Source organism: Aromatoleum sp., assembly GCF_032027225.1.
In the GTDB taxonomy this organism is placed as follows: Bacteria; Pseudomonadota; Gammaproteobacteria; order Burkholderiales; family Rhodocyclaceae; genus Aromatoleum.
On record NZ_JAVSMM010000019.1, the window covers coordinates 1 to 57671 of the forward strand.

The window sequence follows — 57671 nt, forward strand, 5'->3', positions numbered from 1 at the left end:
CCGCCTCTTCCACGGCGATCTCGTCGAACGGGTTCATCGACATCTTCACATTGGCGATATCCACGCCGCTGCCGTCACTCTTGACGCGCACCTTCACGTTGTAATCGACCACGCGTTTCACGGGTACGAGGATCTTCAAAGTTCTATCTCCCTGGAATGTGGTTGCAGGATGAATGAAGGGATCGCGGGCGCGGGATCACGAGGGATGACGCGACGGACAGGAAGTCCGGACGAAATCTCCAACCCATGCCGCAGATCGTTCATTTTCAGATTACGCCGTCGGCGCGAAGCAGCCCGATCGCGCCCGAGTCGAGGCCGAGCGTCTGCGTCAGCACCTCGTCGGTATGCTCGCCGAGCAGCGGAGGCGGCTGGCGATACTCGACCGGCGTGGCCGACAGCCGCATCGGATTCGCGACCAATGGCACCGTGCGGGCGAGCGGATGCGCCATCTCGACTTTCAGACTTCGCGCCTGCACCTGCGGGTCGGCGAAAACGTCGGCGATCGAGTTGATCGGCCCGCAGGGGACGGACCGCGCTTCGAGCGCGGCGATCCACTCGGCGGTCGTGCGATCAACGGTGAGCTTCTTCAGCAGCGGAATCAGCACCGTCCGGTTCTTCACGCGAGCGGCGTTCGTTGCGAAGCGGGGATCGGCTGCGAGCGCCGGCTGCCCGGCTTCGGCGCAGAAACGCGCGAACTGGGCGTCGTTGCCGATCGCCAGGATCATGTACCCGTCCGCGGTCGGGAAGTCCTGATAGGGCACGATGTTCGGATGGGCGTTGCCGAGCCGCGAAGGACTCTGGCCGGTCGCGAGATAGTTCATCGCCTGGTTGGCGAGACAGGCGACCTGCACGTCGAGCAAGGCAAGATCGATGAACTGGCCTTCACCGCTGCGGTCGCGCCACGCCAGCGCGGCAAGCACCGCGTTGGTCGCATAAAGACCGGTGAGAATGTCGGTCAGCGCGACCCCGACCTTCATCGGCCCGCCGCCATCGTCGCTGTCGGGGCGCCCGGTGATGCTCATCAGCCCGCCGAGCCCCTGGATCAGGAAATCGTATCCGGCTCGCGGCGCATACGGCCCATCCTGTCCGAAGCCGGTGATCGAGCAGTAGATCAGCCGCGGATTGACCGTCTTGAGCGACTCGTAATCGAGCCCGTATTGCGCCAAGCCGCCGAGCTTGAAGTTCTCCAACACGACGTCGGACACCGCGGCCAATTCGCGCACCAGCCGCTGCCCCTCCGGGCGCGTGATGTCGATCGTGACCGAGCGCTTGTTGCGGTTCGCGCAGAGGAAATAGGCCGCAACGGCCGTCTCCTCGCCGTGCTCGTCCTTCAGCCATGGCGGGCCCCAGCTGCGGGTGTCGTCACCGGCCCCCGGGCGTTCGACCTTGATCACATCCGCGCCGAGGTCGGCGAGCATCTGCCCGGCCCACGGCCCGGCGAGGATGCGCGACAGATCGAGCACCCGGATGTGCGACAAGGCGCCTGCCATGTCACGCCCTCCAATGGTTATATGTGCAGGAACCGCATCCTAGGGTCCCCAGCGTCTGGACTCAAGCGAGATTTTCGAAACGATCCATGCGGATTGCGCACTCCGGCGGAAAATTCAGAGCACGTCTCCCGAAGCGAGGGCGAAGGTTTTCCGCCTCGCGTTCATCACGCACAGGCTTCTGCCGCAGGATGCCAGGCGACGGCCGTGCTCTTGCCCGAAACGAGCGACCTCTCCCATCGCTGCAGTTTTCGCGGCCGGTTCGGAGAGGGCGAACTCGCGCGTCGGATCCTCCCCTGCCCCCACGGACTCCCCGGCGAAAAGCGCCTCGACGTCGCCCGAGGCGTTCGCGCCGCGCGAGTGCCCGCCGAATCGACGGGGGTCCCGATCCTTACCGGGTTCGCTTCCGTTTCCGCCGGAGAGCGTTGAGCAGGATCGCGATCGTGCTGCCGTTGTGCAGCATCGCGGTCGTGATCGGCGACAGCACGCCGAGTGCGGCCGCCGCGAGGATGGCGGTGTTGAGGCCGACGGTCAGCCGATAGTTCGTCCCGATTCGCGACATCGCGGCATCGGCGAGTTCCTTCGCTTCCGCGACGCGTTCGATGTCGTCCTCGAGCAGCGCGACGTCGGCGGTGAGCCGTGCGATGTCCGCCCCTTTCTTCATCGCGATCCCGACATGCGCCCCCGAGAGCGCCGGCGCGTCGTTGATGCCGTCGCCGACGAACGCGATGCGGGCGCCCTTCGCGCTCAACTCGTCGACGATACGGACCTTGTCCTCGGGCAGGAGTTCGGCATGGAAACCGTCGAGGCCGAGCGCCGCTGCCATCTCCTCGGCGCGGTCGTGATGATCGCCGGTCAAGAGCAGGATCCGGCGGGCGCCGAGTTCGCGAAGCCGGCGAACGGTGGCCGCGCTGTTGCCGCGAACCTCGTCTTTCAACGCGATGACGCCGAGCAGCGCGCCGCCGTAGCCGATGTACAGCAGCGTTTTCCCTTCGCGGTACAGCCGGTCGACGACCTCGACGTGCGCGCCGATGTCGATCCCTTCGTCGTCCTCGATGAAATGCCGCGAGCCGACGACGATCCGCTTGCCGTTGATGACGCTGGCGACGCCGTGCGCGACGATGAATTTCACTTCCTGGTGGTCGAAGTGCTGTCCTTGCGTCGCTCTCGCTGCGGCGACGACCGCAAGCGCGAGGGGGTGGAAGTAGTGCTCCTCGACCGACGCGGCCAGGCAGATCAGGTCTTCCGCGGAGTAGGTGTTATCGAAGGCGATCGAGTCGGTGACCGTCAGCTTGCCCGCGGTGAGCGTTCCGGTCTTGTCGAAGATGAAGGTGTCCGCTTCGGCGAGCCGTTCGAGCGTGCTCGCGCCCTTGATCAGGATGCCGGACCGTCCCGCGCCGTACATTGCCGACTTGAACGCAACCGGCGTCGCGAGCTTCAGCGCGCAGGAATAGTCGGCCTGCAGCACCGACGCGGCGCGCCCCCAATCGCCGGACACGAGATACGCGAGGCCGGCGAGCCCGAGCACCGACGGCACGAGGCGGTCGGCACGGCGACACGCATTGAGTTGCGCCTCGCTCTTCGCCGTCAGGGACTGCTCGACATAGTCGGCGATGCGCGCGGCGGCAGTGTTGCGACCGACCTGCTCGGCATAAACCGACAACCGGCCCTCCTCGACGACGGTGCCCGAAAGCACGGCGTCACCGCGCGCCTTGTTCACCGCGACGCTCTCGCCCGTCATCGCGGCCTGATTCACGGTCGCTTCGCCGCCCAGCACCGTGCCGTCCACCGGGACGACCGTCCCGCTGCCGACGATCACGGTATCGCCGACGACGACATCCTCGGCGGCGATCGAGACTTCCTGCCCTTGGCGCACGACCCACACTTCGTCGCTCGCCGGCCGCAGCAGATGCTTGAGCAAGTCGTCCGAGCGCCGCGCGATCGAGTCCTCGAGATACTCGCCGAGCGCGAGCATGAAAGTGGTGGTGTTCGCGGCCGTGTAATCGCGGCGCGCGAGCGAGATCGATACGGCCAGCGCTTCGAGGACGTGCGACGACACCCCGTTCTCGCGGTAGTCCTCGAACGCGTGCTTGAAGACCGGCGTCGCCGCACTCATCGTGATCGGCAACTGCGCCGATGGCGGCAAGTATCGTGTCCCGAGAAGCGTGGCGAGGCTCGCCATCAATGGCCTCGTGTCGTTGGCCGCAGCCGCTGCCACGCGATCGGAAACGGCGGGCACGGGCAGACCGGCGACGCGGCCGACGAGTTGCTCGACTCCGGTCTCCGCGTCGGCGAAGTTGACGACGACCGAGCGTGCGGCCTGATTGACCCGCGCGCGAGTGACGCCGGGCAGGTTTTCCAGCGCCCGTTCGATCGCCTTCGGCGCAGTCGGCGCGCCGGCGCGGCAGCGATAGCGCAGGCGCACGCGTCCACGCGTCCGGTGCGCGATCTCGAGTGCGCTGAACCAAGGCCCGCCGGTCATTCCGCGCCCATGCGCTCCGCTTCGACCTCGGCCTTCAGATCGGCGACCTGTTCTTTCATTTCCTCGAAACTGCCGACCACGTTCGAGTAGAGCTTGATGCCGGTCTTGACGAGTTTGCCGCGCAATTCCTCGTCGCTCAGCACGTAGGCGGCGGCGGCGCCGACGAGCGCGCCGAGCAGGAACTGTTCGGACTGACGCGACTTCATCAGCCGCGGGAGGTCTTCGAGAAGCCGGTCGGCGCCGCGACCGCTGCCGCGACGGCGTGCGCCGGCTCCGTCCCCGTAACCGAAAAACGAAGCTCCGCGCTGGTTCTCGGCGGCGTATTCCCTATTCTTGCGCGACGCCTTTTTGTGTTTTTTCTTTCCCATTGTTCTTGCCCCCTTTCGTCGTGCGCGCCGGTTTGCGCGTCAGATAATCGATCGCGATCACGCCCGCCGCGCCACCCGCGACGGCGAGCAGCGCGCCGTTGTAGTTCCCCTTTTGCAGCGCATCGGCAGCCGAACTTCCCGCCGCCAGAGCGACGCCGCCCTGCAATGCACTTCGCAGCGCCGCCCGCGCCACTCCCGGCCGGGAAGTCCCGGCCGCCCCATCCTGAAGCGCCGCGAGCAGACCCGTGGCGACAAAACCTCGCACGAAGTTTTCGCGCAGTTCGTTCCGTCGACGCACCCGGTCGATCCTTGCTCGGCGCTTCACTGAGCGTCCTCTTCGGGCTTCTCGGTTTGCGCGCCGCTTGCGGTGGATGGCGGGCGTTTCGTGCGTGCGCGGGTGCGAGTGGTCTTCGGCTTCTGCTCCGCCGCGACGGACTCTTCCTCGCCCTGGCCCATAAAGACTGTCGCCGCCTCCGCAGCGCTATCGCCTTGCGGCTGTTCGACCGTTTCCGTCGTCCGAGGCGAGTCCGTCTCGGACCCCTCGGCATCCTCGGATCCGCGCGCCAACTTCGCGCGCAGCTCGGCCGACGTATGTTCGATTGCCGCGAGGCTGGAAACGGTCGCCTCGCGCACGCGATTTTGTGCCTTGTCGAAACCCAGGCGTGCCTTGTCGACCTTCAACAGGCGGGTGGCGACGGCGCCCCTCAGGAGGCCGGCCGCGAAGGGAAGCAGTGGGAACATGTCATCCGTCCTTTCCATTTCGGTTGAGTTGGAGCGCGCTCATCGCGAGCAGAACGCCGGACGCTGCCGGCAACGAACCCCATGGGTACCGCAGGGGCGATGGTCAACGACGGCGGAAGGGCGTCCGCGGCCGACCGGTTCGCACCGGAACGTCCTCGCCCTCTTCGCGCCGAAGATGCGCTGGAGTCACGCATCGGCGAGTTCCCGATACTTTGCGACGACGATCTGCAGCAAGGTTTCCGCCGCCGGCGAGCGCACGCCGCCGAGGAAATCCGGCCATGCGGCGGCAGGAATCATCGTCGAGTCGTATTCCAGCGTGCAGGAACGCGCGAGCAGGTTGACCTTGACCGAGCGGATACCGGGCACGCGGTCGATCGCCTTGCCGAAGCGCTTCGCACCCGCAATCGCGTCAAGCTGCGCGGCGTCGAGATCGATCTCGAGCTTCAGTCGGATCCGACCGGGAATGTGATGCGCGACCCGGAGGTAGCGGGCAAAGCTCTGAAAATATTCGAAGTCGTCCATGAGCTGTGTCGTCGAAAGGGCGAGGCGCGCACCGCCCCGTCACGCTATTTGAGCAATTGGCGGCGGTGGACCGCCATGTGAATGCCGAGGAGGGCGAGGTACACGCTGCCGGTCGCGATGTGCAGGCGCTTGTTTCCCGCCGCGGCAAGCGCGAGCGATGCGCCGAGGCTCGCCATCATCCCGAGCTTCGCGTAGCCGTTCAGCCGCCGAAGGATTGCCCGCTTCGAAAAAGGGGGGCCGCGGCGGTCACCGGAGACAAGGGTTGAGCGCGTCACGGCGGCGCGAGGGGCGCGCGGTCGAGCGGTGCTCTTCGCAGCCGGACCGGCCGGGCTCGAAGACGTCGCCCCGCGCACGGGATCTCCTTCTTCCGGAGCGAGTTCGGCAGCGGCGGCAGCCTCCACTCGAGCCTCCATCGACGAGTGGTCGATCCTCGTCGCGTCGTAGAGGAGCACCACGCTGCCGCTTTGGGTGCGCCCCTCGACCGAGCGGACGCCGTCGAATTTCGCAATCACGCCCTGCAAACGCTCGTTTGTCCGCGGCGCTCGCAGCGCGGGGTCCCGTACCCGGATACGACCGGGCAAAGCAGAGACAATTCGACTCATGCGACACTCTCGTCGGCGTGCTGTTACCGGATTATGTCAGACACGAAGATTTCGCAACCCGTTCGCTAATTGCTTTTTTCTCTTTGTGTGGACTCCCGGATCGGCGGACAGTGGCGACGATCGTGCCCATATGCTGCCGCGCGGATGCGCGCGACGCTGAATCACGCGCCGAAATCGTGCTTTCCGACGGTGACACGACGAGCGAGCAGCGCGTTCTTGCCCGGTTCGAGCAGGAACCGAACTTCGGCGCCGACTTCGATGTTCTCGAACGGCGGCCCCGTGACGTTTTCGCGGCCGAAGTACACCTCCTCGCCGGTCGCCGTCTCGATGTAGCCGTGGCCGCCGTCGACATCGAGCCGCGCGATGCGTCCGTGCTGCGGCAGCTCGTGCGCTTTCACCGCACCCCGCTGCTGCTGCACCTCATCCTCGAGGAGCCGACCGGCAGCATTGAAGGCATCACGCAGCGCGACGTAGACGTCAGCGTCGTGGTTGCGGTTGATCGCCAGCTCGTGGCCGGGAATGTGCAGGTCGATACGCACGTTGAAGCGGTGGTCGTGGTTACGATGGCCGCGCTGTTGCTCGACCGTGACGCGGCAGCTCATGATCCCTTGATGGAATGTTTCGAGCTTTTCGACCTTCCCGCGGATCCGCGCTTCGATCGCATCCGACGGGTCGAGTCCATGAAAGACGATTTGCAGTGGAAGTTGCATGTCCGGTCACCTCATCGATTGAGTGCGGGGTCTTCTATCCTCTTCGGCGCCTCGACGGCAGGTCGTGCGGCGGCAAAACCTCGGCGACATTCCGGGGTCTATCCCGCCAGCCGTGCGAACTCGAGGGCCGCAAGCGGGCGTGCACGAGTTACACACAGATGTCGATCCGTCCCCGTCGAGGGTGGATCGAATCGCGACCATCGACCGGCATGATTCGCTCCCCTTCGCATCGCGACGGGGCTCCGTCCGGTACTGGCCGCCGTACACCGTCGCATTCGGGAAAAGCACGTCTCCCGAGACGTTTCGCGCGCCGCTCCCCGAAACCTTCGCGCAGCAATTCGCGTACCCCTTTTCACTCGTGATCCGGCCGCCCTTTGCGATACAGCGCGCGCAGTTCGTCCTTCGCGGCTTCGAGGCAGCGACGGCGCTCCGCGGGGAGTTTTCGGCCCGCGCGATTGATGTAGAAATTCAGCATCGACATCGCCGAGCGGAAAGGACTCGACTTGCGCCGGTCGCTCGCCTTCGCCGAGCGCTGTAGCGAGCGGGCGATTTCACGCGGGTCGGTAAGGGAAAACAGGCCCGCTTCGAGGTCGAGCATCAACCTGCAGAACGCGCCGGGGACGCCGATGCGGGTGTCGGCGCTCGTCCTCGGCGGCACCGATCAGCAGACACCACTCGCCGGTGCGACGGTCGAGCTGTGGCATGCCGACAGCGGCGGCCAGTACCATCCTCACGACGACGGCGACATCTCGCAGTACCGGCGCGACCAAATCAATCTGCGCGGACAGTCCACCTGCGGCACCGACGGCCGGACCAGCTTTCGCAGCATCGTGCCCGCGCATTACGGCAACCGCCGCCGCCACCTGCACTGGCGGATCACCGCACCCGGCCACCCGCCGCTCGTCACCCAAACCTACTGGCGGGACGAAAAAGGGACGCCGTACGAACGCAGCGATCCCGTCGACCGCAATCCGGAAGAATGCCGTTGGGTCGAATTCCGCGACGACGCCGGCACTGTGGTCGGAGAAATCGCTTTCATCCTTGCGGCCGCGCGCTGACGCGTCCGACGCGGGAAGTCACAGCTGCGACTTCAGCGGCCGCACGAGCTTCTCGATCAGCTTCTCCTTCAGCGGCCGCTGCCGCCATGTTTCGTAGGTGTAGCGCCGCGCCCGTTCGAGATCGCTTTCGAACACCCGGGTCAATTCGTCGGCGAACGCGCGATCGTAGAGATTGACGCTCGCCTCGTCGTTGAGCCGGAAGGAGCGGATGTCGAAATTTGTCGATCCGACGGAGACGAGTTCCCGATCGACGACGAGCAGCTTGGTGTGCAGCATCGTCGGCTGATATTCGTGGATCTCGATCCCCGCCTGCAGCAGAGGCCCCCAGCCTGCTTTCGACGCGGACCGCACTGCTTCCGAATCGATGTGCGGCCCGGGCAGCAGGACGCGGATGCGCACCCCGCGCTCGCGAGCCGCGATCAACTCGTCGACGATCAACGCGTCGGGCACGAAATACGACGCCGCGAGGTCGATCGAATGCTTCGCGGCGCTCACCGCCATCATGTACATCAGGTGCATGCTCTCGCTGCCGCTCGCGGGCGAGGCGATGAAGAGGTGCGCATCGACGTCGCCGACCGGTGAAAGCGCCGGGAAATACGCATGACCGTGGAGCACCTCGCCCGTCGTCTTGATCCAGTTGTCGTTGAACGCGGCCTGCATCTGCGCAACGGCCGGGCCTTCGATGCGGAAATGCGACTCGCGCCAATGCTCGGGATCCTGCGCATGCCCAAGCCACTGATCGGCGATGCCGACCCCGCCGGTGAAGCCGATGCGACCGTCGACGACTAGCAGCTTGCGGTGCGTGCGGTTGTTGATGCGGTCGAGCGAGTACCAGCGCAATGGCCGGTAGCGGTGAATCCGCACGCCGGCCTGCTCCATGCGCTGCAACAGCTTTTCGTCCATCTTCACGCTGCCCGCCCAGTCGATGACGACGTTGACCGGAATGCCGGCGCGGGCGCGCTCGGACAGCGCCTCGGTGAACTCCTTGCCGATCTCGCCCGACCAGTAGATATAGGTTTCGAACGTGATCGACGTCTTCGCGCCGCGAATCGCATCGAGCATCGCCGGAAAGATTTCGTCGCCGTTCTGCAGCGCGACGACGCGGTTTCCGCCGATGATCGCGGGCCCGAGCATCACCGACATTTCGCGGCGAAACTGCGGATCCTCGATCGAATAACGGTGCGGGAGCGTCTGCTCGAGCTTCTTCTCCGGCGCCGACAGGTTCATCAGCAACAGCGCCGCGATTGCGGTGACCAGCACGGCGACAACGGCGGTCCAGATCATGCGTTTGCGCGTCCATTCGTTCGACATGCAACGATTTCCCGGTGGTGGGGCCGACCCCGTTCCCGCGCGACTTCACACGACCGCGGCGCGCTTCCCGTTTCGCGGCCCTCGCCTCTGCGCACCCGCGCGGCATCCCGTTCCCGTCTTGTATCATTCGGCCTCTGGCGGCGGAAAGCCCCGGCCGGTGGGAAATTGGACCACAAAAAGCGGCGCTGAGGCGATGCGGTGGACGTTCGCGGCCGCGGCTCTCCGGTGCTGCACTGCGAACGAAGCGGCATCGCCGCGCGCTGACGGAAAGCTGCGCGCGACGCCGTTCGATCCGGGCCTTTCGATTGCAGCGTCTCCCCGTTCACGAACGGCTGCTCGACGACGTCTCCAAAGGCGAGCCGCTCGATCTCCAACCAGCCGCGCGAAGCCAGGTGCTCGCGGACGGCCGCAGAAGGAAAATCCGATGGCCGCGTCCAGCTTGCTCGCCCTGATCGACGACATCGCGACGGTGCTCGACGACGTCTCGGTGCTCGCCAAAGTCGCGACGAAAAAGACCGCCGGCGTGCTCGGCGACGACCTCGCGCTGAACGCGCAGCAGGTCACCGGATTGACTGCGGATCGGGAGTTGCCGGTCGTCTGGGCGGTCGCGAAGGGATCCTTGCGCAACAAGGCGATCCTGGTACCGGCCGCGCTCGCGATCAGCGCCTTCGCACCGTGGGCGGTCACGCCGCTGCTGATGGTCGGCGGCGCCTTCCTCTGTTACGAAGGCTTCGAGAAGCTCGCGCACAAGTACCTGCACAGCTCCGCGGAGGACAGCAAGCACCGCGCCGACCTCGTCGAGGCGATGGCCGATCCGGCAGTCGACCTCGTCGCGTTCGAGCGCGAAAAGATCCGCGGCGCGGTCCGGACCGACTTCATCCTCTCGGCCGAAATCATCGCGATCACGCTCGGCACCGTCCAGAACGCAGCCTTCGCGATCCAGGTCGCCGTGCTCGTCGGCATCGCGCTACTGATGACGGTAGGCGTCTATGGCTTCGTCGCCGGGATCGTCAAACTCGACGACGCCGGCCTGTATCTCAGTCGACAGCCCGGCGAAGGCGCGCCCGCGCGATTGAAGCGCGCATCGGGAGCGGCGATCCTGAAAGCCGCACCGTGGCTGATGAAGGGGTTGTCCGTGGCCGGCACGGCCGCGATGTTCCTGGTCGGCGGCGGCATCCTCGCGCATGGCGTGCCAGCGGTGGGTCACGCCATCGAAGCGCTCGCGGACCGCGCAGGGGATTTTCCGGCAGTCGGCGCGGTGCTGCAGGCGCTCACGCCGCTCCTGCTCAACGCCGGCGTCGGGGTGCTGGCGGGGGCCGTCGTCGTCGGGGGGGTGACGCTGCTGCAAAGGATGCGACGCGACACGCAGGTTTCGAGCGGACAGACCTGAAGATCAGGCGCGCGCGACCCACGTCGAAGCAATGGAAACGGCCGCGGGTCGCACCGCGTCACCCACGCTTTCCCCCGGCCGCGATGCAGCGCACGATTCGCCCGACCCTGCAGGAGTGACGAAAATATCGAATCGCCTGGAAAAACACGCCGTCCGCCTGGATCTCGCCGAAGACGCGCTCGTGCACGAGAACCTCTCCGGCGCCGCCTTCGTCGGCGAATTCTTGTGGGTGGCGAGCGATGAAGCCTGTGGCGTCGAACGGCTGGAACGGCTCGCGCCGGTCGGCGACGAATCGCTGCGCTTCGGGGCGCCGACGAACTTCCCGCTCGCCGACCTCCTCGATCTGCCCGGCGAAGCCGACGCGGAAGCCGATCTCGAAGGCCTCGCGGTGCACGACGGATATCTGTGGGTCGTCGGCTCGCACGGCCTGAAGCGCAAGAACGCGAAAACCGGGCGCGACAATGCGAGCAATGCGAAGCAGCTCACGCAGCTGAAACTGGACGCCAATCGCAGGCTGCTCGCGCGGCTGCCGCTCGACGAGGACGACGCGGGGCGCCCGACCTTGTCGCGACAAACCGCCGACGGGCGACGCGCGGCACGGTTGCGGGGCGACGCGACCGCGAACGAGCTCACCCGCCTGCTCGCCGACGACCCGCATTTCGGCGCCTTTCTGTCGATTCCCGGCAAGGACAACGGCTTCGACATCGAGGGCCTGGCGGTCTTCGGCAATCGGTTGCTGCTCGGCCTGCGCGGACCAGTGTTGCGCGGCTGGGCCGGGATGCTCGAAATCGCCGTCGAGGCCGACGGCCGCGACCTGACGCTCGCGCCGCTCGACAACCGCGGCACGAAGCTGCGCAAGCATTTCCTCGACCTCGACGGCCTCGGCGTGCGCGACCTGCACGTCGACGGCACCGACCTCTACGTGCTGGCCGGGCCGACGATGGCGCTCGACGGCGAAGTTCGCCTCTACCGCTGGCCGAACGGGCTCGACCGCGTCACCGAAAACGTCGATCCCGCAGCATTCTGGACTTCGCTGGAAACGAGCTGCGTACTGCCGCACGGGGACGGCTGCGACCGGGCGGAAGCCTTCTGCGCGCTGCCCGCGGCGCTCGCCGGCGGACAGCGCGGATGGCTGGCGTTGTACGACGCCCCGTCGCCCGACCGCCACGTGGCGCGCTATTCGGTCTTTGGGGACATCGTGCGGCGCGACTGATGCCGCCGCCACCGTTGCAGGAACGATCGGATCCGGCCCTTACCTTCAACCCGCCGCTACCGGCCGCCCAGCCTCCGCCTCCTTCGCCTCGCGAATCCTGCGAAAAAGCAGATTCAGCACTTCGTCGATCTGCTCACCCGTCATCCAGTCCTTGTCGAACAGAATGACGCCGAGGTAACGCCGGGCACGCTGCGCCAATTCGTCGTCGAGCTGGATCCGCAACGCCGACTCGAGCTGCTCTTTCGTGATGAAGCCCTTCTCGACGGCGATTTCGCCGAAGCGCGGGCAATATTTGCGGGAGATCTCCCGTTGCTGGTCCCTGTACATGGTCGTCGCGGCGCCAGCCGGTCACATCCTGTCGAGGTCCTCGATCGCGTCGATCACCATGCCGGTGCCGACGGCAATCAACAGGATGTCGCTCGCGACCCGAACGAAACGATGGCCCACCGGCGGAATGCCGAGTTCGACGACGATCGCAGGCGGCAAGTCGTAATACACGACGTCGCGCGGCAGCGGGCGCCCGACGTGCCATTTCTTCGCTTGCCCCGGCGGCATGCAGCCGTTGCCCTTCTTCGCGAGCCCCGGCGGGCAATGGCCGGAGCGGAATTCGCGCGTGTAGTACTCGCGGATGACGGTGCGGTGATGATCGTCGAAACGCACCGAATCGCGCGGGCGCTCTCGGTCGCGGTCGCGTACGTACCGATCATCCCCTCGCCGCCCGTCGCGGTCGCCGCGCCGCTCGTCATTTCCGCGCCGCTCGTCGTTTCCGCGCCGGTCGTCGTATCCACGCGCTTCATTCCTCCGGTCCTGATTTCCGCGGCGATCGTTGTCGTGTTTTTCCGGTTTTCCGCCTCCGCCTCCCGCCCAGTCGGGTTTGTCGGCGGCTACCGGGCCGACCGCAAGGATCGTCACGCATCCCGCGAAAAACGCGCGCGCAGCCGCTCTGCGCAAGTGCTCAACGTGCATCATCCGTCTCCAAGAAAAGCCTCGACACCGCCGCCCCCGAAAGGCCGCGAACCGGGCGCACTACCGTACAACCCGGAAGCGGAGCATACCAATCATTTGTCCTGCTTCCGTCATTACCATTACCTGCCAGCGGCCAACAGGATCCGGCGGGAAATTCCGTTTGTGCGTCCAGGCGCGATACCCCGCCTCGCGCCCGCCCCGGATGTCGAGCGGAATCTGGTCGACGACCGCCCCGTCATGCACCCAGACGTGGCGTATCCGTTCGTCCAGTCCTCGCGGCGCCCGGATCGCGGTGAAGGCGAAGAGCCCGTTCGCCTCGAGCTGGGCCGTCGTCACCGTCGCAAGACTCTCGTCCGGCGAGCGCTCGCTCATCGTCCCGGTGACCGCGACGTCGGTCAGCCACAGCGTCGCCGGCGGCACCGATCCGCGGGCGAACCAGCCGACGATTCCGAGCGCAAGCGTGAGGGCGATCAGCGCGGGCCACCGCCACTTGACGGCCGGGGGGACGGTCCGCAGCAGGCTCGGAACGGATAGCAGCACCGCCGCCCCCAGCGCGAGCTTGTAGCTCTCGGGCGTCGCCAGCTGAAAGATGATCGGCAGCGCGACGAGCAGGACCGCGAACAGCGTCAGCGCGTGGTACGCGAGATACATCCAGCGACGCGCCGCGAGCCAGCGGAAATAGATCGGATCGAGAATCGCGACGAGTGCCGATGCGAGCAGCAGCCCGGAAAACACGAGCTGCTCGCTGTTCCACGCGGTGGTCACGTAGAAGAACGGCAGCACGAAGAAGAGGCTTTCCTGATGGATCAGCTGCGTCGCGTAGCGCAGCAGGCCGGCCGGCATTTCGAGGCCGAACCAGCGGACGAGCCCGCGGTTCAGGACGTTTTCGAGCGTGAGCCACATCCAGCTCACGAGCATCAGCACCGGAATGACCCGCGCGAAATTGTCCTGCCGATCCACGAGCACGAAGCTCGCGACGCCCGAGACGAAACCGAACAACGCGACGAGTTTCGGATGGCGCTGCACGAATGCGAGAGCAAACAGCGCGATGCGTTGCAGCGGGGAAAAGAAGCGATTCGAACCGAGGGACTGGAGTCTTTCCAAGGGACGCATGGATTTGCGGAAGGGACTGCTGTTGCGGCCGCTTTCTTGTAGGGGTTTTCGGAGAGCTATTGTTCCACGCCACCCCGCGTAGTGGGGCTCACGCCGGCGCCGTACCTTTCACTTTTACTTTTCGCACCTAAATTGGTATGACGTCGACGGCGGTTCGGGTACCCGCGACGACCTGCGGAGGAGAAGAAGATGAATCGGTCGTTCTTTACCGGGCCGCTCGCCCGCGTACGCGTAGCGCTGCTTGCCGTCGGCGTCATGCTGTCGCCCTTTGCGCTCGGGCTGGACAACGGCCAGGCCGAGCGCCCGGACGGCGCGCCGACCAGCTTCACCGAGGGAAACCGCCCGCACCAGGCCGCGACCGGATTTCGCGAGGGGGTCGTGGCGGTATCGCACCCGCTGGCCGCGGAAGTCGGCGCCCGAGTGCTGGCCGAAGGCGGCAACGCGATCGATGCCGCTGCGGCGATCCAGTTCGCCCTCAACGTCGTCGAGCCGCAATTCTCCGGCATCGGCGGCGGCGGCTTCATGCTGGTGCACCTCGCCGGCAAGGACAGCACCTTCATCGTCGACTCGCGCGAAAAGGCGCCGGCCGCGGCGACGCCCGACATGTTCCTCGGCCAGTCGTTCGCGAACGCCTCGACCAGCGGGCACTCGGTGGGTGTGCCGGGCACGCTGCAAGGGGTCGAGCACGCGCTGAAACAGTGGGGGACGCGGACGCTCGCGGACACGCTCGCGCCCGCGATCCGCCTCGCCGAAGACGGGTTTGCGATCAACCGCTTCCTCGCGGAAAGCACCGGCAACGTCCGCGTCACCTTCCAGCCGGAAACCCGGGCCGTCTTCCGCCTGCCCAACGGCGAGCCGCTGCCCGAAGGGCACAGGCTGATGCAGCCCGATCTCGCGAAAACCTTCCGGCTGATCGCCGAGCGAAGCGTACGCGAGTTCTACGAAGGGGACATCGCGCAGCGGATCGTGGAGGCGCAACAGCGCTCCCGGCTCGGCGCTGCCGGCGTCGGCCGCATGACGCTCGCCGATCTCGCGTCCTACGACGTCGAAGTGCGCCAACCGGTCGAAGGTGACTACCGCGGATATACGGTCAAGTCGATGCCGCCCCCGTCCTCCGGCGGCCTGTCCGTGATCATGATGCTGAAGCTTCTCGAGCCTTTTCCGTTGGGCAGCGGCGACGAGAGCTGGGGTTTCGGCGGCAGGCACACGATGCACGCGATGATCGAGGCGATGCGTCTGACCTATGCCGATCGCGCGGTGTGGATGGGCGACGACGACTATGTCCCGGTGCCGGTGCGGGGTCTGCTATCCGAATGCTTCCTCGCGGCGCGGCGCACGCTCATCGACGTAGAAGTCCGTATGACGACGCCGGAGCCTGCCGACCCGCGCCCGTGCGAAGCGGGCTCCGCCAACGGCGAGCCCGCCCGAGCCCTCGCGCCGCTCGAAGAGGAAAAGGGCGCCCACACGACTCATTTTTCCGTCATCGACCGCTGGGGCAACATCGTCAGCTACACGACCACGATCGAGAACACTTGGGGCACCGGCATCATGGTTCCCGGCTACGGCTTCCTGCTCAACAACGAGCTGACCGATTTCAACTTCACGCCGCAATACGACGCGGCGACCGGCAATCCCGGAGCGAACGACGTCGCGCCCTACAAACGGCCGCGCTCGTCGATGGCGCCGACGATCATCTTCCGCGACGGCGAACCGCTCGTCGCGTACGGTTCGCCGGGCGGCGCGACGATCATCAACACCATCCTCAACACCACGCTCAACCTGATCGACCACGGAATGGACCTCCAGCGCGCGATCGACGCGCCCCGTCTGTCCGTCACCTCGCCCGCCGGCGCGGTGAGCTGCGAAACGGGCTTTCCGCAGAGCACCCTCAACTACCTCGCCGCCCTCGGCCATCTCGTTCCCCGGGAAACAGGCACGCCCACCTGCAACGCATCGATCGGCTCGGTTCAGGCCGTCCTGACCGACTTGCGGACCGGGCTGCAGTACGGCGGCGCCGACAATCGCCGCGAAGGCACGGCCCTCGGGCTACGGCGTCCGCCGCAGTAGGTAGCGAATCATGGCGTCCGCCGCGTGCGAGTCGCGACGAGCAGCAAAATATTCTTGTCGCGCGAAAGGCCGCTACGTTTGGCGCGGGCCCAGTCCGCGCACAAAAAACAAAAAGGCCCCGTCGGAACAGGGCCTCATTTTGCAGATTGGCGGAGAGGGCGGGATTCGAACCCGCGTCAGGGTATTACCCTGAACACGCTTTCCAGGCGTGCGACTTAAACCACTCATCCACCTCTCCGTGGAAGCCGCGCATTGTAGCAGAAAGGGTCGATCGCGAAAGCCCCGGCTTCTGCTGCGGCTTGCCCTCCCCGCGCTGCCGCCGCGGGCGGTGCGGCGCAGACCTCCCCGTCGATTCTCGCGCCATGTCCGCCCGGCAGGACCGCTGCGGGAGTCAGGCTCCCGGCGCCGACGGTCCGGAGGGTAGCCGCGGGTAGCGGACGAAGTCGACGAGGTCCTGGATCTCCTGCGGGGGCGGCTTCGTGAGGAGGCTGACGGCGACGATCGTCGCGAATCCGAGCGGAACGCCGAACACGCCGCTCGAGATCGGGTTGATGCCGAACCACGCCTGCTCCATCGATCCGCCAAAGAACGAGTGGGTGCGCACCGCGTAATAGACGGTGACGGCGAGACCGATCAGCATCCCCGCCACCGCGCCCGGCCGGTTCGCGCGCTTCCAGAAGATCCCGAGCACGAGTGCGGGGAAAAACGCCGCGGCGGCGATCGAGAACGCGAGACCGACCATGAACAGGATGTTGTCGGGTCGCATCGACGCGACCCACGCGGCGACGACGGCGACGACGAGCAGTTGGGATTTCGAGATCAGCAGCCGGCGTTGCGTGGAGGCGCTCGGATTGACGACCTTGTAGTAGAAGTCGTGCGACAACGCGTTCGAGATCGTCAGCAGCAGTCCGTCCGCGGTCGACAGCGCGGCCGCGAGCCCGCCGGCGGCGACGAGGCCGGAGACGACGTACGGCAGCCCGGCGATTTCGGGCGTCGCGAGCAGGATGACGTCGGTGTTGAGGCTCAGTTCGGCCAGCTGCAGGAAGCCGTCGCTGTTGATGTCCTCGATCGAGACCATGCCGACCTTGCCCCAGGACGCGACCCAGTCGGGAAGATAGGAAAGGCTCGAGCCGATGACGTTGTTGTACACCTCCCATTTCGCGAACACCGCGTAGGCCGGCGCGGTGACGTAGAGCAGGAAGATGAAGAACAGCGACCAGAACACCGACTTGCGCGCCTCGACGACGGTCGGCGTCGTGTAGTAGCGCACGAGGATGTGCGGCAGCGCGGCAGTGCCGACCATCAGGACGAACACGAGGGTCAGGAAATTGTTCCGCGCGTCACGCCGCGCTTCGGGCGTCACGCCAGGATGCGCCTCGGCGTGCCGCGGCGGTGCGCGGGAGCGCTCCATCGCCGCGACGCGGGCGTGCTCCCACGCTTCCCTCGCCTGGCGCGGCGTTTTCGGCAGATCACGCAGCGCACGCTCCAGATGTGCGATGTCGCGCGCCGGCGCATTGCCGAGTCGCAGGTCGTTGAGGCGCTCGATCAGGATGCGCCGTTCCGCGTCGAGCGAATCGGGGAGCGCCGCGATCTTCCGCTCGTATTCGAGTGCGCGCTGGCCGAACAACGCGCGCACCTGGACTTCCCGCGGCTCGACGAAAAGTTCCGATTCCTTCTTCGACAGCTTGTCGAGCACGCTGCCGTAGACGGCGGGCGGGACCGGCACGCCGGTGACCTTATACGACAGGATCACGACCGGAACGAGGTACGCAAAGATCAGGATCACGTACTGCGCGACCTGCGTCCAAGTGACCGCGCGCATGCCGCCGAGGAACGAGCACACGAGGATGCCGGCGAGGCCGACGAAGAGCCCGATCTCGAACTCGACGCTGACGAAGCGGCTCGTGATCAGGCCGACACCGTAGATCTGCGCGACCAGATAGACGAAGCTCGCGAGCACGGTCGCACCGAGGCCGACGAGCCGCGCGACGTTCCCCTCGTAGCGCGCACCGAGGAAATCCGGAATCGTGTATTGCCCGAACTTGCGCAGATACGGCGCGAGCAGCAGCGCGACGAGGACAAAACCGCCGGTCCAGCCGGTCACGAACGCGAGGCCTTCGAAGCCGGCGAAATACAGCGTACCGGCGAGACCGATGTACGACGCGGCGCTCATCCAGTCGGCCGCGGTCGCCATACCGTTGAAGACCGCCGGCACGCGGCGCCCGGCGACGTAGTACTCCGACACGTCCGAGGTGCGGCTCATCACTCCAATGCCGGCGTAGATCGCGATGGTCGCGAACAGAAAGATGTGGCCGATCACCCCCGCGGAGAGGCCTAGGTGCTCGCCGATCGCGAGCAGCCCGACGAAGATGATGAAGCCGACCGTGTACCACGAGTAATAGCGGCGCAGGCGGCGGGAGAACAGCGCGGGGGTCGTCATTTCATCGATTTCTCGGTCACGCGGTCGCCCGAGAAACGCCGCCCGTCGAAGGCGCGGCCGGTCTCAATAATTCACCCGTGCGTAGTAAGACTTCTCGGCCGCGTGCCGGGCGTCGCGCAGCGTGCGGATGCCCTTTTCGGCGAGCAGCGGGATCAGCTTCAGGAACACTTCGGCGGTGACGGTCGCATCGCCGAGCGCGGTGTGCCGCCCCTGGATGGGGACGTTCAGCCGTTCGGCGATCGCCTCGAGCCGGTGCGACTCCTGGTTCGGATGGATCACCGCCGACAGCAGCAAGGTGTCGAGCACCGGCTGGTCGAAGCGGATGCCGGTGAGGTTCTCCTTCAGTTGCAGGAAGCGCATGTCGAACGCGGCATTGTGCGCGATCAGCACCGTGTCGGCCGCGAACGCATGAAAGGCGGGCAGCACTTTCGCGATCGGCGGCTGCCCGGACAACATGTCGGGCGTGATGCCGTGGATGCGGATCGACTCCTCGGGCAGATCCCGCCGCGGATCGATGAGTTGCTCGAACGACTCCTGACGCCGCAGCTTGCCATTGACGATCCGCGTCGCCCCGATCTGGATGATCTCGTCTCCGTTCGACGGGTTGAGCCCGGTCGTCTCGGTGTCGAACACGGTGTAAGCGAGCTCGGAGAGCAGGCGCTCGTCGAGCGCCCGGGACTTCTCCGACCAATTGAAAAGGTCGAAATCGTAGTACTCGGGCCGCCCCTCGCCTTCAGCCGGGACCGGCGCCTCGGCTACCGCCTGCGGCACGGCGGCGGGGAGCAGGATGCGGAAGAACGCGCGGTGCCGGACCTTCTCGCGCTCGAGCCACATCTCGCCGTCATGGCGCTCGATGACGTCGCGCACCGTCAACGGGCTGGTGTCGTCGCCGATGTGCATCGGCTCCAGCTCCCAGCTCATCACGGTTTCGGTGCTCATCGCCTGGCCGGACCAGATCAGGTCCAGATGCACGAGCCGTCCCGCGCCGGTCAGCCGAAAGCGCACCTCGCGCACTTCGAACTCGTCCGACAGGCGGTTCGCAAGATAGGTAAGCGCCTGCATCAGCGAGAAGCTGTCGACTTTCACCCACAGCGATTCGTCGACGTCCTCGAGCTTCGTCGGCAGCCTCACGACCTGTTCGATGCGGCGCTGCGCGGCGGCAATCAGGTCGGCGCCGAGCATTTCCTCGAGTGGCCAGCGCGCCTTCAGCGAGTCGGCGAACTCGTTCGCGGTGCGGTCGAGCCTGGCGCTCATCGCGGCGACGTCGTCGCGGATCACCTTGCGGAACCGCGCGCGCAATTCGTCCTGCAAGTCCGGGTATTCGAGCATCTCCGCCGCGGCGCGGACATTCGCAAGGGCGGCACGATTGCCCTCGGTAAGCGAATGCAGCATCTGGTCGCGGCGCGACTCGGTTTCGAACGTGCGGGTGATGTTGTCCAGCATCAGGATGAAGCCGGTGACGCTGCGCTCACCATCCCCCTCCTGGCCGACCGACAGCACGGGCGCCATCTGCACGCGCAGCAATTGGCCAGCGCGCGTCGTCGTCACGAAGTTCGCGACCGCCTGGGTTTTGCTGCGCTGCAGGCGTTGTTCGATCGTCTCCAGCGCGTGCGTGATCAGGTTGCGCTCGAACACGCCATAGATCGACCGGCCGAGTCCGATCAGTTCGCCGCCGTCGGCGACACCCGGTGCGTCCGACAGCGCGCGGAACTGCGTCCGTGCCCGATGGTTGTAGAGCAGGATGCGCCCGTCGAGGTTGCAAACGACGACGCTTTGCGTGAGTTCGGACATCAGGGCGGCAAGGCGGTTTTTCTCCTCCTCCACCGAGTGCTTCGCGCGCGCGATTTGCGCCTCGACGTCCTGCAGCAGCGCGTCCCGCTGCTCGGCGAGCGCGTTGGCGTGACGGGCGAGCGCGCGCACTTCCGGTGGACCGCTCTCCTGGACGCGGAACTCCCGGTTCGCGACCAGCATCAGGCTCAGGTTCTCCGCCATCCGCAGCAAACCCTGCACGTACTGGCGAAACAGATTGCGCACGATCGCAACCCCGACCGCGAAACCGAGCAAGGTCATCAGTGCGCCGAGCGGCAAGTGCGGTGCGACAGCCTCGATCAGCAGCGCGCGGGTCGGCCCCTTGGCCTCGAGCCACACGAGCAGCGCGGTGACGACGAATGGCCCGGTCATCAGCAGACCGAGCACGATCACCGCGAGCACGAAACGGGTGCGAGCGACCATCGATCAGGCGGCGGCCAGCATGTTGCGGACGCGCTCCACGAGCTCCTTCGTCGAAAACGGCTTCGTCATGTAGCCGTCGGCACCGAGCGCCAGCCCCTTCGCCACTTCCGTATCGCGCCCCTTCGCCGTCAACATGAGGATCCGGACCCCCTGCAGCCGCGGATCGGACTTGACTTCCTGGCACACCTCGAAGCCGCTCTTCTTCGGCATCATCACGTCGAGCAGCACGAGGTCGGGCTGTTCCGAACGGATCATCGCGACCGCTTCCTCGCCGTCGTTCGCGATCGAAACCGCATACCCTTCCCGTTTCATCAGGAACTCGAGCGAAATGACGATGTTTTGCTCATCGTCGGCGATCAGTATTTTTTTGCTCATGCTTTCCCCTCTCCCCCGACATTCTAAGTCATCGGGTGGCCGTCATAGGCGCCGCGTGTCGGCCGTCGGGAGCGGCAGAACGAAGGAAAACGTCGCGCCCGCGCCGGGCGTCGAGCTCACCCACAAGCGGCCGCCGAAATGTTCGACGATCTGGCGGCTGATCGGCAGACCGAGGCCCGTTCCCTGCGGTCGCGAACGCTCGTCGCCGCCCTGGCGGAACTTCTCGAAGATCACCGCATGAAGCGCGGCGTCGATGCCGGGGCCGTTGTCGGTCACGTCGACGCGCGCCTGCGCCGCATCCCGGCTGAGTACGACCTTCACCCGTCCCCCTTCGACGGGAACGAACTTCGCCGCGTTCGCGAGCAGGTTCAGCAAGACCTGGACGAGGCGGTCGTGGTCCGCCAGCACGTGGGGCGCCTCGGCGGGGAGCACGAGCTCGACCGTCGCGCCCCGGTCCTGGAAGAGCTGCGCCGTCGTCTCCACCGCGTGCTCGACGAGCGCCCGCAGGTCGATATCGGTGTTGTGCCATTCCGCATGGCCCGATTCGATCTTCGCGAGATCGAGAACCTGGTTGACGAGCCGCGTCAGCCGCTCAGTTTCGGACACGATGATGCCGAGGAAGCGGGAGCGGTCGGCGAGGTCGATCTTCGGATCATCGAGCAGCATTTCGGAGAACGCGCGGATCGACGTCAGCGGCGTGCGCAATTCATGCGAGACCGACGACATGAAGTCGTCCTTGAGGCGGTCGAGCTCGGTCAGGCGTTCGTTCGCCGCGCGCAGCTCCGCGGTCGCCGCTTCGAGCGCGCGCGACTTTTCCTCGAGCTCGTGCGAATACGCGCGGACCTGCGACGCTTCATCGAGGATGTTCATGACTTCGTCGAGCCCGAGCGGCTCTTCCTGCGCGACGGACGCGACCATCACCCGCGCCGATGCGCTGCCGATCGCGCCGGCGAGCTGCGTTTCGGCGAACTGCACGAGGCCGGCGTCGGCTTTCAGGTCTTCGACGCGCGCGACGCCGCGCTCGCGCGCGAACTCGGCGAAGGCGCGCTCGGCGCGCGCCGCGCCGAGGAAACGCGCGACGAGCGGCAGCAGGTCGCTGACTTCGGCCGATCCGCGCCAGAACGCCGCCGGCGCCGTACGGCCGCGCCGGAAGACATCGACGAACAACGTCGCCTGACTCGCCTCCTGCCCCGTCGGTTCGCGCAGCAGCGAGACGAAGACATAACAGCCGATGTTCGCCGCCAGGCTCCAGAACAGTGCATGGGTGATGTTGTCGAGGCCGGCGAGGCCGAAAAGCTGTTCGGGCTTCAGCAGCGCGAGGCCGAAGAGGCCATGTTCGACAAAGGCTGCGTCGAGCCAGCCGGATTTCGCGACCGACGGCAGCATCAGCGTGTAAGCCCAGACGACGAAGCCGGCGATCAGCCCGGCGAGCGCGCCCAGGCGTGTGCCGCCGCGCCAGTACATGCCGCCAAGCATTGCCGGCGCGAATTGCGCGACCGCCGCGAAGCTGATCAAGCCGATGCTCGCGAGCGCGTAGGCTTCGCCGGCGAGGCGGAAATACAGGTAGCCGAGCAGCAGCACGCCGATGATCGCACCGCGGCGGATGCCTAGCAGCAGTCCGGTGAGATCGGGATGCGCGCGACGGGTGAACCAGCGGCTGTGGAGCAGCACCGGCATCACGAGGTCGTTGCAGACCATCGTCGATACCGCGATCGTCTCGACGATGACCATGCCGGTCGCGGCGGACAATCCGCCGACGAACGCGAGCAGCGCGAGTCCCGTCTGCCCCTGAGCGAGCGGCAGCGACAGCACGAAGGTGTCGGGGTCCACGGCGCCGCGACCGAAATACAACAACCCGCCGAGCGCGATCGGCAGCACGAAGACATTGATCAGCAGCAGATACGCCGGGAAGAGCCAGGTCGCGTGGCGCAGGTGCTGCTCGTTCACGTTCTCGACGACGGTGACCTGGAACTGGCGCGGCAGGAAGATCACCGACAGCATCGCGAGCAGCGTCAGCGCGAACCAGCCGCCGTAGCCGGCGCTGCTCGCGCTGCCGATGCCGAGCAGCCCGGCGAGATCCGGGTCGGCGGACGCGCGCGCGAACACGTCGCCGAAGCCGCCGTACACGCCCCAGGTGACGAACGCGCCGACGACGAGGAAGGCGACGAGCTTGACCACCGACTCGAAGGCGATCGCGGCGACCATGCCTTCATGCCGCTCGGTCGCGTCGAGGTGGCGCGTGCCGAACAGCACGGTGAACACCGCCAGCGTCAATGCGACGTACAGCGTGCCGTCCTGCAACCAGTTGTCCGTCTGCATCGGGAAGAAGCGCTCGTCGCGCTCGCCGGTCAGCACCGCGTAACCGCTGGATACCGCCTTCAGCTGCAGCGCGATGTACGGCACCATGCCGATCACCGCGATGATGGTGACGAGGCCGCCGAGGAGATGGCTCTTGCCGTAGCGGCTGGCGATGAAGTCGGCGATCGACGTGATGCGGTAGGTCTTCGCGATGCGGATCATCTTCAGCAACACGACCCACGAAAGCGTCATCGCGAGCGTCGGCCCGAGGTAGATCGGCAGGAACCATACGCCCCCCGATGCCGCGCGCCCGACGCTGCCGAAGTAGGTCCACGCGGTGCAATAGACCGCCATCGACAGCGCGTAGGTCCACGGATTCGCGATCACCGAGCGCCCCATTTCGGCACGCCGGTCGGCGAAATACGCGACGGCGAACAGCAGCAGCAGGTACGCGAACGAAACGCCGACGACGAGCGGGCCGCTCAGCATCGGACTACCTCAGCGTGCGCCACGTTCGACGATCCACGCGACGACGGCGAGCAGCGCGGCCCAGGTCCCGAACAGGAACAGCCACAGCATCGGCATCCCGAACCAGCGTTCGGCCCGGTCGAACAACGACAGCACCGGATAGTTGAACAGCAGCGCACCCGTCAGAAACACGGCGACCAGTCGCTGCGCGGCAAGTCCCTTGCGCATCGCGCGCTCCGAGGATGACAGGGGAAAGAATTATAGCCGTCCGCCGCGCCCGTCCTGCGCGCCCGCCCCATCAGGGACGTACACGAAAAAAAGAAGGCGCACTCGCGTGCGCCTTCTCCTCCTCCCGTCTGCCGGCCAAAGCCGTGCCTCGCTCCGTTTGTACTGCTCGGGGCCGGAACCTCTGCGGGCTCCGTACCCCGGAAGGGGTCAGCTCGCCGGCTGGCCGAGCTGGTCCAGGATCGCCGGATTCTCGAGGGTCGACGTGTCCTGGGTGATCTCCTCCCCCTTCGCCAGCTGGCGCAGCAGCCGGCGCATGATCTTGCCCGAGCGGGTCTTCGGCAGGTTCTCGCCGAAGCGGATGTCCTTGGGCTTCGCGATCGGCCCGATCTCCCGACCGACCCAGTTCTGCAGCTCCTTGATGACGGCCTTCGCTTCCTCGCCGGTCGGGCGGTCGCCCTTCAGCACGACGAACGCGACGACCGCCTCGCCGGTGACGTCGTCGGGGCGACCGACGACGGCCGCCTCGGCGACCTTCTCGTGCGCGACGAGCGCCGACTCGATCTCCATCGTGCCCATGCGGTGGCCGGAGACGTTCAGCACGTCGTCGATGCGGCCGGTGATCGTGAAGTAGCCGCTGTCCTTGTCGCGGATCGCCCCGTCGCCGGCGAGATACAGCTTGCCTTTGAAGTCGTCCGGGTAGTACGACTTCTTGAAGCGCTCGGGGTCGCCCCAGATCGTGCGGATCATCGACGGCCACGGACGCTTGACGACGAGAATGCCGCCCTGGCCGTTCGGCACCTCGGTACCGGTTTCATCGACGACCGCGGCGATGATGCCCGGGAACGGCAGCGTGCAGGAGCCCGGCACCAGCGGCGTCGCGCCCGGCAGCGGCGTGATCATGTGCGCGCCGGTTTCGGTCTGCCAGAAGGTATCGACGATCGGGCAGCGGCCGCCGCCGACGTTCTCGTAATACCATTCCCACGCCGCCGGGTTGATCGGCTCGCCGACCGAACCGAGGAGGCGCAGCGACGACAGGTCGTACTTCTTCGGATGCACGTCCGGGTTGTTTTCCGCGGCCTTGATCAGCGAGCGGATCGCGGTCGGCGCGGTGTAGAACACCGTGACCTTGTGGTCCTGGATCATCTTCCAGAAGCGGCCGGCGTCCGGGTAGGTTGGCACGCCCTCGAACACGATCTCCGTCGTGCCGCAGGCGAGCGGGCCGTAGGTGATGAAAGTGTGGCCGGTGACCCAGCCGATGTCGGCGGTGCACCAGAAGACGTCATTCGGCTTGATGTCGAAGGTGTACTTCATCGACATGATCGCGTGCAGCAGGTAGCCGCCCGTCGAATGCTGAACGCCTTTCGGCTTGCCGGTCGAACCGGACGTGTAAAGCAGGAACAGCGGATGCTCGGCGTCGACCCATTCCGGCTCGCAGGTCTCGGACTGGTTCGCGCAGACGTCGTGGAACCACTGGTCGCGGCCCTGCTCCATCGCGGTCGCGGCACCGGTGCGCTTGACGACGATGACGTTCTTGATCGATTCGCAGCCGCCCATCGCCAGCGCTTCGTCGGCGATCGGCTTCAGCGGCAGCGCCTTGCCGCCGCGGTGCTGGCCGTCGGCGGTGATCAGCGCGACGGCGCCGGCGTCGTTGATGCGGTCGCGCAGCGCCTGCGCCGAGAAGCCGCCGAACACGATCGAGTGGGTCGCGCCGATGCGGGCGCAGGCCTGCATCGCGACGACGCCTTCGATCGACATCGGCAGGTAGATGACGACGCGGTCGCCCTTCTTCACGCCCATGCCGCGCAGCGCGTTTCCGAACTTGCTGACGCGCGCCAGCAGATCCTTGTAGGTAACGCGGGTGACTTCGCCGTTGTCGGCTTCGAAGATGATCGCGACCTTGTCGCCGAGGCCGTTATTGACGTTGCGGTCGAGGCAGTTGTAAGAGACGTTGAGCTGGCCGTCGGCGAACCACTTGAAGAACGGCGCGTTGCTTTCGTCGAGAACTTGCGTGAAGGGCTTCTTCCATTCGACCAGTTCCCGGGCATTGCGCGCCCAGAAGCCCTCGTAGTCGTCTTCCGCTTCCTTGCACAGCGCGCGGTAGGCATCCATCCCGGACACCGCGGCGTTCTTGACCATCTCTTCCGACGGCATGTACATGCGGCTTTGCTGTTGCTCGTTCGACATACTGACCTCTCCTCATCTGTTCTGAATTGAAGCTGCCCGTCGCGGGCGGCCGGTTGGTTCCAGCCTGTTTTTTCGTTCGCGAACGGGTTCGCGATCTGGGTGTGCATTAAAGGATAGCTATCTTACGCACGACTTACACCGGCCCTTGCAGCACCGCGAGGACGGAGGAAGGGCCGTGCGACCGACCCCGCGGGGCAGCGGCCGCCGGCATCGGCTGCTAGAATTGCGTCCCATTGTTTCCGCCCAACCTTGGAGAAGCCCCATGACCGTGATTCGCGAAGAAGACCTGATTCAGTCCGTCGCGGATGCCTTCCAGTACATCAGCTGCTACCACCCGCTCGACTACATCAAGGCTCTGGGCGAAGCGTGGGAGCGCGAGGAAAACCCGGCGGCCAAGGACGCGATCGCGCAGATCCTGACGAACTCGCGCATGTGCGCCGAAGGCCATCGCCCCATCTGCCAGGACACGGGCATCGCGGTGGTGTTCCTCAAGGTCGGCATGAACGTGCAGTGGGACGTCAGGATGAGCGTCCAGGAGATGGTCAACGAGGGCGTGCGCCGCGCGTACACCAACGCCGACAACAAGCTGCGCGCCTCGGTGCTGCTCGACCCGGCCGGCAAGCGCCAGAACAGCAAGGACAACACGCCGGCCGTCGTGCATTACGAGATCGTCCCCGGCGACCACGTCGAAGTGACCTGTGCGGCCAAGGGCGGCGGCTCGGAGAACAAATCGAAGTTCTACGCGCTGAATCCGTCCGACTCGATCGTCGACTGGGTGCTGAAGACCGTGCCGACGATGGGCGCCGGCTGGTGCCCGCCGGGCATCCTCGGCATCGGCATCGGCGGCACGCCCGAGAAGGCGATGCTGCTGGCGAAGGAGTCGCTGATGGCGCCGGTCGACATCCACGAGCTGCGTGCGAAAGCCGCGTCGGGCGCTGCGCTTTCGCGCGTCGAGGAACTGCGCCTCGAGCTGATGGACAAGGTCAATGCGCTCGGCATCGGCGCGCAGGGCCTCGGCGGCCTCACCACCGTGCTCGACGTCAAGATCCTCGACTACCCGACGCACGCGGCGAGCCTGCCGGTCGCGATGATCCCGAACTGCGCCGCGACGCGCCACGTGCATTTCGAGCTCGACGGCTCCGGCCCGGCGAAGCTCGAGCCGCCGAAGCTCGAGGACTGGCCGGACGTCACGTGGCAGGCCGACACGAAGGTCGCGACGCGCGTGAATCTCGACACGCTGACGAAGGAAGAAGTCGCGTCGTGGAAGCCCGGCCAGGTGCTGCTCCTGAACGGCAAGATGCTGACCGGCCGCGACGCCGCGCACAAGCGCATCCAGGACATGCTCGCGAAGGGCGAGAAGCTGCCGGTCGACTTCACGAACCGCGTGATCTATTACGTCGGCCCGGTCGACCCGGTGCGCGACGAAGTCGTCGGCCCCGCCGGCCCGACCACCGCGACGCGGATGGACAAGTTCACCCGCATGATGCTCGAACAGACCGGCCTGATCTCGATGGTCGGCAAGGCCGAGCGCGGCCCGACGGCGATCGACGCGATCCGCGACAACAAGTCGGCCTACCTGATGGCGGTCGGCGGCGCAGCCTACCTCGTCGCGAAGGCGATCAAGAGCGCGAAGGTCGTCGGCTTCGCGGACCTCGGCATGGAAGCGATCTACGAGTTCGACGTGCAGGACATGCCGGTTACCGTCGCGGTCGATTCGACCGGCACGAGCGTGCATGAGACCGGCCCGAAGGAGTGGCAGGCGAAGATCGGCGGGATTCCGGTCGCCGTCGCCTGACGCGTCCCCGCTGTATCGCGAGAGCCCGACCGGGAAGCTGGTCGGGCTCTTCTTTTTCGTGCGCACTACAGCCGAAACCTTGAGCGCACGCGCCGGCGCCAAGACGCAGTATCGCCGAGGGAGACATCCCGCTCATGTATCGGACAGATGCGTGAATCGGTTCAACATGCGGAAACAAAGTCCGCCGAATACTTGCTTGATCCTCGCACTGCGCAAACCTAGGCTCGATCGATGTGGGAATTATTCCCGCCACTGATCGAGGAGAACGCAGTGAAGAAAACCGTATGGATCAGGACGCCGCTTTGCGCGACCGCTGCCCTGTTCGTGGCACTGAACGGAACTCCCGCACGCGCGGCGGACGCCGGCGAATCGACGACCCCGGAGGTCGAGCTGCGCGACGGCGGAACCGTCGACGACGCGCAGGCGGTCACCGCGCCGCCCGCCATTGCCGCAGATGACGCGGCCCGTCCCGACCCCAGGGCCGACGACGGCGAAACGCACGGAGCCGCGCCGGCCCGCAGCCTCGAAACCACCGTCGCTGCGGACGGCGCGACGACGGTCACGCGGGAACTCGAACTGAACGCGACCGGCGCCGCTCCATCGCGCACGCGCACGACGAGCGCGACGTTCGCCGCCGACGGCGGCCTGCGCGAAAGATCGAGCACCGATACCCGCAGCAATGCGGACGGAGTGATCGTTCGGGAGAAGACCGCGAGCATGGAGCTCGTCGACGGCGCCGTTGTCCGCGTCCGCAGCGACGTGCGGCGCGACGATGCCGGCGACGTCATCCGCGAAAGCGAGCGCACGTCGCCGGTCGACCGCGCGAGCGCCGAGCGTCCCGTCCGAGTCGAAAAGCCCGACCGTCCGGACAATGTCGAGCGCCCGGAGAAGGTCGAACGCCCGGAAAGAGTTGAACGGCCCGAGAAGGTCGAACGTCCCGAGAAGGTCGAGCGACCCGAGAAGATCGAGCGACCCGAAAGAGTCGAACGGCCCGAGAAGATCGAACGGGTCGAGAGAGTCGAGCGGCCGGAGAAGATCGAGCGGATCGAGCGTCCCGAGAAGGTCGAACGCCCCGAAAAGATCGAACGTCCCGAGCGCGCCGGCCGCGGTTAGCCGACTTATCGGGTTAGGGTGTCGGCGAACGAAGTGCGCGCGATCGTGGAATTCTTCACGGTGCGGCGATAGTATGCAGATTGCGACCGAAAGGATTCCCACGAATGCATTCGCCGACCCCACCCGCATCACTGCTTCAGGCGCTCCGGCGCGTGATGCGGCCGTTGGTGCGCCTGATGCTCAGGAAGGGCGTGACGTACACGTACTTCTCCGACATGGTGAAGGGCGTCTTCGTCGAGGTCGCAGCCGCGGAGTTCCGGCTCGACGACAAGCCGCCGACCGACAGCCGGATCAGCCTGATCACGGGCGTCCATCGCAAGGACGTGCGCCGCCTGCGCGACGGCGCCCCCGACCTCGCCGGTGAGCTGCCGGAAGCGCTCACGCTCGGCGCCCATCTCGTCAGCATCTGGATGAACCGCGCGCCGTTCTGCGACAGCCCGGGGCGTCCGGCGCCGCTGCCCCGCCTCGCCAGCGTCGGCGGCGAGCAGTCGTTCGACACGCTGGTCGCCAGCGCGAGCAAGGACATCCGTGCCCGCGTCGTACTCGACGAGTGGCTGCGCCTCGGCGTGGTGCGGATGGACGACCAGGACCGCGTGCATCTGCAGACGAGAGCGTTCGTCCCGCAGAAAGGCTTCGACGAAAAGGCCGCCTATTTCGGTCACAACATCCACGACCACGCCTGCGCGGCAGTCCATAACCTGACCGTCGACGGCCCGCCCTTTTTCGAACGCAGCGTCCATTACGACAGCCTTTCGCCCACCGGCGTCGAGGAGATCCGCGCGGTGGTCGCGAGCGAAGGGATGGAAGCGCTGATGCGCTTCAACGAGCTCGCGTCCGCGCTCGAAGCCCGCGACGCCGCGGCGCCGACCGAGCGTCGGCGCGTCACGATCGGGCTTTTCTTCTACACGGAACCGACGACCGAGCCGTCCGCGACGGGGAGCGGCTGATGGTCCGCGCCCTCTTGCCCCGCCGCCTTGTCCGCGCGCTTCATCGCCTCGGGTTGTCGCTGGTGCTCGGGCTCGCTGCGCCCGCCGCGCTCGCCGCTGCGCCCGTGTGCGTCGAGGCGAATCCGAACGGCGGTGCCGGGACGCCGCTCGACGGCGGTGTCGGCGGCACCGGCCGCGGACTCGACATCGGCGGCATCGGCGGGACTGGCCGTGCGCTCCAGACGCCGGCGCGGGAAGGAGCTTCGACGGTTTTAGGCCGCCGCGCGTCCGATGCGGCCGGACAGACGCCGGCAGCGACGGAACCGGCAGCACCGACGCGGCTCAGTCGACTGGACGGCGGGGTCGGCGGAACGGGCCAGGCCGCGTACGGTGGCGTCGGCGGAACGGGAGACGCCGCGTACGGTGGCGTCGGCGGGACGGGAGCCCCGGGCAGCGAAGGTGGAATCGGCGGAACGGGAATCGTCGGCACGATCACCGGCTTCGCGTCCGTTTGCGTGAGCGGCGTTGAAGTGCATTACGACGAAGCAGTGCCGCTCGCGGAAAACGGCGTGCGCGCTGACGTCGCGCGGCTCGCGGTCGGCCAGGTCGTCGCGATCGAGGCCGGCCGTTCGGCGCGCGGCTTCGAAGCGCGCAGCGTCGATATCCTGCACGCCTACGAAGGGCCGCTGACGCAGGCGCCCACCTCGGGCTCGCTGCGCGTGATGGGTCAAACCGTGCGGCTCGCGCCGGGCGCCCGCGTCGACGATGGCTTGCGCGAGGGCGACAACGTGCGCGTCAGCGGTCTGCGCGATGCGAAGGGCGAAGTCGTCGCGACGCGCATCGAGCGCGCCGCCGGGCTCGCGTCGTCCAGCGCAGTCGGCACGCTCGGGCAAAGCCGGTCGCTGCAGGGACTCGCTCTCGCCGGCAGCGACCCGAAGCTGTCGAAAGCCCGCGGAAGCGTCGTCCTCGTGCGCGGCCGCTGGACCGGTTCGGCGCTCGACGTCGCAAGCCTTCGGCCGAATCCGGACCTTCCGTTCGCGGGCCGCGTCCGCGATGCGATCGTCGAAGGTCTCGTCGTGCAGCGACGGGGCAACAGGCTCGCGGTCGGCGGGTTTTCGGTGACGCTCGCGCCCGGTGCACGCTTTACCGGCGGGCAGGCGCTGGATCTCGCGTCGGATCGCCGCGTGCGCATCACCGGCACGTTCGTGGGCAAGCGCGGACTGACGGCGACACGCGTCGAGTTCGTTTCCGACCGCTTCGATCGGGGAAGGGCCGCAGACCCGCGCGATCTCGGCGGCAGCGATGCGGACGAGAGCACCACCGGTGACGACAAGGCCGCGCAGGACGGCTCCTCGCGGCGTGGCGCGTCCCGCACCAGCAATGTTTCCGACAGCGGACCGGGCGGAGGGAAGGGCGCGCCGCAGGAGCGAAAGGGATCGGCCGGGAATGACAAGTCCGGCCACGACGCTGCCGACATGGGGCGCGGCCGCGGCAACTCGGGCGAAGCTGCCGACAGGACCGGACAACCGGACCGCCAGGTCCGGCCCGGACAAGGGGAGCGCCCGGAGAAGATCGAGCGCGTCGACAAGGTCGAGCGGTCGGAAAAGGTCGCGCGGCCCGAGAAGGCCGAGCGGCCCGAGAAAGTCGAGCGGCCCGAGAAAGTCGAGCGCCCCGAGAAGGTCGAGCGCCCCGAGAAGGTCGAACGGCCCGAAAAAGTGGAGCGGCCGGAAAAGGTGGAGCGGCCGGAGAAAGTGGAGCGGCCGGAGAAAGTGGAGCGCCCCGAGAGAGTCGAGCGCCCGGAAAAGATCGAGCGGCCCGGGCGCAGCCAGGCGCCGGCAGAGTCCGAAAAAATCGCGCTGCAACAATCGGGGAGACGCATATGAAGAAGATCGGACCACTGCCTGCCGCCCTTCTCGCCGCGCTCGCGCTGCCAGCCGCGGCCGGCGAATTCAGCGCGTCCGTGGGGATGGACTACTCCAGCGGAGACTACGGCACGAACGAAACCAGCGAGACGTGGTACGTGCCGGTGGTCGGCAAGTACGAGGACGGGCGGCTCGGACTGAAGCTGACGGTCCCGTACCTGCGTATCACGAATCCGTCCGTCGGACCGGACGGCGAACCGCTGCCCTGCGGCAATGCGAGGTCGCCGAGCCGCAAGACCGAAAGCGGGCTCGGCGACGTCGTCGGCGCCGCGAGCTACGCACTGCTCGACGGCACCGAGGGCGGCGTCCTGCTCGACGTCGTCGGCAAGGTGAAACTGCCGACCGCCGACGAGGACAAGTGCCTCGGCACCGGCAAGACGGATTACTCCTTGCAGTTCGACGCGGCCAAGGCGTTCGGCGGCGTGACGGGCTTCGGCACGCTCGGCTGGAAGAAGTTCGGCGATCCATCGGGCGCGCACTTCCGCGACCCGATCTTCGGCTCGGTCGGACTCGCGACGAAGCTCGCACCTGCGACGACCGTCGGGGCCGCCTACGACTGGCGCCAGAAGGTCACGTCGCGGGGCGATGAAATCAGCGAGATGTCGCTCTTCGTCAGCCACACCCTCGACCCCGCGTGGAAACTGCAGTTCTACGCAGTGAAGGGCTTCTCCGACGCCAGCCCCGACTGGGGAAGCGGCCTCATCTTCAGCCGCCGCTATTGAGCGTCGCCGGCCCCATCCGGGCCGGGCGGGGGGCGGCTTCGGCCCCCGCCCATTCATGACTGCGATCTTCGCGGGCTCGGCCCACCGGGTCCACCTGCAATCAAATACCCACACCGAATGCGCGGACATCCTCCGTAAGTCGGGAATACCCGCGCATGCCAACAGCAGCGGACGGGCCTCGCGCTCGCGGCACCGGCGCCGCGAGCGATTCGGACATCATGCGAAAACCCTTGAAACCACAAGGGAAATCGTCTATCAGCGGTGCCGGCCGGCATTTCCTCGAAATTGATTCAAATCATGGAGCCCCCTGTATGCGCTCCTCAGAATGCCCCTAACCTTCGGGTTATCCATCAACTACTCGGACGCATGACAAAACAATGAGGGGAAAACCATGAGCGGCACCTTCACAAAGGCGATGGCTCGCAACATCTTCTACGGCGGGACGGTATTTTTCTTCCTGCTGTTGCTGGCCTTGACTTTCGATACCACGAGCGGACTGCACAAGACCGACAACAGCGCGAACCTGACGCCGCAAGTCGCGGCCGGCAAGCACGTCTGGGAGACACGCAACTGCATCGGCTGCCACACGCTGCTCGGCGAAGGCGCCTATTTCGCACCGGAACTCGGCAACGTCTATCCCCGCCGCGGCCCGGATTTCATCAAGGCGTGGATCAAGTCCCAGCCGACCGGCGCCCCGGGACGACGTCAGATGCCGCAGTTCAACCTGACGGACAAGGAGCTCGACGACCTCGTCGCCTTCCTTAAGTACGCCTCCGAAATCAACGCCCAGAAATGGCCTCCCAACATCGAGGGTTGAGCGCAGCGCATCGATAATCTCAAGGGGATAACGAACCATGAAATACACATCTCAATCGGTCGCGCTGCCATATTTCGTAGCGGCGATCGGTCTCTTCGTCGGCCAGATCGTGTTCGGCCTGGCGATGGGCCTGCAGTACGTCGTCGGGGACTTCCTGTTCCCGGAAATCCCGTTCAACGTCGCGCGGATGGTCCACACCAACCTGCTGATCGTGTGGCTGCTGTTCGGCTTCATGGGCGCGGCGTACTACCTGATCCCGGAAGAAACCGAAACCGAGCTGTATAGCCCGGCGCTCGCGAAGCTGATGTTCTGGATCTTCCTGGTCGCCGGCGCAGCGACGATCCTCGGCTACCTGCTCGTCGACTACAACACGCTCGCCGCGTACACCGGGAACAACATCCTCGCGACGATGGGACGGGAGTTTCTCGAACAGCCGCTGCTGACCAAGATCGGCATCGTCGTCGTCGCACTGGCCTTCCTCTTCAACATCAGCATGACGATGTTGAAGGGCCGCAAGACGGTGATCAGCATCGTCATGCTGCTCGGCCTGTGGGGTCTCGCGATCTTCTTCCTGTTCTCGTTCTACAACCCGGCTAACCTGGTGAAGGACAAGTTCTACTGGTGGTGGGTCGTGCACCTGTGGGTCGAAGGCGTCTGGGAACTGATCATGGCCGCGATGCTCGCCTTCGTGCTGATCAAGGTCACCGGCGTCGACCGTGAAGTGATCGAGAAGTGGCTGTACGTCATCATCACGCTGGCGCTCGTCACCGGCCTGATCGGTACCGGCCACCATTACTTCTGGATCGGCACGCCGGGTTACTGGCAGTGGTGGGGTTCGGTGTTCTCGGCGCTGGAACCGATTCCGTTCTTCGCGATGACCGTCTTCGCGTTCAACATGGTGAACCGCCGCCGCCGCGAGCATCCGAACAAGGCTGCCGTGCTGTGGGCGCTCGGTACCGGCGTGATGGCCTTCCTCGGCGCCGGCGTGTGGGGCTTCCTGCACACGCTCGCCCCGGTGAACTTCTACACGCACGGTTCGCAGATCACCGCCGCGCACGGTCACATGGCGTTCTATGGCGCCTACGTGCTGGTCGTGCTGACGATCATCAGCTACGCGATGCCGCTGCTGCGCGGTCGTGCGGCGAACAGTCAGCGTGCCCAGGTGTGCGAGATGTGGGCGTTCTGGCTGATGACGATCTCGATGGTCTTCATCACGTTGTTCCTCACCGCGGCCGGCATCCTGCAAGTGTGGCTGCAGCGCGTCTCCGACACGCCGATGCCCTTCATGCAGGTGCAGGACCAGATCTCGCTGTTCTACTGGATGCGCCTGTGGGCCGGCGTCGTGTTCGCGGCGGGCCTGGTGACCTACCTGGCGAGCTTCTTCGTGAAAGGCGAAAGCAAGCCGCTGATCACCCCCTGAGCTTGCGCTTCACGCTGATTTAAAAGGGATTGCGGGGCGGCGTTTGCCGCCCCGTTTTTTTTGGCGGAAGCGGGAATCCTTCTCGTTACACATCCGCCCCCTCAATTAACCAGAATCAAGGTTAGGGCCTCCCCCCGTTCGTAGACTGGACTCATGGAAACCTGCTACGACAATCCGATGACAACCTCAGCCTCCGCCGCCACCCTGCCGGCCCCGGTCGGACGCCGCCTCCCGGGCGACCTCGCGATCTGGTTCTTCATCCTCGCCGAACTGCTCGCATTCGGTGTGTTCTTCCTCGCCTACGCCTTTACCCGCGCGAACCACGTCGAACTGTTCAACGCTGAACAGCTCACGCTCGATCGCACGTCGGGCGCGATCAACACGGTGCTGCTACTGACGTCGAGCTTCCTCGTCGTGCGTGCGGTGCAGATCGCCGAGTCGGGCCGCAGTCGCGCCGCGGCGCCGTGGCTCGCCGGTGCGTTCGCCTGCGGCGCCGGCTTCGTTGTCGTCAAGGTCTTCGAATACTCAGCCAAACTCGGCGCGGGCATCACGCTGTCGTCGAGCACCTTCTACATGTTCTATCTGTCGCTGACGTTCTTCCACTTCATGCACGTGATCCTCGGCATGGTGATCATCGCAGCGATGTGGAACGGCGCCCGCGCCGGGCGTTACGGGCCGGACAACATGAACGGCATCGAGACCGGCGCGGCCTACTGGCACATGGTCGATCTCGTGTGGCTGATCCTGTTCCCGCTGATCTACGTGATGCGCTAAGAGGTACCGAAATGGAAAACGCCACCATCGCACAACACGACTCGTCGCACGGCACTCCGCGCCGCGCCGCGATCATCTGGATCGTCCTGCTTCTCGCGACCGCGACGACCTGGACCATCGGCGAGCGCCTCGACGCCGGGCCGATGGTCGCCGGTCTGCTGTTCACGATCGCTTTCGGCAAGGGCTCGCTGATCATCCTCGACTACATGGCGCTGCGACGCGCGCCGCTACTGTGGCCGCTCGTCACGCTCGGCTGGATGCTCGTCGTCTGCTCGGTGATCGGACTGGCATACTGGAAAGGACTCGCGACATGAAAATGGAAACGCTTCCGATGGATATCCCGTTTTACGAGCCGGCGGGCGACGAGGTCAGCGTCTTCGAGCACGCCTGGAAGAACCGCCTGCCGCTGCTGATCAAGGGACCGACCGGCTGTGGCAAGACGCGCTTCGTCGCGCACATGGCCGCGAAGCTGAAGCTGCCGCTCTACACGGTTGCCTGCCACGACGACCTCACCGCCGCGGACCTCGTCGGCCGCCACCTGATCGGCGACGGCCAGACGGTATGGTGCGACGGTCCGCTGACCCGCGCCGTGCGCGAAGGCGGCATCTGCTATCTCGACGAAGTCGTCGAGGCGCGCAAGGACACCACCGTCGTGCTGCACCCGCTCGCCGACGACCGCCGCATCCTGCCGATCGACCGCACCGGCGAAATCCTGTCGGCGCCGCCGTCCTTCATGCTCGTCGTGTCGTACAACCCGGGCTACCAGAACCTGCTGAAAGGCATGAAGCCATCGACGCGCCAGCGCTTCGTCAGCCTGCGTTTCGATTTCCCGGCGAACGCGCGCGAAGAGTCGATCCTGATCGGCGAATCCGGCTGCGCGCCCGACCTCGCGAAGCGTCTCGTGTCGATCGCGCATGCGCTGCGCACGCTGAAGGACCAGGATCTCGAGGAAGCGGCGAGCACGCGCCTGCTCGTCTACGCGGCGATCCTCGTTCGCGACGGCATGGACCCGGTCACTGCCTGCCGTGCGGCGATCGTCGAGAGCCTGACCGACGACCCCGAAGTCGCCGAAGCGCTGATGGAAGTCGTGTCGGCGACATTCGGGCGCTGAGGAAGCGCTTTTTCGCGGTCCGCTTCGACTGGCAGGAGGCCCTGCGATGCCCGTTCCGGAACCCGATCTGCTGAAGGACGAGATGCCCGGACCGCGGCTTGCGGTCACGGCCGAAGCGCTGTTTCTCGCCAACCTGATGATCATTCCGGGCATCGCCTTCGCCATGCTCGTCGTGCTCTGGTGGCGCCACCGCGAAGGGGACGCGCTGGCACGCAATCACCTGCGGCAGACGGTCGCGGCGAGCCTGTGGGGCGGCACGTTGCTCGTCGGGGTCACCATCGCCGTGCTCCTGCTCGGTGGCTTCATGAACCCGTGGTCGTGGGTCGTCAGCGTGATCTATTTCGTCTGCTTCCACGCGATGCTGATCCTGTTCGGCGTCATCGGCCTGAACCGCGCGATGCTCGCCCGCCCCTACCGCTTTCCGGTCATCGGACCGAAGCTTGTCGACTGAATCATGAACGCTCCCCAGCTCCAGCCTCTGTCGCCCGCCGTCCCGCCGCTGTCGGCCGCTGCCGACGAGTTGCGAACGCGCAAGCCGCCCCGCCGCGTCATCCCAATCGCGCAGGCAAAGCCGCTTGGCCACAACCGTACGCAGAAGAAGCGCATCGCGTTTCAGGCTGCGTTCTTCACGCTGTTCATCCTCGCACCGGTGTTCGACCTCTTCCGCTACGACCTCGACGCGGGCCATGCATGGCTGCTCGGCATGGAATGGCGGCTCGGGCTCGACGACTTCGTCGCCGGGCGCATCGGCGCGCTCGAAGCCGGCTGGAACGTGATGTTCCGTCTCTTCGTGCCGATCTTCATCGGCGCGGGCGTGTTCCTGTGGGTGTCGTGGAAGTGGGGGCGCCTGTACTGCGGCTGGCTGTGCCCGCATTTCTCGGTCGTCGAGACGATCAACAAGTTGATGCAGAAGGCGTCAGGCAAGCCGAGCGTATGGGTCAAGGAGCCGCTGCCGCCATGGAAGGCCGACGGCACGCCGTGGCGCCCCGACGCGCGCTGGTGGCTCGTCGTCGTTCCCGCCGCGGTGTTCTTCGCGTTCCTGTGGGCGATGGTATTCCTGAGCTATCTGCTGCCGCCCACCGAGATCTACGGCAACCTCTTCGGTGGCGAATTCACGCGCAACCAGACGATCTTCCTATCGGCCGCGACGACGGTCCTGACGATGGAATTCCTGTTCGCGCGCCACCTCTTCTGTCGCTATGCGTGCGCGGTCGGACTGTTCCAGAGCCTCGCGTGGATGGGCAACCGCAATGCGATGGTCGTCGGCTTCCAGAGAAAGCGTGCGGTCGACTGCGCCAGCTGCCTGCCCGACCGGCAGTCGGCGTGCGACTCGGTGTGCCCGATGCGGCTGACGCCGCGCAACATCAAGCGCCTGATGTTCACCTGCACGCAATGCGCGCAATGCGTCGAAGCCTGCGAACAGAGCCAGCGCGACAACCCGCAGGGCCCGCTGCTGCAGTGGGTCGTCGGTGAGGCGGCACGCCAGAACGAGGCCGGATTCCGTTCCGGCAAGGAGCGCTAGTACATGGAAGAATTCGTCGGAAAAGTGTGGCATCGCTGGGTCACGCGCGCGGCGATGGGCAACCACCCGGACGCCGTCGTGAAGCTGAACGAGATCGAACGCACCGCCGGCGTCTTCTTTCGCGCGCTCGGCGGCGACCCCGGCTTGCGCGTGGCCGCGGCGACCGACGACGAGCACGGCGCTCGCCGCAGCCTGCTCAAGCGCATCGCCGGCGCGGGCGAACGGGCGGCGAGCGCGCGGATGGATGCGTCGACGCTGCGCCTGCCGCCCGAGATCGACGCCTTTCCCGAGCGCGCGCTGAACCGCGACCTCTACCTGTGGCTCGCCGCGCTGGCCGCCGCGCACAACGCGGTCGAAGCCTGCGGCATCGAAGAGGCCGACGACGACTTTCGCCGCAACCAGTTCGCGACCTGCGCCGCGCTCCATGCATGGCAAGGGCTTGAAGCGCGCTACCGGCGCCTCGTCGCCGCGTACCTGCCGACGCGCCCGCGTCCCGCGAAGCTGCCCGCGATCGAGGCCGAACGCGAGCGCGCGATCCAGCTGGCGCTCGAAGCGCCCGGCACCGTCTTCGCGCTGCCCACCGTGCCGCCCGGCACGCCGCCCGCGCTGCCGGTTTCGCTGTGGCTGACGGGCTCGCTCGCGCCGACCGGCACATTTCGGCGCACCACCGACGCCGACCCCGAGCAGACCGCCGACGGCGGCCCGCCCGCGTTCAACGAAAAGGAGCGCCACGCCCACCGCGCCGAACAGGTCGACATGCCGAAGGAGAAGAACGGCCTGCTGATCTTCTTCCGCGCCGAGAGCCTGCTCGCGGTCGCCGAGTTCCTGCGCATCAACCGCCCGACCGACGACGAGCCCGATCCGAACGCGGCCGACGCGGCGAAGGACCTCGACCACCTGTCGCTGACGCAGGACAAGGACCGCGTCGCGTCGAAAGTCCGCTTCGACCTCGACCTGCCGTCAGCCGCCGAGGACGACATCGTGCTCGGCCCTGGCATCCCGCTGCCCGAATGGGATTACCGCAAGGGCGTGCTGCTCCGGGACCACGTCCGCCTCGCCGAGCTCGCCGCACGCGACGCGCCGCCATGTCCGCTCCCCGAGCCGCTGCGCCGCACCGCGCGCCGGCTGCACCAGCAGTTCGCCGCGCTGCAACCGGGTCGGCGCTGGATCAAGGCGCAACAGGACGGCAGCGAGCTCGACGTGGACGCAGTTGTCCGCGCGCAGACCGACCGCGCCGTGGGTCGTCACCCGTCCGACCAGCTGTGGCTGTCGCTCGAAAAGCGCGAGCGCGATCTCGCCTGCATGGTGCTCGCCGACCTGTCGCTGTCGACCGACAGCTGGGTGTCGAGCGACGCGCGCGTCATCGACGTGATCCGCGACGCGCTGCTGCTGTTCGGCGAAGCACTCGGCGCAACCGGCGACCGGTTCGCGCTCGCGGGCTTCTCGTCGGTCAAGCGCAGCCAGGTGCGCTTCCACCGGCTGAAGGACTTCGGCGATCGATTCGACGACCGGATTCGCGGCCGCATCACCGCGATCAAGCCGGGCTACTACACGCGGCTCGGCGCGGCGATCCGGCGCGCGAGCCAGCTCCTCGCGGAGGAGCAGGCCGCCCGGCGCATCCTGCTGATCCTGTCCGACGGCAAGCCGAACGACCTCGACCTATACGAAGGCCGCTACGGCATCGAGGACACGCGCGTCGCGGTCAGCGAAGCGCGCAAGCAAGGCCTCGTGCCCTTCTGCGTGACGATCGACCGGGAAGGCGCCGGATACCTGCCACACCTCTTCGGCCCCGCCGGCTATGCAGTGATCCGCAAACCGGAGGAGCTTCCCGCGCGACTTCCCTTGTTCTATGCCCAACTGACGCGATAGCCATGCCGGTGATCGAATGCCCCCCCGAATTGCGGTCCAGCGCCGCGCCGCACGACACGCCGTCCCTCACCGGACCGCCGGACGAACGCCTGTGCAAGCTGCTCGCGCACGTCCCGCTGCTGAGCGGTTTCACCACCGCGGAACTCGCCCGCTTCGCTCACGGGGTTCGCGAGCAGACGGCCCCCCGCGGCACCGTCCTGTTCCACCGCGGTGATCCCTGCCACGGCTTCCACCTCGTCCTGTGCGGGCAGGTGAAGCTCGCGTTCACGTCCGCCGAAGGGCACGAGAAAGTCATCGAGATCATCCGCCCCGGCCAGAGCTTCGGCGAAGCGGTGATGTTCATGGAAAAGCCCTATGTCGTCATGGCGCAGGCGCTGACCGACTGCAAGCTGCTGCATATCTCGAAGAACGTGGTGTTCGACGAAATGGACCGGGACCCGCTGTTCTGCCGCCAGATCATCGCCGGCCTGTCGCAGCGCCTGCACCACCTCATCTCCGACGTCGAAACCTATTCGATGCAATCCGGCCGCGATCGCATCGTCGGCTACCTGTTGCGCGAGGAGGAACTCGGCGGCGAGCCCGGTTCGAGCGGCCGCGTATCAGTGCGGTTACCGACGAGCAAGGGGACGATCGCATCGCGGCTGAACCTCACGCAGGAACACTTCTCGCGAATCCTCCACGAGCTGACGGAGGCAGGCTTGATCAGCGTCGAAGGCCGGGTGATCCACATCCTCGACATCGAGAAACTGCGGACGACGCAAGAGCGCTTCTGATGGGCCGGCGTTTTCAGGCGTGCTGCCCTATTCCGAAAGTACTAGTCGCCCGAAGCGGACTGCGGAATAATCGCCTGGAGACAAAACGACGACAATTTCCATGCCCGCACAGGAAACCTGGCAGGAATTCGCTTCCGCTGCTGCGCGCCACGCGAGCAAACTGCATCTTTCGTCGGTCACCGGCAAGATGCGCGGCGTGCATCGTTGCGTCCGGGAGCGCCACCCCGCCGTCCACCGGATCGCGCTGGCGCTCTACGATTCCGAGTCGGGACTGCTGAAAACCTTCGCCGACAGCGGCACCGAGCTCGACGGTTGCTCGTGCCGCCTGCAGGACGCCCCCTGCCTCGTCGAGATCGCCGAGCGCGGCGAGGCGCAGGTGCTCGACGACCTCGAATCTAAAGTCACGCCGGCCTTGCGCCGCGGCGGCCGGCCCGACGGCGAGCGCTACCGGTCGACGCTGACGCTGCCGCTGCGCCAGGAAAACCGGCTGCTCGGCTTCCTGTTCTTCGACTCTCATGATTCGGGCGCCTTCCCCGAACAGGTCGTCGCGGACCTGCTTCCCTCCGGGCACCTGATCGGCATGATCGTGATACAGGAGCTGTCTGCGATCCAGATGCTCGTCGGCGGTCTCCGGCTCGCGAGCGAGTTCGCCCACGTCCGCGACCTCGAGACCGGCGCCCATCTCGACCGCATGGCGCGCTATGCACGGCTGATCGCACGCGAACTCGCGCCGAGCCACGGCCTGTCCGACGAATACGTCGAGCACGTCTTCCTGTTCGCCGCCCTTCACGACATCGGCAAGGTCGGCGTCCCCGATCGCATCCTGCTAAAACCCGGCCGGCTCGACGACGAAGAGCGCGAACTGATGCGTGAACACGTCGCCGTCGGCGTGCAGATGGCCGAGCGCCTGATCGGCGAATTCGGCCTCGCGAACTTCGCGAACATCGACATGCTGCGCAACATTGTCAGCGCGCATCACGAGCGCATGAACGGCGGCGGCTACCCGCTGGGCCTCGCCGGCGCCGCCATCCCGCTCGAAGCCCGCATCGTCGCGACCGCCGACGTCTTCGACGCGATCGTCTGCTCCCGCAGCTACAAACCGGCCTGGACTCTCGACCTCGCCTTCGAGGAAATCGTCCGCATGTCGGGCGACCACCTGTACCCGCCGGCGGTCACCGCACTCGTCGATTGCCGCCCGGAAGTGGAAGCGATCTACAACCGCTATCAGGAAACGCCGCCGCACTGATCGTTTCCGCCCCCCAGCACATGCTCGCACCGCCTCGTGGGCCTCGTCTCCAACCCCTGCCCGCCTCCTGCTTTCGGCTATAATCCCGCCCGCGCCGGCATAGCTCAGTTGGTAGAGCAACCGCCTTGTAAGCGGTAGGTCATCTGTTCGAGTCAGATTGTCGGCACCAATGGAATTTTCCGAGCTTGCCGTTTCATGTTCATTCACCGGTTTTCCACCGAGAACCGGTGCGAACAGAGTAGGCTCGCCTGACCACGGCCGATGTCGGGATTGTGCTTCGGCAGGCGGCGAACGGCCGACGAAGAAAATGATCGAGGGGTAACTGTAGAACCTCCCGGGCTCCTTTCTTCTGGCCGCGCCGCTGCTTCCCTCCTGCTATGGGGCGGCCAAAACGGCGTCGACCCAGTAATTTGAGCCGTTCCAAGTGTTCGTTGGAAACGCGCTCGCGCCATACATATATACGCCGTTCCCTCCCGTCACGAGCGGACTTGCGGGGGCGTGCAAGGGTCCTACGTCCACACCCTGCGTCGAAAAGTAGCCGGTGTCCGCCGAATAGAATCCCGTCGGCGTGTGGTAAGAGGCGATATAGATCTGTCCTGCCTGCACTGGGACGGGCGAGGTGAAGTCCGCCTGCTGCCAGCCGCTCGCGGTCTCGTTGGTGAAGGTTGCTGTCGCAAGCCGGGTTCCGGTCGCGGTCCAGATGCTCGCGACGTGAGGGCCCGTGTCCTGCGAGCCCTTGTAGAACCGCACCGCGGTCACCCGCGCATCGATATCCGATGTGAACTTGACGCCGAGTTCGACCGGATTCGGGTCGGCGACATTGACGAGTGTCGGGATGGCAGTCGGACCGAACAGGCTCCACGGGCCGGTGTTGCTGCCCTGTACGTCGACGGTGACGCTCGTATTCGACGTCTGCATGTTCAGGCTGTCGTCGATCGCCCGTGACCTGATGACGGCCGATCCGGGGGTCGTCGGCCGCCAGGAGTATGACCAGTTCTCCCGGCCGGAGGCCGGATGCCAGTTGATCCCATCATCGACCGAGACCTCCACCCCGCCGACACGACCCCCGCTGTCGGAGGCGGACCCGGTGATCGTCACGGTCTGGCCGAGCGGGAAGGAAGCGCCGGCGGTCGGCGCAGAGATCGACGACGTAGGCGCGACGGTGTCGGTTGACTTCGTCGCCCGCACCACGCCAGGCAGGATCGAGTCGGGCTGGACGCCCATGTCCGCAAAAAGATTGACGGTGGCCTGCCGCATGCGTGGATCGACGGTCGAGGACTCGTTGATATGGTCGCTGTCCAACCCCCACGACCAGCGCGTCGTGCCCGCGCCGAAAACCAGCGCCCCGCTCGGCGCACGGTACATCGTCAGGTTGTGGGTGGCGCTTCCCGGTCCGGTGGTGCTGCCGTAGTCGAGCAAATACTGCGTGACGCCGAGGTTGGTCGTGGACAGGCGGATTGCGCCCGGGGGACGGAAGCCGTTGTCGCGGTCTTCGTCCCATTCGTAGCCGAGGACGTTGGGGGTCAGGGTCGCCGTCTGGCCGGCGGCAAGGGCGGCGACGCTGGTGTCGCGCCAGAATCGCATCTTGCCGTCGGCAGCGGGGACCTCGATCGTGTCGAGTCGGTAGGAATCGACCTGGAAGATCGAGCCGGTCAACCGGTTTTCCGGTCGTCCGCCGTCGCTCGGCGGGCTGAACCGTGGATCGCGCCAGGTTCCGGTCCACTCGCTGCTCGGGTCGATCTTGCTGTTCGACCAGGTTTCCTTGTAGCTGACGAGAGTGCGATGGTCGTCCTCCCAGCGCGTTTTCCAATAGACTTCGTTGCCGCTGAAGAACGCAAGATTGACTCCGGCATCGCGAGCGGCCTCGATGTTGACGCGCTGCTGATTGGACCAGTATTCGTCATGGCCGACGGACAGGAAGGCCTTGTGTTCGAGCAATTCCTGCCCCCTTCGGTCGGTGTCGACTCCGGTGCTGTAGCTCATGTTGTAGCCATTGGCTTCGAGCCAGCGGATCATCGGGTACTCGGAGTCGAAAAGCGGCACGTTGACCGAATTCGTCGCCGGTCCGAACGGCCGGTTGTAGCTGACCTTATGCGCCTGGGTCGGCGAGGACGGCGTGCCGGTGTAGAAATTCTCCCCGCCCCAAAGGTTGTAGGCCTGCCAGGTGGTGTCGGCGGTCTGGAACAGCATGTCCGAGCGACCGTCGTCGTCCCGGACCACGAAGTACATATGGTTCTCGCCGAAAGTGCCGTCCTCGCGTACCAGGTGCGCGATGTAGACGCCGGAGACGGCATCGGTGGGCACACTCCAGGACGCGGAAACGCTCCAGTTGCCGGCGTCGGTGAGTCCATCGGAGCCCTTGAGGGGCGCCGGTTGGCGGGTGATCGACGAGGGCTCGATCGTCGTGACATAGCGCGCGCCGTTTCCCTGGTAATACCCCATGCGATAGATGTCGATGCGATAGTCGGAGGCGGCGGTGTTGACCTTGAAGTCGACCGTCTGGCCCTGATCCACGCTGATGTCGGTGGCGAAGCCCTCGATCGCGGTGGTCGGGGCGTTGATCCCCCATACGCTCTGCGGCGTTCCCGGTCGCTGATTCTCGGCGACGATCGGATTGGGGAGCGCCTCGTTCACGCCGGTGACGGTCACCGAGACCGAAGCGGAGGACGTCGCCGCCTGCCCGTCGGATACCTGATACGTGAAACTGTCCGTAGCCTGCTCCCCCGCGTTCAGGGACTGGAATGCGCCGCCAGGACTGTAGGTGATCGTGTTGTTGGCGTTGATGACCGCCGTCCCTTGCGTGCCCGTCAGGTTGAGTAGCGACACGGTGAGCGGATTGCCGTCCGGATCGGAGTCGTTCGCCAGCACGGCGATCGTCACCGGGTTGTCTTCGCTGGTGGTCGCGACGTCCGCGACGGCACTGGGAGGCTGATTGCCTTCGGCCGCGACGGTCAAACTGACCGTCGCGGTGGACGTCGCATTGCTCAGATCCCGGATCGTGTAGGTGAAACTCGCCGGCCCGCTGTAGCCAGCATTCGGCGCAAACACCGCGCTGCCGGTTTGACTGGCCAGCGTGACCGAACCATTCACCGCCCCCCCGACCGAATCGACGGTGAGAGTCTCGTTGTCGGGGTCGGTGTCGTTGCCGAGCAGCGTGGACAGCGGGATGTTCAGCACGGTCCCGAAGGGCGTGCTGAAGCCGCCGTCGTTGTTGGCAACCGGCGGATCGTTGGCCGGCGTGACCGCGACATCGACGAACCCGGTCGCACTGCCGCTACCGTCGGACAGCGTGTATTGAAAGACTGCCGGCCCGTTGAAGTTCGCGGTCGGCGTAAAGACGATGTTGCCCCCCGTCAGCGTGACCGAACCGTGCGTGGCGCCACTGACGCCAGTGATGGTCAACGGATTACCTTCCGGATCGGTGTCGTTGGCCGTCAATTGGCCTGCCGACAGCGTCAGGGCCGTGTCTTCACCGGTGGACACGGAATCGCGATTGGCTACCGGCGGCTGATTGACCGGGCCCGACTGGAACACCACGTCGACCCAGTAGTTCGAGGCGGCAAAGGTCGACGCCGGGAAAGCACCGGTGGCCGTGTACCGATAAACGCCGTTGCCGCCCGAGGCCGCGCTCGCGGGGGCCGTCAAGGGGCCGTTCGTGTAAGCGGCGTTGAAGTAGTTCTCATTGATCGAGTACTTGCCCTGCGGCGCGAAGTAGGACGCGATATAGGTCGTGCCCGGGGTCACCGAGACCGGGCTGGCGAAGTTGACCTGCTGCCAGCCGCTCACGCTTTCGTTCGTGAAGGTGGCGGTCGCAAGCTGCGTCCCGGTCGACGTCCACAGGCTGCCGGTATGGGTGCCCAGATTCTGCGGCCCCTTGTAGAAGCGGATGCCGGTGACCTGGCCGGCAACGCTGGGTACGAATTTCACCCCGAGTTCGACGGATGCGCTGTCTGGGTCGGTGACGACGGCGGGGGTCGTCGAGGCGGACCACAACGAATTCATGCCCGACGTTCCACCGCTGCCCACGGTGACGTTTATGCCCGCTCCCGGGCTTTCCAGGTTAAGACTGTCGTCAGCCGCGCGGCTCTTGATACTGACGCTGCCCTCGGTGGCCGGCGTCCAACTGAAGGTCCAGTTGGCGCGCCCGGAGGCGCGCTTCCAGCTGGTGCCGCCGTCGGTCGACACCTCCACGCCGCCGACCCGCCCGCCGACATCGGACGCCGTGCCGGTGATCGTCACCGCAGTGCCGGGCTGCAGCGCGCTGCCGGCAGACGGCGACGTGATCGTCGAGGTCGGTCGCGTGGCGTCGGTGGAGGCGGTCGCAGCCGTCAATCCCGGCGTGAGCGTCGCGGGCTGCACGTGCATGTCGGCGAGAAAATTGACCGTCGCCTGTTGAATCCTGCTGTCCGTCGGGGATGCGCCATCGTGCACCGCGTCGAGTCCCCACCCCCACTGCGTGGTGCCGGCGCCGAAAACGAGGGCGCCACTGCCGGCGCGGTACAGGGTGAGGCTGTGCGTCGCCGCTTCCGTCCCATAGGTCGAGCCGAAGTCCTGCAGGCGGCTCGTGCTCGGATCGAAAGTCGACGAAAGCCGGATCGTCCCGGCAGGCCGGGAGCCGTTGTCGAGGTTTTCGTCCCACTCGTAGGAAAGGATGTCGGACGCGAGGGTGGTGTCGGTGGTGCCGAGACCGGTGTTGCGCCAGAACCGCAGCATGCCGTCTTCCGCCGGCACCGTTATCCGCGTCGGCGGATCGCTGCCGTCGTTGACCGTGAATAGCTGCCCGGTCAGTGCGTTTTCGGGGCGGCCCGCGTCGCTCTCGAAGCGCGGGTCGCGCCAGGTGCCGGTGGCCTGCGCGCTGGGATCGTCGATACCGACCGGATGGGTTTCCTTGTACGAGACCAGCGTAGCGTAAGGCGTGCCGGAGCCGTCGATATGCTTTCCCAGCGCGTCTTCCAGAACACCTCGTTGCCGCTGAGGAACGCGAGATTGACGCCCGCGTCGCGCGCCGCTTCGACGTTGGCCCGTTGCTGGCCGGACCAGTATTCGTCATGACCGACGGACAGGAAGGCCTTGTGTTCGAGGATCTCGGCGCCGCGCCGATCGCTGTCGATGCCCGAGAAATACGACACGTCGTAACCGTTAGCCTCCAGCCAGCGGAGCGTCGGGTATTCAGAGTCGAACAGGAAGTCCTCGGGCTGGCCAGGCACGCTGCCGAAACGGGTGTTGATCGGCCGGTTGTAGCTGACCTTGTAAGCCCGCCCCGCCGGCGAGCCGGAATAGAGGCTGTTGCCGCCCCAGTCGTTGTAGGCCTGCCACGTGGTGTCCGAGGTCTGGAACAGGACATCGGAGCTGCCGTCGTCGTCGCGCACGACGAATGGAATGTGGTTGGCCCCGGCCGGCCCGCTCTCCCGCACCAGCTTGCCGATATAGACGCCCGAGACGGCGTCGCCGGGAACGTCCCAGGTGGCCGAAACCGTCCAGTTGCCCGCATCCACGACCCCGGTGGCAGGGTCGGTCACCGGGCCGGGCTGCGCCCCGAGGAAGACGGGCTGCACCGTCGCGACCCTCCGCGCGCCGTCACCGTTGTAGTAACCGAGCCGGTAGATGTCGATCCGGTAGTCGGTGGCGTCGGTCTTGACCTTGAACCGGACCGTTTCGCCCTGGTTCACGCTGAACTGCGCGACATACCCCTCGATGCTCGTGTCGTAGCTGCTGACGTCCCACTCGCTCTTCGGATTTCCCGGTTTCTGGTTCTCGAGCACGATCTCGTTCGGCCCCGCCGCGCCGACCACGATGCTGACGGTCGCCGGACTGCTCAACGCCTGACCGTCGCTGGCCTGATAGGTGAAGCTCGCATTGCCCGTGAAACCGGCGGTCGGGGTGAAGATGAAGTTGTCGCCGCTCGCCTCAATCGTGCCGTTAACCGCCCCGCCCGTATTGGCGACGGTGAGCACGCTGTTGTCGACGTCGGTGTCGTTGGCGAGCAGCGCCGACGCCGAGATGGTCACCGGCGTGCCGACTGCGGTGCTGAAGCCGGCATCGTTGTTCCCGATCGGCGGGTCGTTGACCGCGCTGACGGTGACGCTGACGTTGCCGGTGGCGCTCCCGCCGCGACCGTCGGAGAGCGTGTAGGTGTAGCTGCCGGTGCCGTTGAAGTTCGGCGTCGGCGTGAACACGACGTTGCCGCCGCCGAGAAGCACGGTGCCGTTGGTGGCGTTGCCGACGCCGGTGACGGACAGCACATCGGCGGCATCGGGGTCGCTGTCGTTCGCGGTGAGGGTCGTCGTGGTCACCGACCACGGGGTGTCCTCGTTGGTCGTGCCCGCGTCGGCGGCCGCTACCGGCGGCTGGTTCGCTCCCCCTACCGAGACCGTGACATCGGAAAACTGCAGGAACTCGATGTTGCGAATGGTATCCGCGCCGTCAGGCGTCCCGGCGCGAAGATCGGCGACGGTGAATTCGCCCGCCGCACCCGCCGTGACGCCGTAGTCGGTCCGCAGCCCCGAGAAGCGCGCGGTGTCGATGCCTGCCCCGCCGTCGACGAGGTCGTTGCCGGGCGCGCCGGCAAGAGTGTCGTCCCCGTCTCCGCCATTGAGGGTATTGGCCGCGGCGTTGCCGGTCAGGTCGTTGGCAAGGGCGTTGCCGGCCCCCGTCAGTGCGTTCGTGTCGGTGAGGACGAGGTTCTCCACATTGGCCGCCAGCGTATGGCTTACGCCGGCATTCACGACGTCGACGCCGTCGCCTGCGTTCTCGGTAACCACGTCGCCCGAGTTGTCGACCGTGTAGCGGTCGTCGCCTGCACCGCCGATCATCGTGTCGGCGCCCGCGCCGCCGTCGAGGGCATTGTTGCCGGCGTTTCCGGTAAGGGCGTTGGCGAGGGTGTTGCCGGTCCCTTCGAGGTCGCCGCTGCCGTCGAGCACCAGGCGCTCGACGTTGGCGCCGAGCGTGTGCGTGATGCTCGCGCGGACAGTGTCGGTGCCAGCATTGGACGCCTCGGTCACCGCATCGCCTGGGTCGTCCACGAAGTAGGTGTCGTTACCCGCCCCGCCCGTCATCACGTCGGCCCCCGTGCCACCGTCGAGCGTGTCGGCGCCACCCGCCCCCGCGAGCGAGTTGCTTCCCCCGTTGCCGGTGATGATATTCGAGAGGCCGTTACCGGTGCCGTTAAGGTCGGCGGTGCCGGTGAGCACCAGATTCTCGACCCGCGCCGGAAGCGTATAGCTCACGCTCGCGAGCACGGTGTCGGTGCCGCCGGTGGTCGAGGACTCGGTCACGACGTCGGCCGTGCTGTCGACGACGTAGCTGTCGTTGCCGCCCCCCCCGGTCATCGTGTCGTTGCCCGCGCCACCGTCGATTCGGTCGGCGAACGCCGTGCCGGTGAGCGTGTTGCCGCCCGCGTTGCCGGTAATGCCCAGACCGTAGCCGACGCCGCTCGCATTGACGCGATGGGCGATCGTCCCGGAGCTGTCGGCCACCGGCCCCGTCCCGGTACCGATCACAAACTGCTCGACATTGGTGAGCGAACTGCCCAACGTCAGCGTTTGCACGGCATCGGTGTTCGTGAAGCGCAGTTCGTCTACCGCTCCCGCGCCATCGATGATGCCGCCGGTCATGGCGCCCGAGGTCGGCACCAGGATGAGATCTTCCCCATCGGTCCCGCTCACCGACTGGCCGGCCGTCTTCGTGAAGATAGCGCCGGGAGCCTCGCCGGGACCGCCCGCGCCCTCGAGGGAGCGACCTGCCGCGCCGGCGGGAAGTCCGCGCAGATCCGTCGGACGGCTGACGGTGACCGTCGCCGAAGTCGTCGCGGTGCCTCCCCTGCCGTCGGCCACGGTGTACAGGAAGGTCGTCTCGTAGGACGAGAAACCGGCGAGCGCCCACTGGATGCCCACCGGCGGCGTGAAGACGACGGAATTGCCGACGATCCTTGCGCTATCCGCCGGCTTTGCCTTGACCTGCGTGATCGTCAGGCGATCGCCGTCGAAATCGACATCGTTGCCGAGCAACCAGCCGAAGGGTATCGCCAGGGACTGGCCGTCGACGGTCGCCAAGCCCTCGTCGGCCTGCAGGAGCGGCGCATTGTTGGAACCGTTGAGAAAGACCTTGCGGTCCTTGAAATCCACCCGCTCGACGTTGCGCAGCAGATCACTGCCGTCGTTCTGTCCCGCACGGGAGCGGGCGTGGGTGACCCTGACCTGCGTCGAAGAGATCCGCGAAATGTCATATTCGAAAACGGAGCCGCGGTAGCGGGCGATATCGCTGCCGCCGCCGCCCTCGAGGACGTCGTTGCCCGCCCCGCCGATCAAGACATCGCCGCCGGTCCCGCCCACGAGCTCATCGTTCCCCTCCCGGGCGTCGAGCTCGGCCGGGCGAGCGCCGGCGGCGATGCGATCGGCGCGGGGTGAGCCGGCAAGTCTCTGCGGCGCCACGCGCGTGAGGCTTTCGGGACTGTTGTCCACGGGCGGCGACGCCTGAACTTCAGTCGCGCCGAGCGTGCCGAGGTCCGAGTACGCCGGTTCGAGGGACGTTTCAACGCCCACTCCGCCACCCGCGGCATCCCGAAGCTCGACGGACGTGGAGAATGTGGTCGCGTTGGAGACGACCGGCCTCTGTCCTTCGGTCGGACCCCGCGCACCTTCCGCAATATCCGGATTGCTTTTCTGGACGTGAAAGCCGAAACCGGAGCCGGTTCGCGCCGCGCTGCCGGGAATTCCGAAACCGACGTCGTTCCCCTCGGCCGCCGTGGCGGCAAGACCAACGAGTCTGGGTGCGCTGGCGCCCTGCCCCTTTACGCTATGACGGGACAACCGACCCTCGCCCCTTGCGAGAGCGAAGGCTCCCTTCGCGTCTCCTGTATCGCGCGCGAACGTGCTGTCGCGTGCCGGCGAGGAGCGTGAACCCTCGGGAGCGCCGCCGGCGATCAGCTCGCCGATGCGAGATGTCCGCTGCTCGAACGCCTGCTTCGAATCGTCCTCAACCGCGCTTTTTCTTGCCAGATACCTCGCGGATGCGCGCCGTCTTGACTTTATGGACCGCATGCGCACCCCCTCGGACCTGCCCGCTTTTTCTAGTTTTCATGATTAGACTATTCGTAACGGAAGATCAATTTCCCCACTGTTACCATGGCCTGAGGTCGTCCAATGGAGAATTCAGCGATGCATCATGAAGTGTTCGTAGACGGCATCAGCGAAATCACCGTGACGGGACCCACCGTCCGTATCGACACCTTTACCGTGTCCCCGTCGGAGAAGGATGCCGACGGCAATCCCAGGCCGGTGCATCGGGAGCGCATCATCATGACTCTTGAGAGCTTCATGAATGCGCGGGATCTCATCGAACGGGTCGCGCGGGAACTGGTTCAGGGCGGCGCCGTCCGGCGTGTCGAACCCCCCTCTGAAAAGGCGACTGCGAAATCCGCCAGCTCGCCGAATTTTCCCTCCCGCTATTCCTGAGGAGCGGTCGGTTACGATCGGGCGGCGTCCTCTCGACGGGCGAGGCCGCGCCCTCATCGCTTCTCCGACGCTTACGCCTGTCAATTCGTCTTCTCGGAACGCGGGGCCCGCGATCGTCTGCCTCTTCTCCGCCGATCAGCTGCACACCGCGCGAGCCACCGTCGGCTGGGGACAAGAGGTTCCGTGGAGGAATTTCGATGCAGATCGGACGAGCAACTGCGGGCGCAATGAAACGGACCGCCGTCGATCCAGGAGAAAGCCCGCCGCCGCCCGGTAACATCCGTGCCCCCACGCTCGGCCAACGCGCCTGCCCGAATGTGCGTCGGCAAACGCCTTTCGTGTCGCCCGCATCATGCAGATAGCTGCCGCGGAAACCGAGCATTTCGAAACCGACGCGTCTCCTTCCGCTGACCAGGAGCGGATCGCGCCGGATGCAAGGGAGTTCCACGACTCGGAAACCGCAGGCCACACGGCTCTGGGCTGCCTGGTGGCTGTAGCCGCGCACTTCGGCATCTCGACGTCCTGCGACAAGCTGGCGCTGGAATATGGCCTCTCGGAAAAGGAGCCGGTCCCAGCGCAGATCGTTTCCATTGCGCAGAAGCTGGGACTGCGTGCGCGGGCGGAGCGCCTCACTTTCGAGCGCCTCATTGCCCTGGACCGGGCCTATCCGGTCATCGCGCGACTCGACAACGACAACAGCGTCGTCGTCGCGGGCATGCATCAAACTCCGGACGGGGTACGCGTTGCCGTGTTCGACCCGCTTGCCGCCCAGAACGGCGTTTTCCTCCTCGAGGCTGAGCGTTTTCAGGAGCGCTGGACGGGAGGGGTCGTTTTCATCCAGCGTGATTACCGCCTCAGCGATCCGCACCAACCCTTCGGACTGCGCTGGTTCATTCCGGAGATCCTGCGGCAGGGATCGGCGTTTCGCGACGTCGCGATCGGCACCCTCGCGCTCTACATCGTCGCGCTTGCCGTCCCCATCTTCTTCCAGCTCGTGATCGACAAGGTCGTCGCGCACGAGAGCAAGTCGACGCTGTACGTTTTGACGGTCGGCGTGATGCTCGCCCTGTTGTTCGAATCGGTCTTCGGCTTCGTCCGCCAATACCTTCTTCTCTACGCATCCAACAAGATCGATCTGCGGCTTGCGACGCGGACCTTCAGCCATCTGCTTGCGCTGCCGATCGACTACTTCGAGGGAGGCTCCGCGGGGGTGCTCGTGCGCCACATGCAGCAGGCGGAGAAAATCCGCGAGTTCCTCACCGGTCGCCTCTTCCTGACGCTTCTCGACGCTTGTGCACTCCTGGTCGTCATACCGGCGCTGCTCTTCTATAGCGCGAAGCTGACAGGCGTCGTTTTCTTCTTTGCGGGCGCGATCGCGGTCATCGTGGCGTCCATGATCGGCCCGTTCCGACGGCGGCTGCTCGACCTCTACAACGCCGAGGCCGAAAAGCAGGCGATGTTGGTCGAAGCCATCCATGGGATGAGAACCGTGAAGACGCTCGCGATCGAGCCGATCCAGCGTCGCAAGTGGGACGGTCGAACCGCGGCAGCAATTCGGACGCGCTTCCGGGTGGGAAAGATCGGAATCTCCGCCCAGGCGGCCACCGGCTTTCTCGAAAAAACCATGGTTGTCGCGATCATCGCCTTCGGCGCCCAGGCGGTGTTCGACCACGACCTCACGATAGGCGCACTGATCGCCTTCCAGATGCTCTCCGGGCGCGTCGTTAGCCCGCTCGTGCAGATCGTCTCGCTGGTACAGGAGTATCAGGAAACGGCGCTGTCGGTCCGCATGCTGGCCACGGTAATGAACCATCCTCCAGAGCAGCAGCGCACGTCGGGGCTGACGCCGCACCTGACCGGCGCCGTGGAGCTGGACCGAATCAGCTTCCGCTACGCGGCGGGCGGCAATCCGGTGATCGACGGCGTCTCCCTTTCCATTCCTGCAGGGTCGCTCATCGGCATCGTCGGCAAGAGCGGGTCGGGCAAGACGACGATCACTCGCCTAATGCAGGGGCTCTACCCCGTGCAGGAGGGTGTGATCCGATTCGACGGCGTCGACATCCGTGAAATCGATCTGTCTCACTTGCGCCATAACATCGGCGCCGTCCTGCAGGATAGTTTCCTGTTCCGCGGCTCCGTTCGGGAAAACATCGCGGCGACCAAGCCCTGGGCCTCGATGGACGAAGTGATCACGGCTGCGAAGATTTCGGGCGCGCACGAGTTCATCGAGCGTCTGCCACAGGGTTTCGATACGCCGATCGAAGAAAATGCCGAGAATTTCTCCGGTGGGCAGAAACAGCGTCTCGCCATCGCACGCGCACTGCTCACTCAGCCGCGCTTCCTGATTCTCGATGAGGCGACGAGCGCGCTCGACCCGGAGAGCGAGGGAATCTTTCTTGCGCGGCTCGGCGGCATTCGCGCCGGTCGCACCGTCCTGATCATCTCCCATCGCCTGACGACCCTCGTCCAGTGCGACCGGATCGTCGTATTCGACCAGGGTCACATTGCCGACGTTGGCCCCCACCATGAACTGGTGCAGCGATGCGAGATCTATCGGCGTCTGTGGAATCAGCAGACGAAACATCTTTAGGGTGCTGATCCGCCGCAGATGCCCACCGACCCTTTGATTCCAGCCGTTCGCGGCGGATTTTTGTCCGACGCGGAGGCGATCGAGAACGAGCCGATGCCCTGGCCGGCCCGCGTCACGCTCTACCTGCTGGCCGGCTTACTGATCGTCGCGGCGACGTGGGCGTTTTTCGCCAAAGTCGATCGCATCGTCGTCGGCCGCGGCAAGCTGATCACGACCACGCCGACGGTCGTCGTGCAGCCACTCGAACCGTCGATAATCCGCAGCGTCGAGGTGCAGGTGGGTCAGGTCGTGAAAAAGGGGACCCGGCTCGCGACATTCGATCCGACCTTCGTTAGCTCCGATCTCTCACAACTCAGTGTCCGGCACGCGAGTCTCGACGCGCAGACGAGACGGCTCGAGGCGGAGCTGTCCGGCGCCAAGACTCCTGCGGACGCGCCGGGCAATGCCGAGGAGTTGCTGCAATTGCGGCTATTCCAGGAGCGGCGCGCCAATCTCGAGTCGCGGCTCACCTCGCTCGACGAGAACGTCAAGCGCCTCAAGGCGGCCATCGCGGGCAACAAGCGCGAAGAGACGGTCCTGCGCGAGCGGCTGCAGAAGACCCTGGAGATCCAGCGCATGCACGAATCACTCGGTCAGGGAAACTATGCGCCCAAGCTGAAGGTCCTCGAAGTCCAGCGGGATCGCCTCCAGACCGAGCGAGATCTGGAGCAACTGCTGAGTGACACGGGCCAGCTCACGCGCGAGATCGCCAAGCTCGAAGCAGACCGGACGTCCTTCAGCCAGGACTGGCGCTCGAAAGTCATGGAGGAGCTGGTCGTTGTGAAGCGCGACCGGGACGCGGCGGCCGATCAGCTCAAGAAGGCTGAGCGGAAGACCGAGCTCGCGATCGTGACGGCGCCGGTCGATGCAGTGGTGCAGGAGATTGCGAAGCGATCGACGGGGTCGGTATTGAAGGAAGCCGAACCGTTGCTGACACTCGTTCCCCTCGACGCGCTGCTCGAGGCCGAGGTCGAGATCGACGCCCGCTACATCAGTTACATCCGCGCAGGCGATCCGGTGCGCATCAAGCTGGACACGTTTCCCTTCCAGCAGTACGGCGTCATCAAGGGGCGGGTCCGGACCGTGAGCGAAGACTCCTTCATCCGTCCGCAAGGGGGAGGAGAGGCGCAGAACCTCGGCCGCGAAGCGTTTTACCTGGCGCGTCTGACGGTAGAGGACCCGACGCTCGACGGGGTGTCTCCGGACATTCGATTCCTGCCAGGAATGACGCTTACTGCGGAGGTGGTGTTCGGCAATCGCACCGTCATGTCCTACCTCCTCTATCCCGTCATCCGCTCGCTCGATGAGGGACTGCGTGACCCGTAGCATCGCGGGTGGCAAATTCCGAAGAACACGCCGATTCCGCTACCTCAACCGCCATCACCGGTCCCGATCCAGCTGCGAACCTGCTCGATCACCCAGCGCGGGTCGTCCAGCGGAAGATCGTGCCCGGCGCGCGGGTGCATCCTGATCGGGCAGTTCCATGCGTCGGCGAGGGCTTGCGAGCAGCGGGCGTCGACCAGCGCATCGTTTCGGCTCGCGAGGAGCAGCAGCGACGCGGCGGGTTTCGCAGCCGGGGCGCGATATCGCGCGGCAGCGCACAGTTGCCGCCATGCGTTCTTCCGCGTGACGGGATACTCGTCGCGAAAAGCGACCCAGTCTTTCAGCACCTCCGATGTCTCCGCGCGCAGCCGGCTGGTCGCGCTGAAGATTCTCGCCTCCCACTCGGCCGCACTCCCCCCGAAAACGGCGAGCTTCAGAAGCGGAAGATAATTGCTCGGACGCAGGCGCCGGTAATACGGGCTGAAGGGGCGCAGGCTCGTGTTGATCAGCACGCAGCGGCGCACTTCGCCGGGATACGCGTGCGCCCACGCCACCGCCACCATCGCCCCGAGCGACATCGCCAGCACGTCGTACGGCGGTGCGACGCCGCGGCGCGCCAATTCGGCGCGGCAATGGCCGGCCATTTCCCGCACGTCGGCGGAACTGGCCGAGCGATGCAAGACGCCATTGCCGGGAAAGTCGATCGTCAGTACGCGCGCGCCGGGATCGGCCTGCCGGAAAGACTCCGGGAAATCGCCCCAATGACGACTTTCGCGCGTGAGACCACGCAGCAGGATCCAGGTCTTCATCGGCTCATCGGTACCATTCGGCGATCGCCCGCGCGTGGTGCTCGTCGCGCGCCTCGTCGACCGGCAGCCACAAGCGATGGCTCGCGGCGGCCCGCGCGAGGAAATCCATCAACGACAGGTGCCGGCGCAGCACGCGCTGCTGCCGATGCGCGATCTGCGGGTTGAAGATCCCCTGGCGGGAGAAGAGTTGACGCGGGTTTTTCTTGATCCACAGCCATGCGCCCATTTCCAGCGTCAGCGGCAGGAAGATCTTTTCGGCGGTCGCGCACGCGCGCAGATGCAGGTAATCCCAGAGATCGCCGTGGGTCAGGTACTGATGGCTTTGCGGCTCGAAGATGTACGGGTGATGGACGTGCGTCTGGCGAAAGATCTCCTTCAACGCGTACACCTCCGCTAGCTGCGGCAAGGGGTTGCGGGTGTGGGCATACGGGAACCAGATGCGGTCGCCCAACCCGAAGCCGGAGTGGCAATCGAGGGCGATACTGAAGTCGCGGGCGAGGAGCTCTGCGCCGACGACGTCGCACAGCGCGCGGCTCTCGGTTTCCATCGTGCCGTCGCGCGTGCCGCGATACCACGGCAGGCGCGCGCTGATCCGCTGCCCGCCGACCAGCAGCGGCACGCGTTCGCGCGCATCGAGCGGCGCATTCCGCATCAGGTCGACGCCGTTCGGATTGGCGCGCGTGCCGCGCCGCATACCGCCCGGATTCACGAGGGGCATGAAGATCAGGCGCACGGATTCCAGCTGGCGGTGGAAGGCCGAATCCCATTTGAGGCGCATCACGAGGTGGCGCAGATACGCGATCACGACGTCCGAGCCGATTCGCTCGAGCCCATGCACGCCGCCGAAGAACCCGATTGCCGGCGCGGCGCGGTCGGGGTTTCCCAGTGCGACGAGATAGATCGGCAGTTTTTCTCCCGCTTCGTCGACTTCGGCGATCACCCGCGTCTCAAGGCGGCCGCTGCCTGCGTCGATGACGTGTTCGAGTTCAAGCAGTTCGGGAATCACGGGGAGCACCACGGCCGGACGTCAGGAGAAAACCGGGAAAAACCGCGGGGAAGGCGACGGGCAGGTAGCGAAGCGGCGCAGCGGCGCGCGTCCGCGGATCGAGCTCCGACACGAGACTGCCATGTTTCATCGGTAGGGTGGCCGGGTCGTCATTACTTGCCTCCAGGAGAACGCATGCGCTGGAAAT

At 66.2% G+C, this 57671-nt stretch carries 44 protein-coding genes, 2 tRNA genes and 2 pseudogenes; 23 read left to right on the plus strand and 25 right to left on the minus strand.

Annotated elements, in window-relative coordinates; genetic code table 11:
* The 10 genes and pseudogenes from ROZ37_RS17740 to ROZ37_RS17785 all read right to left on the minus strand — a co-directional run.
* Positions 1-139 (minus strand): annotated as a pseudogene (locus tag ROZ37_RS17740) (electron transfer flavoprotein subunit beta/FixA family protein); the annotation flags it as partial.
* A 127-nt stretch (positions 140-266) separates the two neighbouring features.
* Positions 267-1490, minus strand: a complete 1224-nt coding sequence (locus tag ROZ37_RS17745; protein WP_312661345.1) for a CaiB/BaiF CoA-transferase family protein — start codon at positions 1488-1490, stop codon at positions 267-269.
* Between the two features lie 388 nt (positions 1491-1878).
* Entirely contained in the window at positions 1879-3969 is a 2091-nt protein-coding gene (locus ROZ37_RS17750; protein WP_312661346.1) for a heavy metal translocating P-type ATPase, read from the minus strand.
* Positions 3966-4337 (minus strand): hypothetical protein, encoded by a 372-nt coding sequence (locus ROZ37_RS17755; protein WP_312661347.1) that lies wholly within the window; start codon positions 4335-4337, stop codon positions 3966-3968. The genes ROZ37_RS17750 and ROZ37_RS17755 overlap by 4 nt, the downstream gene beginning before the upstream one ends.
* Entirely contained in the window at positions 4297-4662 is a 366-nt protein-coding gene (locus ROZ37_RS17760; RefSeq protein WP_312661348.1) for a hypothetical protein, read from the minus strand. The genes ROZ37_RS17755 and ROZ37_RS17760 overlap by 41 nt, the downstream gene beginning before the upstream one ends.
* Positions 4659-5078 (minus strand): hypothetical protein, encoded by a 420-nt coding sequence (locus ROZ37_RS17765; protein WP_312661349.1) that lies wholly within the window; start codon positions 5076-5078, stop codon positions 4659-4661. Before ROZ37_RS17765 ends, ROZ37_RS17760 begins: the two co-directional genes overlap by 4 nt.
* 186 nt (positions 5079-5264) lie before the next feature.
* Entirely contained in the window at positions 5265-5600 is a 336-nt protein-coding gene (locus ROZ37_RS17770; protein ID WP_312661350.1) for an HMA2 domain-containing protein, read from the minus strand.
* Between the two features lie 44 nt (positions 5601-5644).
* A complete protein-coding gene (locus ROZ37_RS17775; protein ID WP_312661351.1) occupies positions 5645-6202 on the minus strand; it encodes an HMA2 domain-containing protein in 558 nt (185 codons plus the stop codon).
* A gap of 161 nt (positions 6203-6363) precedes the next feature.
* Complete coding sequence (locus ROZ37_RS17780) at positions 6364-6912, minus strand: HPF/RaiA family ribosome-associated protein (protein ID WP_312661352.1); 549 nt, start codon at positions 6910-6912, stop codon at positions 6364-6366.
* A 352-nt stretch (positions 6913-7264) separates the two neighbouring features.
* On the minus strand, positions 7265-7510 hold the full coding sequence (locus tag ROZ37_RS17785) for a DUF3175 domain-containing protein (RefSeq protein ID WP_312661354.1): 246 nt from the start codon (positions 7508-7510) through the stop codon (positions 7265-7267).
* Between ROZ37_RS17785 and ROZ37_RS17790 the strand changes: the two genes are divergently transcribed.
* Positions 7416-7970, plus strand: coding sequence for a hypothetical protein (locus ROZ37_RS17790; protein WP_312661355.1), 555 nt, complete (start codon positions 7416-7418; stop codon positions 7968-7970). The two genes, ROZ37_RS17785 and ROZ37_RS17790, sit on opposite strands and share 95 nt — an antisense overlap.
* An 18-nt stretch (positions 7971-7988) precedes the next feature.
* Here the strand turns inward: ROZ37_RS17790 and ROZ37_RS17795 are convergent, their stop codons facing one another.
* Positions 7989-9281: a phospholipase D-like domain-containing protein gene (locus tag ROZ37_RS17795; protein ID WP_312661357.1), complete on the minus strand. Its 1293-nt coding sequence runs from the start codon at positions 9279-9281 to the stop codon at positions 7989-7991.
* Positions 9282-9705: 424 nt separating this feature from the next.
* Here ROZ37_RS17795 and ROZ37_RS17800 point away from each other — a divergent pair, with 424 nt between their 5' ends.
* Both ROZ37_RS17800 and ROZ37_RS17805 read left to right on the plus strand, forming a co-directional pair.
* Entirely contained in the window at positions 9706-10671 is a 966-nt protein-coding gene (locus tag ROZ37_RS17800; protein ID WP_312661359.1) for a DUF808 domain-containing protein, read from the plus strand.
* A gap of 115 nt (positions 10672-10786) precedes the next feature.
* Entirely contained in the window at positions 10787-11884 is a 1098-nt protein-coding gene (locus ROZ37_RS17805) for a DUF3616 domain-containing protein (RefSeq protein ID WP_312661360.1), read from the plus strand.
* 45 nt (positions 11885-11929) lie between these two features.
* Here the strand turns inward: ROZ37_RS17805 and ROZ37_RS17810 are convergent, their stop codons facing one another.
* From ROZ37_RS17810 to ROZ37_RS17820, 3 genes are all read right to left on the minus strand, one after another.
* Entirely contained in the window at positions 11930-12211 is a 282-nt protein-coding gene (locus ROZ37_RS17810) for a hypothetical protein (protein ID WP_312661362.1), read from the minus strand.
* A gap of 21 nt (positions 12212-12232) precedes the next feature.
* Positions 12233-12544 carry a hypothetical protein gene (locus tag ROZ37_RS17815; protein ID WP_312661363.1) on the minus strand — a complete coding sequence of 104 codons (312 nt, stop codon included), beginning with the start codon at positions 12542-12544 and terminating at the stop codon, positions 12233-12235.
* Positions 12545-12910: 366 nt separating this feature from the next.
* A complete protein-coding gene (locus ROZ37_RS17820) occupies positions 12911-13954 on the minus strand; it encodes a DUF5924 family protein (protein ID WP_312661364.1) in 1044 nt (347 codons plus the stop codon).
* 198 nt (positions 13955-14152) lie between these two features.
* On the opposite strand from ROZ37_RS17820, the gene ggt reads away from it, so the two are divergent.
* Positions 14153-16030, plus strand: coding sequence for a gamma-glutamyltransferase (ggt, locus tag ROZ37_RS17825; RefSeq protein ID WP_312661365.1), 1878 nt, complete (start codon positions 14153-14155; stop codon positions 16028-16030).
* A 147-nt stretch (positions 16031-16177) separates the two neighbouring features.
* On the opposite strand, the gene ROZ37_RS17830 is transcribed toward ggt, so the two are convergent.
* The 7 genes from ROZ37_RS17830 to acs all read right to left on the minus strand — a co-directional run bounded on the left by ROZ37_RS17830 (position 16178) and on the right by acs (position 26255).
* Positions 16178-16268, minus strand: a tRNA-Ser gene (locus ROZ37_RS17830).
* 153 nt (positions 16269-16421) lie between these two features.
* Positions 16422-18470 (minus strand): sodium:solute symporter family protein, encoded by a 2049-nt coding sequence (locus tag ROZ37_RS17835; protein WP_312661366.1) that lies wholly within the window; start codon positions 18468-18470, stop codon positions 16422-16424.
* Positions 18471-18533: 63 nt separating this feature from the next.
* Positions 18534-20702, minus strand: coding sequence for an exonuclease domain-containing protein (locus tag ROZ37_RS17840; protein ID WP_312661367.1), 2169 nt, complete (start codon positions 20700-20702; stop codon positions 18534-18536).
* Between the two features lie 3 nt (positions 20703-20705).
* Positions 20706-21077, minus strand: coding sequence for a response regulator (locus ROZ37_RS17845; protein ID WP_312661369.1), 372 nt, complete (start codon positions 21075-21077; stop codon positions 20706-20708).
* 42 nt (positions 21078-21119) lie between these two features.
* On the minus strand, positions 21120-23864 hold the full coding sequence (locus ROZ37_RS17850; RefSeq protein ID WP_312661370.1) for a sensor histidine kinase: 2745 nt from the start codon (positions 23862-23864) through the stop codon (positions 21120-21122).
* Positions 23865-23873: 9 nt separating this feature from the next.
* On the minus strand, positions 23874-24071 hold the full coding sequence (locus ROZ37_RS17855; RefSeq protein WP_312661372.1) for a hypothetical protein: 198 nt from the start codon (positions 24069-24071) through the stop codon (positions 23874-23876).
* Between the two features lie 207 nt (positions 24072-24278).
* Positions 24279-26255 carry an acetate--CoA ligase gene (gene acs / locus ROZ37_RS17860; RefSeq protein ID WP_312661373.1) on the minus strand — a complete coding sequence of 659 codons (1977 nt, stop codon included), beginning with the start codon at positions 26253-26255 and terminating at the stop codon, positions 24279-24281.
* A gap of 262 nt (positions 26256-26517) precedes the next feature.
* Between acs and ROZ37_RS17865 the strand changes: the two genes are divergently transcribed.
* From ROZ37_RS17865 to ROZ37_RS17940, 16 genes are all read left to right on the plus strand, one after another.
* Positions 26518-28050 (plus strand): fumarate hydratase, encoded by a 1533-nt coding sequence (locus tag ROZ37_RS17865; protein ID WP_312661375.1) that lies wholly within the window; start codon positions 26518-26520, stop codon positions 28048-28050.
* Positions 28051-28320: 270 nt separating this feature from the next.
* Positions 28321-29163 carry a hypothetical protein gene (locus ROZ37_RS17870; protein ID WP_312661377.1) on the plus strand — a complete coding sequence of 281 codons (843 nt, stop codon included), beginning with the start codon at positions 28321-28323 and terminating at the stop codon, positions 29161-29163.
* Positions 29164-29267: 104 nt separating this feature from the next.
* The gene (locus ROZ37_RS17875) at positions 29268-30110 is read left to right on the plus strand and encodes a DUF6502 family protein (RefSeq protein WP_312661378.1); all 843 of its coding nucleotides are present in this window, start codon (positions 29268-29270) and stop codon (positions 30108-30110) included.
* The gene (locus ROZ37_RS17880) at positions 30110-31972 is read left to right on the plus strand and encodes a DUF5666 domain-containing protein (protein WP_312661379.1); all 1863 of its coding nucleotides are present in this window, start codon (positions 30110-30112) and stop codon (positions 31970-31972) included. The genes ROZ37_RS17875 and ROZ37_RS17880 overlap by 1 nt, the downstream gene beginning before the upstream one ends.
* Positions 31969-32733: a hypothetical protein gene (locus ROZ37_RS17885; protein ID WP_312661380.1), complete on the plus strand. Its 765-nt coding sequence runs from the start codon at positions 31969-31971 to the stop codon at positions 32731-32733. Before ROZ37_RS17880 ends, ROZ37_RS17885 begins: the two co-directional genes overlap by 4 nt.
* A 391-nt stretch (positions 32734-33124) precedes the next feature.
* Complete coding sequence (locus ROZ37_RS17890; RefSeq protein WP_312661382.1) at positions 33125-33550, plus strand: cytochrome c; 426 nt, start codon at positions 33125-33127, stop codon at positions 33548-33550.
* Between the two features lie 37 nt (positions 33551-33587).
* Positions 33588-34970, plus strand: a complete 1383-nt coding sequence (locus ROZ37_RS17895; RefSeq protein ID WP_312661384.1) for a cbb3-type cytochrome c oxidase subunit I — start codon at positions 33588-33590, stop codon at positions 34968-34970.
* Between the two features lie 177 nt (positions 34971-35147).
* Positions 35148-35744: a cytochrome c oxidase subunit 3 family protein gene (locus tag ROZ37_RS17900; RefSeq protein WP_312661386.1), complete on the plus strand. Its 597-nt coding sequence runs from the start codon at positions 35148-35150 to the stop codon at positions 35742-35744.
* Between the two features lie 11 nt (positions 35745-35755).
* The gene (locus ROZ37_RS17905) at positions 35756-36058 is read left to right on the plus strand and encodes a cytochrome C oxidase subunit IV family protein (RefSeq protein ID WP_312661388.1); all 303 of its coding nucleotides are present in this window, start codon (positions 35756-35758) and stop codon (positions 36056-36058) included.
* Positions 36055-36855, plus strand: a complete 801-nt coding sequence (locus ROZ37_RS17910; RefSeq protein WP_312661389.1) for a CbbQ/NirQ/NorQ/GpvN family protein — start codon at positions 36055-36057, stop codon at positions 36853-36855. Before ROZ37_RS17905 ends, ROZ37_RS17910 begins: the two co-directional genes overlap by 4 nt.
* A 46-nt stretch (positions 36856-36901) precedes the next feature.
* Positions 36902-37306, plus strand: a complete 405-nt coding sequence (locus ROZ37_RS17915; RefSeq protein WP_312661390.1) for a hypothetical protein — start codon at positions 36902-36904, stop codon at positions 37304-37306.
* Positions 37307-37309: 3 nt separating this feature from the next.
* The gene (locus ROZ37_RS17920) at positions 37310-38377 is read left to right on the plus strand and encodes a 4Fe-4S binding protein (RefSeq protein WP_312661391.1); all 1068 of its coding nucleotides are present in this window, start codon (positions 37310-37312) and stop codon (positions 38375-38377) included.
* 3 nt (positions 38378-38380) lie between these two features.
* Complete coding sequence (locus tag ROZ37_RS17925) at positions 38381-40246, plus strand: VWA domain-containing protein (protein ID WP_312661392.1); 1866 nt, start codon at positions 38381-38383, stop codon at positions 40244-40246.
* A gap of 2 nt (positions 40247-40248) precedes the next feature.
* On the plus strand, positions 40249-41019 hold the full coding sequence (locus tag ROZ37_RS17930; RefSeq protein WP_312661393.1) for a Crp/Fnr family transcriptional regulator: 771 nt from the start codon (positions 40249-40251) through the stop codon (positions 41017-41019).
* A gap of 100 nt (positions 41020-41119) precedes the next feature.
* Positions 41120-42265 carry an HD domain-containing phosphohydrolase gene (locus ROZ37_RS17935; RefSeq protein ID WP_312661394.1) on the plus strand — a complete coding sequence of 382 codons (1146 nt, stop codon included), beginning with the start codon at positions 41120-41122 and terminating at the stop codon, positions 42263-42265.
* 93 nt (positions 42266-42358) lie between these two features.
* Positions 42359-42434: transfer RNA gene (locus ROZ37_RS17940), tRNA-Thr, on the plus strand.
* A 206-nt stretch (positions 42435-42640) separates the two neighbouring features.
* Here the strand turns inward: ROZ37_RS17940 and ROZ37_RS17945 are convergent.
* Together ROZ37_RS17945 and ROZ37_RS17950 are read right to left on the minus strand one after the other, a co-directional pair.
* A complete protein-coding gene (locus tag ROZ37_RS17945; protein WP_409449973.1) occupies positions 42641-46630 on the minus strand; it encodes a DUF4082 domain-containing protein in 3990 nt (1329 codons plus the stop codon).
* Between the two features lie 129 nt (positions 46631-46759).
* Positions 46760-51303: pseudogene (locus tag ROZ37_RS17950) on the minus strand (N,N-dimethylformamidase beta subunit family domain-containing protein); the annotation flags it as partial.
* Positions 51304-51420: 117 nt separating this feature from the next.
* On the opposite strand from ROZ37_RS17950, the gene ROZ37_RS17955 reads away from it, so the two are divergent.
* The 3 genes from ROZ37_RS17955 to ROZ37_RS17965 all read left to right on the plus strand — a co-directional run bounded on the left by ROZ37_RS17955 (position 51421) and on the right by ROZ37_RS17965 (position 55672).
* The gene (locus tag ROZ37_RS17955; RefSeq protein WP_312661396.1) at positions 51421-51717 is read left to right on the plus strand and encodes a hypothetical protein; all 297 of its coding nucleotides are present in this window, start codon (positions 51421-51423) and stop codon (positions 51715-51717) included.
* Between the two features lie 352 nt (positions 51718-52069).
* Positions 52070-54307 (plus strand): peptidase domain-containing ABC transporter, encoded by a 2238-nt coding sequence (locus ROZ37_RS17960; RefSeq protein WP_312661398.1) that lies wholly within the window; start codon positions 52070-52072, stop codon positions 54305-54307.
* Positions 54308-54400: 93 nt separating this feature from the next.
* Positions 54401-55672 (plus strand): HlyD family type I secretion periplasmic adaptor subunit, encoded by a 1272-nt coding sequence (locus ROZ37_RS17965; protein ID WP_312661400.1) that lies wholly within the window; start codon positions 54401-54403, stop codon positions 55670-55672.
* A 44-nt stretch (positions 55673-55716) separates the two neighbouring features.
* On the opposite strand, the gene ROZ37_RS17970 is transcribed toward ROZ37_RS17965, so the two are convergent.
* Both ROZ37_RS17970 and ROZ37_RS17975 read right to left on the minus strand, forming a co-directional pair.
* Positions 55717-56478 carry an alpha/beta hydrolase gene (locus ROZ37_RS17970; RefSeq protein WP_312661401.1) on the minus strand — a complete coding sequence of 254 codons (762 nt, stop codon included), beginning with the start codon at positions 56476-56478 and terminating at the stop codon, positions 55717-55719.
* Positions 56479-56482: 4 nt separating this feature from the next.
* A complete protein-coding gene (locus ROZ37_RS17975) occupies positions 56483-57484 on the minus strand; it encodes a M14 family metallopeptidase (protein ID WP_312661402.1) in 1002 nt (333 codons plus the stop codon).
* Positions 57485-57671 lie beyond the last annotated feature (187 nt).

What these genes read in the sequence shown, in the direction of transcription:
- ROZ37_RS17745 (WP_312661345.1), bottom strand. Translation starts at nt 1,490, where the DNA reads ATGGCAGGCGCCTTGTCGCACATCCGGGTGCTCGATCTGTCGCGCATC.
- ROZ37_RS17750 (WP_312661346.1), bottom strand. Translation starts at nt 3,969, where the DNA reads ATGACCGGCGGGCCTTGGTTCAGCGCACTCGAGATCGCGCACCGGACG.
- ROZ37_RS17755 (WP_312661347.1), bottom strand. Translation starts at nt 4,337, where the DNA reads ATGGGAAAGAAAAAACACAAAAAGGCGTCGCGCAAGAATAGGGAATAC.
- ROZ37_RS17765 (WP_312661349.1), bottom strand. Translation starts at nt 5,078, where the DNA reads ATGTTCCCACTGCTTCCCTTCGCGGCCGGCCTCCTGAGGGGCGCCGTC.
- ROZ37_RS17770 (WP_312661350.1), bottom strand. Translation starts at nt 5,600, where the DNA reads ATGGACGACTTCGAATATTTTCAGAGCTTTGCCCGCTACCTCCGGGTC.
- ROZ37_RS17775 (WP_312661351.1), bottom strand. Translation starts at nt 6,202, where the DNA reads ATGAGTCGAATTGTCTCTGCTTTGCCCGGTCGTATCCGGGTACGGGAC.
- ROZ37_RS17780 (WP_312661352.1), bottom strand. Translation starts at nt 6,912, where the DNA reads ATGCAACTTCCACTGCAAATCGTCTTTCATGGACTCGACCCGTCGGAT.
- ROZ37_RS17785 (WP_312661354.1), bottom strand. Translation starts at nt 7,510, where the DNA reads ATGCTCGACCTCGAAGCGGGCCTGTTTTCCCTTACCGACCCGCGTGAA.
- ROZ37_RS17795 (WP_312661357.1), bottom strand. Translation starts at nt 9,281, where the DNA reads ATGTCGAACGAATGGACGCGCAAACGCATGATCTGGACCGCCGTTGTC.
- ROZ37_RS17800 (WP_312661359.1), top strand. Translation starts at nt 9,706, where the DNA reads ATGGCCGCGTCCAGCTTGCTCGCCCTGATCGACGACATCGCGACGGTG.
- ROZ37_RS17810 (WP_312661362.1), bottom strand. Translation starts at nt 12,211, where the DNA reads ATGTACAGGGACCAGCAACGGGAGATCTCCCGCAAATATTGCCCGCGC.
- ggt (WP_312661365.1), top strand. Translation starts at nt 14,153, where the DNA reads ATGAATCGGTCGTTCTTTACCGGGCCGCTCGCCCGCGTACGCGTAGCG.
- ROZ37_RS17835 (WP_312661366.1), bottom strand. Translation starts at nt 18,470, where the DNA reads ATGACGACCCCCGCGCTGTTCTCCCGCCGCCTGCGCCGCTATTACTCG.
- ROZ37_RS17840 (WP_312661367.1), bottom strand. Translation starts at nt 20,702, where the DNA reads ATGGTCGCTCGCACCCGTTTCGTGCTCGCGGTGATCGTGCTCGGTCTG.
- ROZ37_RS17845 (WP_312661369.1), bottom strand. Translation starts at nt 21,077, where the DNA reads ATGAGCAAAAAAATACTGATCGCCGACGATGAGCAAAACATCGTCATT.
- ROZ37_RS17850 (WP_312661370.1), bottom strand. Translation starts at nt 23,864, where the DNA reads ATGCTGAGCGGCCCGCTCGTCGTCGGCGTTTCGTTCGCGTACCTGCTG.
- ROZ37_RS17855 (WP_312661372.1), bottom strand. Translation starts at nt 24,071, where the DNA reads ATGCGCAAGGGACTTGCCGCGCAGCGACTGGTCGCCGTGTTTCTGACG.
- acs (WP_312661373.1), bottom strand. Translation starts at nt 26,255, where the DNA reads ATGTCGAACGAGCAACAGCAAAGCCGCATGTACATGCCGTCGGAAGAG.
- ROZ37_RS17865 (WP_312661375.1), top strand. Translation starts at nt 26,518, where the DNA reads ATGACCGTGATTCGCGAAGAAGACCTGATTCAGTCCGTCGCGGATGCC.
- ROZ37_RS17875 (WP_312661378.1), top strand. Translation starts at nt 29,268, where the DNA reads ATGCATTCGCCGACCCCACCCGCATCACTGCTTCAGGCGCTCCGGCGC.
- ROZ37_RS17880 (WP_312661379.1), top strand. Translation starts at nt 30,110, where the DNA reads ATGGTCCGCGCCCTCTTGCCCCGCCGCCTTGTCCGCGCGCTTCATCGC.
- ROZ37_RS17885 (WP_312661380.1), top strand. Translation starts at nt 31,969, where the DNA reads ATGAAGAAGATCGGACCACTGCCTGCCGCCCTTCTCGCCGCGCTCGCG.
- ROZ37_RS17890 (WP_312661382.1), top strand. Translation starts at nt 33,125, where the DNA reads ATGAGCGGCACCTTCACAAAGGCGATGGCTCGCAACATCTTCTACGGC.
- ROZ37_RS17895 (WP_312661384.1), top strand. Translation starts at nt 33,588, where the DNA reads ATGAAATACACATCTCAATCGGTCGCGCTGCCATATTTCGTAGCGGCG.
- ROZ37_RS17900 (WP_312661386.1), top strand. Translation starts at nt 35,148, where the DNA reads ATGACAACCTCAGCCTCCGCCGCCACCCTGCCGGCCCCGGTCGGACGC.
- ROZ37_RS17905 (WP_312661388.1), top strand. Translation starts at nt 35,756, where the DNA reads ATGGAAAACGCCACCATCGCACAACACGACTCGTCGCACGGCACTCCG.
- ROZ37_RS17910 (WP_312661389.1), top strand. Translation starts at nt 36,055, where the DNA reads ATGAAAATGGAAACGCTTCCGATGGATATCCCGTTTTACGAGCCGGCG.
- ROZ37_RS17915 (WP_312661390.1), top strand. Translation starts at nt 36,902, where the DNA reads ATGCCCGTTCCGGAACCCGATCTGCTGAAGGACGAGATGCCCGGACCG.
- ROZ37_RS17920 (WP_312661391.1), top strand. Translation starts at nt 37,310, where the DNA reads ATGAACGCTCCCCAGCTCCAGCCTCTGTCGCCCGCCGTCCCGCCGCTG.
- ROZ37_RS17925 (WP_312661392.1), top strand. Translation starts at nt 38,381, where the DNA reads ATGGAAGAATTCGTCGGAAAAGTGTGGCATCGCTGGGTCACGCGCGCG.
- ROZ37_RS17930 (WP_312661393.1), top strand. Translation starts at nt 40,249, where the DNA reads ATGCCGGTGATCGAATGCCCCCCCGAATTGCGGTCCAGCGCCGCGCCG.
- ROZ37_RS17935 (WP_312661394.1), top strand. Translation starts at nt 41,120, where the DNA reads ATGCCCGCACAGGAAACCTGGCAGGAATTCGCTTCCGCTGCTGCGCGC.
- ROZ37_RS17945 (WP_409449973.1), bottom strand. Translation starts at nt 46,630, where the DNA reads ATGCACGTGCAGCCCGCGACGCTCACGCCGGGATTGACGGCTGCGACC.
- ROZ37_RS17955 (WP_312661396.1), top strand. Translation starts at nt 51,421, where the DNA reads ATGCATCATGAAGTGTTCGTAGACGGCATCAGCGAAATCACCGTGACG.
- ROZ37_RS17960 (WP_312661398.1), top strand. Translation starts at nt 52,070, where the DNA reads ATGCAGATAGCTGCCGCGGAAACCGAGCATTTCGAAACCGACGCGTCT.
- ROZ37_RS17965 (WP_312661400.1), top strand. Translation starts at nt 54,401, where the DNA reads ATGCCCTGGCCGGCCCGCGTCACGCTCTACCTGCTGGCCGGCTTACTG.
- ROZ37_RS17970 (WP_312661401.1), bottom strand. Translation starts at nt 56,478, where the DNA reads ATGAAGACCTGGATCCTGCTGCGTGGTCTCACGCGCGAAAGTCGTCAT.